56 protein-coding genes and 1 tRNA gene (1 of these 57 only partly in view) are annotated in these 57671 nt (G+C 46.0%); 20 read left to right on the top strand and 37 right to left on the bottom strand.

Annotated features, from left to right (window positions below; genetic code table 11):
- The first annotated feature begins 132 nt into the window (after positions 1–132).
- Positions 133–690 (top strand): thioredoxin family protein, encoded by a 558-nt coding sequence (locus PP178_RS13120; protein WP_272594813.1) that lies wholly within the window; start codon positions 133–135, stop codon positions 688–690.
- A 13-nt stretch (positions 691–703) separates the two neighbouring features.
- Here the strand turns inward: PP178_RS13120 and PP178_RS13115 are convergent, their stop codons facing one another.
- Positions 704–1258 carry a YfiT family bacillithiol transferase gene (locus tag PP178_RS13115; RefSeq protein ID WP_272594812.1) on the bottom strand — a complete coding sequence of 185 codons (555 nt, stop codon included), beginning with the start codon at positions 1256–1258 and terminating at the stop codon, positions 704–706.
- Between the two features lie 169 nt (positions 1259–1427).
- Here PP178_RS13115 and PP178_RS13110 point away from each other — a divergent pair, with 169 nt between their 5' ends.
- Positions 1428–2066, top strand: coding sequence for a peroxiredoxin (locus PP178_RS13110; RefSeq protein WP_272594811.1), 639 nt, complete (start codon positions 1428–1430; stop codon positions 2064–2066).
- A 38-nt stretch (positions 2067–2104) separates the two neighbouring features.
- Here the strand turns inward: PP178_RS13110 and PP178_RS13105 are convergent, their stop codons facing one another.
- Complete coding sequence (locus PP178_RS13105) at positions 2105–2929, bottom strand: hypothetical protein (protein ID WP_272594810.1); 825 nt, start codon at positions 2927–2929, stop codon at positions 2105–2107.
- Positions 2930–3324: 395 nt separating this feature from the next.
- On the opposite strand from PP178_RS13105, the gene PP178_RS13100 reads away from it, so the two are divergent.
- Positions 3325–3519: a cold-shock protein gene (locus tag PP178_RS13100; protein ID WP_133644782.1), complete on the top strand. Its 195-nt coding sequence runs from the start codon at positions 3325–3327 to the stop codon at positions 3517–3519.
- 319 nt (positions 3520–3838) lie between these two features.
- Here the strand turns inward: PP178_RS13100 and PP178_RS13095 are convergent, their stop codons facing one another.
- Genes PP178_RS13095 through PP178_RS13085 form a run of 3 tightly spaced genes read right to left on the bottom strand, consistent with a single transcriptional unit; the run spans position 3839 to position 7099 of the window.
- Positions 3839–4771, bottom strand: coding sequence for a peptidylprolyl isomerase (locus PP178_RS13095; RefSeq protein WP_272594809.1), 933 nt, complete (start codon positions 4769–4771; stop codon positions 3839–3841).
- A 52-nt stretch (positions 4772–4823) separates the two neighbouring features.
- Positions 4824–6218, bottom strand: a complete 1395-nt coding sequence (locus PP178_RS13090) for a M20/M25/M40 family metallo-hydrolase (RefSeq protein ID WP_272594808.1) — start codon at positions 6216–6218, stop codon at positions 4824–4826.
- Between the two features lie 2 nt (positions 6219–6220).
- Complete coding sequence (locus PP178_RS13085; protein WP_272594807.1) at positions 6221–7099, bottom strand: PPK2 family polyphosphate kinase; 879 nt, start codon at positions 7097–7099, stop codon at positions 6221–6223.
- A 191-nt stretch (positions 7100–7290) separates the two neighbouring features.
- Here PP178_RS13085 and PP178_RS13080 point away from each other — a divergent pair, with 191 nt between their 5' ends.
- A complete protein-coding gene (locus tag PP178_RS13080; RefSeq protein ID WP_272594806.1) occupies positions 7291–7974 on the top strand; it encodes a hypothetical protein in 684 nt (227 codons plus the stop codon).
- A gap of 20 nt (positions 7975–7994) precedes the next feature.
- On the opposite strand, the gene PP178_RS13075 is transcribed toward PP178_RS13080, so the two are convergent.
- The 9 genes from PP178_RS13075 to mnmD all read right to left on the bottom strand — a co-directional run bounded on the left by PP178_RS13075 (position 7995) and on the right by mnmD (position 17126).
- A complete protein-coding gene (locus PP178_RS13075) occupies positions 7995–9158 on the bottom strand; it encodes a sigma-54-dependent transcriptional regulator (protein ID WP_272594805.1) in 1164 nt (387 codons plus the stop codon).
- A 12-nt stretch (positions 9159–9170) separates the two neighbouring features.
- Positions 9171–10046: a DUF6268 family outer membrane beta-barrel protein gene (locus PP178_RS13070; RefSeq protein ID WP_272594804.1), complete on the bottom strand. Its 876-nt coding sequence runs from the start codon at positions 10044–10046 to the stop codon at positions 9171–9173.
- 1 nt (position 10047) lies between these two features.
- Positions 10048–10989 carry a mechanosensitive ion channel family protein gene (locus tag PP178_RS13065; RefSeq protein WP_272594803.1) on the bottom strand — a complete coding sequence of 314 codons (942 nt, stop codon included), beginning with the start codon at positions 10987–10989 and terminating at the stop codon, positions 10048–10050.
- Positions 10989–12329 (bottom strand): ABC transporter permease, encoded by a 1341-nt coding sequence (locus tag PP178_RS13060; protein ID WP_272594802.1) that lies wholly within the window; start codon positions 12327–12329, stop codon positions 10989–10991. The genes PP178_RS13065 and PP178_RS13060 overlap by 1 nt, the downstream gene beginning before the upstream one ends.
- Positions 12322–13257 carry an ABC transporter ATP-binding protein gene (locus PP178_RS13055; protein WP_272594801.1) on the bottom strand — a complete coding sequence of 312 codons (936 nt, stop codon included), beginning with the start codon at positions 13255–13257 and terminating at the stop codon, positions 12322–12324. The genes PP178_RS13060 and PP178_RS13055 overlap by 8 nt, the downstream gene beginning before the upstream one ends.
- Positions 13258–13532: 275 nt before the next feature.
- Positions 13533–14648: a molecular chaperone DnaJ gene (dnaJ, locus tag PP178_RS13050; protein WP_272594800.1), complete on the bottom strand. Its 1116-nt coding sequence runs from the start codon at positions 14646–14648 to the stop codon at positions 13533–13535.
- Positions 14649–14705: 57 nt separating this feature from the next.
- On the bottom strand, positions 14706–15278 hold the full coding sequence (locus PP178_RS13045) for a nucleotide exchange factor GrpE (protein WP_272594799.1): 573 nt from the start codon (positions 15276–15278) through the stop codon (positions 14706–14708).
- Positions 15279–15404: 126 nt separating this feature from the next.
- Entirely contained in the window at positions 15405–16370 is a 966-nt protein-coding gene (locus tag PP178_RS13040) for a TIGR01777 family oxidoreductase (protein WP_272594798.1), read from the bottom strand.
- Between the two features lie 93 nt (positions 16371–16463).
- Positions 16464–17126: a tRNA (5-methylaminomethyl-2-thiouridine)(34)-methyltransferase MnmD gene (gene mnmD / locus PP178_RS13035; RefSeq protein WP_272594797.1), complete on the bottom strand. Its 663-nt coding sequence runs from the start codon at positions 17124–17126 to the stop codon at positions 16464–16466.
- Positions 17127–17333: 207 nt separating this feature from the next.
- On the opposite strand from mnmD, the gene PP178_RS13030 reads away from it, so the two are divergent.
- The gene (locus PP178_RS13030; protein WP_272594796.1) at positions 17334–18401 is read left to right on the top strand and encodes a branched-chain amino acid aminotransferase; all 1068 of its coding nucleotides are present in this window, start codon (positions 17334–17336) and stop codon (positions 18399–18401) included.
- A gap of 51 nt (positions 18402–18452) precedes the next feature.
- On the opposite strand, the gene PP178_RS13025 is transcribed toward PP178_RS13030, so the two are convergent.
- The gene (locus PP178_RS13025; protein ID WP_272594795.1) at positions 18453–18839 is read right to left on the bottom strand and encodes a nucleoside triphosphate pyrophosphohydrolase family protein; all 387 of its coding nucleotides are present in this window, start codon (positions 18837–18839) and stop codon (positions 18453–18455) included.
- 541 nt (positions 18840–19380) lie between these two features.
- On the opposite strand from PP178_RS13025, the gene crcB reads away from it, so the two are divergent.
- The 4 genes from crcB to PP178_RS13000 all read left to right on the top strand — a co-directional run bounded on the left by crcB (position 19381) and on the right by PP178_RS13000 (position 22920).
- Positions 19381–19746: a fluoride efflux transporter CrcB gene (crcB, locus tag PP178_RS13015; protein ID WP_272594793.1), complete on the top strand. Its 366-nt coding sequence runs from the start codon at positions 19381–19383 to the stop codon at positions 19744–19746.
- 393 nt (positions 19747–20139) lie between these two features.
- A complete protein-coding gene (locus PP178_RS13010) occupies positions 20140–20478 on the top strand; it encodes a P-II family nitrogen regulator (protein ID WP_272594792.1) in 339 nt (112 codons plus the stop codon).
- A gap of 32 nt (positions 20479–20510) precedes the next feature.
- Positions 20511–21752, top strand: a complete 1242-nt coding sequence (locus tag PP178_RS13005; RefSeq protein ID WP_272594791.1) for an ammonium transporter — start codon at positions 20511–20513, stop codon at positions 21750–21752.
- A gap of 112 nt (positions 21753–21864) precedes the next feature.
- Positions 21865–22920, top strand: coding sequence for a porin (locus PP178_RS13000; protein WP_272594790.1), 1056 nt, complete (start codon positions 21865–21867; stop codon positions 22918–22920).
- Positions 22921–22979: 59 nt separating this feature from the next.
- On the opposite strand, the gene PP178_RS12995 is transcribed toward PP178_RS13000, so the two are convergent.
- A complete protein-coding gene (locus PP178_RS12995) occupies positions 22980–23630 on the bottom strand; it encodes a DUF1684 domain-containing protein (RefSeq protein ID WP_272594789.1) in 651 nt (216 codons plus the stop codon).
- Between the two features lie 96 nt (positions 23631–23726).
- On the opposite strand from PP178_RS12995, the gene PP178_RS12990 reads away from it, so the two are divergent.
- Positions 23727–24476 (top strand): DJ-1/PfpI family protein, encoded by a 750-nt coding sequence (locus PP178_RS12990; protein ID WP_272594788.1) that lies wholly within the window; start codon positions 23727–23729, stop codon positions 24474–24476.
- On the opposite strand, the gene PP178_RS12985 is transcribed toward PP178_RS12990, so the two are convergent.
- Both PP178_RS12985 and PP178_RS12980 read right to left on the bottom strand, forming a co-directional pair.
- Positions 24463–25884, bottom strand: coding sequence for an alpha/beta hydrolase (locus tag PP178_RS12985; protein ID WP_272594787.1), 1422 nt, complete (start codon positions 25882–25884; stop codon positions 24463–24465). The two genes, PP178_RS12990 and PP178_RS12985, sit on opposite strands and share 14 nt — an antisense overlap.
- A gap of 177 nt (positions 25885–26061) precedes the next feature.
- Positions 26062–26517 carry an Lrp/AsnC family transcriptional regulator gene (locus tag PP178_RS12980; protein WP_272594786.1) on the bottom strand — a complete coding sequence of 152 codons (456 nt, stop codon included), beginning with the start codon at positions 26515–26517 and terminating at the stop codon, positions 26062–26064.
- A gap of 117 nt (positions 26518–26634) precedes the next feature.
- On the opposite strand from PP178_RS12980, the gene PP178_RS12975 reads away from it, so the two are divergent.
- The gene (locus PP178_RS12975) at positions 26635–27066 is read left to right on the top strand and encodes a hypothetical protein (protein ID WP_272594785.1); all 432 of its coding nucleotides are present in this window, start codon (positions 26635–26637) and stop codon (positions 27064–27066) included.
- A gap of 93 nt (positions 27067–27159) precedes the next feature.
- Here PP178_RS12975 and PP178_RS12970 read toward each other — a convergent pair whose 3' ends face one another.
- Positions 27160–30588 carry a methylmalonyl-CoA mutase family protein gene (locus tag PP178_RS12970; RefSeq protein WP_272594784.1) on the bottom strand — a complete coding sequence of 1143 codons (3429 nt, stop codon included), beginning with the start codon at positions 30586–30588 and terminating at the stop codon, positions 27160–27162.
- Positions 30589–30731: 143 nt separating this feature from the next.
- Here PP178_RS12970 and purU point away from each other — a divergent pair, with 143 nt between their 5' ends.
- The 3 genes from purU (at position 30732) to PP178_RS12955 (ending at position 33332) form a co-directional block, all read left to right on the top strand.
- A complete protein-coding gene (purU, locus tag PP178_RS12965; RefSeq protein ID WP_272594783.1) occupies positions 30732–31586 on the top strand; it encodes a formyltetrahydrofolate deformylase in 855 nt (284 codons plus the stop codon).
- A gap of 65 nt (positions 31587–31651) precedes the next feature.
- Positions 31652–32359: a DUF4197 domain-containing protein gene (locus PP178_RS12960; protein WP_272594782.1), complete on the top strand. Its 708-nt coding sequence runs from the start codon at positions 31652–31654 to the stop codon at positions 32357–32359.
- 4 nt (positions 32360–32363) lie between these two features.
- The gene (locus PP178_RS12955) at positions 32364–33332 is read left to right on the top strand and encodes a carbohydrate kinase family protein (protein WP_272594781.1); all 969 of its coding nucleotides are present in this window, start codon (positions 32364–32366) and stop codon (positions 33330–33332) included.
- A gap of 263 nt (positions 33333–33595) precedes the next feature.
- Here the strand turns inward: PP178_RS12955 and PP178_RS12950 are convergent, their stop codons facing one another.
- Positions 33596–34120, bottom strand: a complete 525-nt coding sequence (locus PP178_RS12950; RefSeq protein WP_272594780.1) for a hypothetical protein — start codon at positions 34118–34120, stop codon at positions 33596–33598.
- 219 nt (positions 34121–34339) lie between these two features.
- Between PP178_RS12950 and PP178_RS12945 the strand changes: the two genes are divergently transcribed.
- Positions 34340–34537, top strand: a complete 198-nt coding sequence (locus PP178_RS12945) for a hypothetical protein (protein ID WP_272594779.1) — start codon at positions 34340–34342, stop codon at positions 34535–34537.
- Between the two features lie 24 nt (positions 34538–34561).
- On the opposite strand, the gene pyrF is transcribed toward PP178_RS12945, so the two are convergent.
- The 14 genes from pyrF to PP178_RS12875 all read right to left on the bottom strand — a co-directional run bounded on the left by pyrF (position 34562) and on the right by PP178_RS12875 (position 51528).
- Positions 34562–35374 (bottom strand): orotidine-5'-phosphate decarboxylase, encoded by an 813-nt coding sequence (gene pyrF, locus PP178_RS12940; RefSeq protein WP_272594778.1) that lies wholly within the window; start codon positions 35372–35374, stop codon positions 34562–34564.
- 7 nt (positions 35375–35381) lie between these two features.
- On the bottom strand, positions 35382–36458 hold the full coding sequence (prfA, locus tag PP178_RS12935) for a peptide chain release factor 1 (RefSeq protein WP_272594777.1): 1077 nt from the start codon (positions 36456–36458) through the stop codon (positions 35382–35384).
- A 70-nt stretch (positions 36459–36528) separates the two neighbouring features.
- Positions 36529–37524: an FAD:protein FMN transferase gene (locus tag PP178_RS12930; RefSeq protein ID WP_272594776.1), complete on the bottom strand. Its 996-nt coding sequence runs from the start codon at positions 37522–37524 to the stop codon at positions 36529–36531.
- Positions 37525–37590: 66 nt separating this feature from the next.
- Positions 37591–38013, bottom strand: a complete 423-nt coding sequence (locus tag PP178_RS12925) for a QcrA and Rieske domain-containing protein (RefSeq protein WP_272594775.1) — start codon at positions 38011–38013, stop codon at positions 37591–37593.
- A gap of 81 nt (positions 38014–38094) precedes the next feature.
- Positions 38095–39276: an AIR synthase related protein gene (locus PP178_RS12920; protein ID WP_272594774.1), complete on the bottom strand. Its 1182-nt coding sequence runs from the start codon at positions 39274–39276 to the stop codon at positions 38095–38097.
- Positions 39277–39380: 104 nt separating this feature from the next.
- Positions 39381–40895 (bottom strand): carboxypeptidase-like regulatory domain-containing protein, encoded by a 1515-nt coding sequence (locus PP178_RS12915; RefSeq protein WP_272594773.1) that lies wholly within the window; start codon positions 40893–40895, stop codon positions 39381–39383.
- Entirely contained in the window at positions 40885–42309 is a 1425-nt protein-coding gene (locus PP178_RS12910; RefSeq protein ID WP_272594772.1) for a CsgG/HfaB family protein, read from the bottom strand. The genes PP178_RS12915 and PP178_RS12910 overlap by 11 nt, the downstream gene beginning before the upstream one ends.
- Before the next feature lie 10 nt (positions 42310–42319).
- Entirely contained in the window at positions 42320–42733 is a 414-nt protein-coding gene (locus PP178_RS12905) for a curli production assembly/transport component CsgF (RefSeq protein WP_272594771.1), read from the bottom strand.
- A 4-nt stretch (positions 42734–42737) separates the two neighbouring features.
- Entirely contained in the window at positions 42738–43517 is a 780-nt protein-coding gene (locus tag PP178_RS12900; RefSeq protein ID WP_272594770.1) for a CsgE family curli-type amyloid fiber assembly protein, read from the bottom strand.
- Between the two features lie 14 nt (positions 43518–43531).
- Complete coding sequence (locus PP178_RS12895) at positions 43532–44062, bottom strand: hypothetical protein (protein ID WP_272594769.1); 531 nt, start codon at positions 44060–44062, stop codon at positions 43532–43534.
- Between the two features lie 101 nt (positions 44063–44163).
- Positions 44164–45648: a curlin gene (locus PP178_RS12890; protein ID WP_272594768.1), complete on the bottom strand. Its 1485-nt coding sequence runs from the start codon at positions 45646–45648 to the stop codon at positions 44164–44166.
- A 100-nt stretch (positions 45649–45748) separates the two neighbouring features.
- On the bottom strand, positions 45749–47203 hold the full coding sequence (locus PP178_RS12885; protein WP_272594767.1) for a hypothetical protein: 1455 nt from the start codon (positions 47201–47203) through the stop codon (positions 45749–45751).
- A 100-nt stretch (positions 47204–47303) separates the two neighbouring features.
- Entirely contained in the window at positions 47304–48779 is a 1476-nt protein-coding gene (locus PP178_RS12880; protein ID WP_272594766.1) for a hypothetical protein, read from the bottom strand.
- 562 nt (positions 48780–49341) lie between these two features.
- Complete coding sequence (locus PP178_RS12875; protein WP_272594765.1) at positions 49342–51528, bottom strand: glutamine synthetase III family protein; 2187 nt, start codon at positions 51526–51528, stop codon at positions 49342–49344.
- Positions 51529–51735: 207 nt separating this feature from the next.
- On the opposite strand from PP178_RS12875, the gene PP178_RS12870 reads away from it, so the two are divergent.
- Positions 51736–52761, top strand: a complete 1026-nt coding sequence (locus tag PP178_RS12870; RefSeq protein WP_272594764.1) for a glutamine synthetase beta-grasp domain-containing protein — start codon at positions 51736–51738, stop codon at positions 52759–52761.
- 51 nt (positions 52762–52812) lie between these two features.
- Here the strand turns inward: PP178_RS12870 and PP178_RS12865 are convergent, their stop codons facing one another.
- Positions 52813–53751 (bottom strand): calcium/sodium antiporter, encoded by a 939-nt coding sequence (locus tag PP178_RS12865; protein ID WP_272594763.1) that lies wholly within the window; start codon positions 53749–53751, stop codon positions 52813–52815.
- 451 nt (positions 53752–54202) lie between these two features.
- Between PP178_RS12865 and PP178_RS12860 the strand changes: the two genes are divergently transcribed.
- Complete coding sequence (locus tag PP178_RS12860) at positions 54203–54355, top strand: SsrA-binding protein (protein WP_272594762.1); 153 nt, start codon at positions 54203–54205, stop codon at positions 54353–54355.
- Here the strand turns inward: PP178_RS12860 and PP178_RS12855 are convergent.
- The gene (locus PP178_RS12855; RefSeq protein ID WP_272594760.1) at positions 54352–54864 is read right to left on the bottom strand and encodes an adenine phosphoribosyltransferase; all 513 of its coding nucleotides are present in this window, start codon (positions 54862–54864) and stop codon (positions 54352–54354) included. The two genes, PP178_RS12860 and PP178_RS12855, sit on opposite strands and share 4 nt — an antisense overlap.
- A gap of 93 nt (positions 54865–54957) precedes the next feature.
- Between PP178_RS12855 and PP178_RS12850 the strand changes: the two genes are divergently transcribed.
- The 3 genes from PP178_RS12850 to PP178_RS12840 all read left to right on the top strand — a co-directional run bounded on the left by PP178_RS12850 (position 54958) and on the right by PP178_RS12840 (position 56519).
- Positions 54958–55034 (top strand) — tRNA-Arg (locus tag PP178_RS12850).
- 182 nt (positions 55035–55216) lie between these two features.
- Positions 55217–55543, top strand: coding sequence for a helix-turn-helix domain-containing protein (locus PP178_RS12845; RefSeq protein WP_272594759.1), 327 nt, complete (start codon positions 55217–55219; stop codon positions 55541–55543).
- Positions 55544–55727: 184 nt separating this feature from the next.
- Positions 55728–56519 (top strand): hypothetical protein, encoded by a 792-nt coding sequence (locus tag PP178_RS12840; protein WP_272594758.1) that lies wholly within the window; start codon positions 55728–55730, stop codon positions 56517–56519.
- A gap of 820 nt (positions 56520–57339) precedes the next feature.
- Here the strand turns inward: PP178_RS12840 and PP178_RS12835 are convergent.
- On the bottom strand, positions 57340–57671 hold the end of the coding sequence (locus tag PP178_RS12835) for an amidohydrolase (RefSeq protein ID WP_272594757.1). Its footprint extends 1258 nt past the window's final position; the window shows 332 of its 1590 coding nt (coding positions 1259–1590); its start codon lies off the right edge, out of view; it ends in the stop codon at positions 57340–57342.

The following is a 57671-nucleotide window of genomic DNA, read 5'->3' as shown; positions in this document are numbered from 1 at the left end:
TACAAGTTAATAAGGAGGTTTGAACTCCCGTGGTTTATGATTATATTACCTGTATAAAAATAAATAAACGCAGGTCCACCCCCGGACCCCTTTACGTAAAATTTGAACACCGTTCATAAATTGTAGCAGATCATGGCAAGAACCCCCAGTAATATGTTAGCACTTGGTACAGTGGCACCAGAATTCAGTCTTATGGATACCGTCAGTGATAAGACTCGCAACCTTCATTCGGTTACCGGTGAGCAGGGCACGGTGATCATGTTTATCTGTAACCACTGCCCCTTTGTCAAACACGTTAATCCTGAAATTGCCCGGCTTGCAAAGGAATACCAACCCAAAGGCATCGGTTTTGCCGCAATTTCCAGTAATGATGTTGCCAATTATCCACAAGATGCACCAGACCTGATGAAGGTCACCGCCAGGAATGAAGGTTATATATTTCCTTATTTATACGATGAAAGTCAGCAAACGGCCAAAGATTACGATGCCGCCTGCACCCCGGATTTCTATTTGTTTGATGCGGACCTCAAACTGGTTTACCGCGGCCAATTGGATGATTCCAGGCCGGGTAACGACGTTCCTTTGAGCGGTAAGGATCTCAGGAAGGCCATGGACGCTCTCCTATCCGGCCAGCCCATTGAGCAGGAGCAGAAACCCAGTATCGGGTGTAACATAAAGTGGAAGCCCTGAGGGAATGCAGCTATCAGAGTGCAGGAATCCAGCCTTCCCTTTGTGCCAATCTTTCAATATGTGCAAAATGATGTTTCCCATGCCATGCGTAATGGCCCGCATTTTCCTCCAGGGTGATCCTCCTTTCCCCTACGGGATGGATGAAATCCCTGTTAAAATCTTCCTTACTCATCTCTCTCAGTAATTTCACCAGTTTTAGGTGTACGATCTTAAGATGCTGCAGGGAAAGGTCTATGGGAGCCGATTTTGTGTCAGGGAGTTCTGCCCATTTCTTTTCATCATAGGCTTTGATGACCGGGCTGTTTTCCGTCAGGGCCCACTTGAACCTGGTATAACTGTGGTGGTGACTGTCTGCCAGGTGATGAACAACCTGCCGGACCGTCCATCCTCCCTCCCGGTATGGCGTATCGAGTTGTGATTTTGTAAAACCGCTGACCAGGTCTTCAAGATCTACCGGCAGTGCTTCCAGTTCAGCGATCCAGTCTGCCAGGATCAATTCCGTAACCACTTCCGGCTTGACGAAATGACCTATAGGATATCGCAGTGTTTCCAGTGTATCTGCATTCATAACTTATATATTAGAGTTAATTGGCTGTGGCTTCTGTTTTCTCTTACCAAGTTTAATCAGAATACTGAGAGGCGGAGGGAATTTTAATAGATTTTTAACCTAGAGGATGGCATTATTCCTATATGGTCTATTAATTTTATAGGATATTAACCAAATAAATGTATAACAGATGGCAACGATACGTTTGGGGGACAAAGCCCCTGACTTCACAGCACAGAGTTCAGAAGGACAGATAAGCTTTTACGACTACCTGGGTGACAGCTGGGGTATCTTATTTTCGCACCCTGCAGATTTTACCCCGGTATGCACTACAGAATTGGGAACTGCAGCTAAATTCAAGAAGGAGTTTGATAAGAGAAATGTAAAAATGATCGCCTTAAGTGTGGATGGAGTGGCTTCTCACAAGGAATGGATTAACGATATTAATGACACTCAGCAGACCACGGTTAACTTCCCGATTATAGCAGACGAAGACAGAAAAGTATCCGACCTGTACGATATGATACATCCTAATGCTGATGATACCCAGACCGTGAGATCGGTCTATATCATCGCCCCGGATAAAACTGTAAAGCTGATGCTCACCTACCCTGCCTCTACGGGAAGAAATTTTCACGAACTTTTAAGGGTGATCGATTCATTACAGCTTACCGCTTATCACAAGGTTGCCACACCTGCCAATTGGAAACATGGTGAAAAAGTAGTGGTCAGCCCTTCTATCCCTACGGCAGAAGCCAGGGAGATGTTCAGTGGAGGAGTGGAGGAAATCAGGTCATACCTGAGATTAACCCCTGACCCTACCGCTTAAAAAAGTCAGAGCGCCGAATCGGCGCTCTTTTTTTGTATTTATTTCCGTAATTCGGGTACCATGGTGTAGATGTAATCGCCATGTATGCCGGTAAAATATTTGCTGGCCATGGCCTGCATTTCTTCCCTGGCTTCTTCGGTATCCCATTTAGCCATGAACAATTCATTGTTCTTATCATACATCTTATCCAGCTCATCCATGGAATCCACGTAAAAGGCTTCGACCATCTCCCTGCGATCTGCTCCCCATGCGTGCATCAGCGGGTAATACCCTTTAATATGGTCATTTTTTCGGAATACGTTATCCACGTAGTCCATGTGTGCCTTGTTGAATTCATCATAGGAACCGTCACCTGGGAATTTTAACTGGCTTCTCCTTACCAAAACAATCTTCTCTCCGTCAGCAGTCAAAGGTTTCACATTTTCCATTGGCGCGTAAATTTCATCGGAATGAAAATCGGCATAATAAGAATTCCGCTCTTTAAAATAAGCTTTCCTGGCCTCTTCGTCAGGCCATCCTTCCTTAATCAGTTCCCCATCACGTGCAGCAGCTTTGTCAATGGCCTCCCAACTGGGATATGTAGTGACAGCTACTAATTCACGGTTGTCCGGCGTAAAGCGATGCAGGTAATACCCGGAGCCCATTACGTGTTCATTTTTAGAGGTCACTTTATCCAGGTATTCCTTTTCCATGGCCTTCCACTTGTCCATGTCAAAATCTTCCTTGTCCATATTCCAGTGGAGGGTGGTCACGGTAATATAGGCAGGCCTTTCCTGGTTTTCATCCTGTGCATGTAATTGGGTAACAGGTAGCAGCATTGCTGTACAGCAGCTCACTACAAAGAGATAGACTTTTTTCATCATATAATAGTTTTGGTTACTAGCATAAAAGAATATGATGCAGGTCCGTTATAGAAACCGTGTAGGGGGAGGCCGGCAATAAAGGGCACTGCCGGGGGAAGTAATAGTAAGATAGTTAATTTTTCACATCAGCTCGCACACAATTCACTTATAATGAGCAGACTGATTTAAAATATGATGTAAAATCCCTGTTAGCTGATCTCTTTACTTATTTTGCCAGCAGTGAAATATAGAGAAGTGCACAAAGCTGAATTTTCAATAGGATTCTAAGGCCCAATTCCAGTGGGCTGAGCCGCTATAGTGCGAATTTTTTTACAATTAGAATCCCTAAAATGCCTTTTTTCAATTATTTACCGTAACTTCGCCGGATTATATATCAATATTTTTAATTATCTATTATGAGTAAAGGAACAGTAAAATTCTTCAATGACACCAAAGGATATGGTTTCATCAAGGAGGATGGTTCAGAAGAAGAGCACTTTGTACACATTTCCGGCTTAATTGACGAAGTACGTGAAGGTGATGTTGTAGAATTTGAACTACAACAAGGCAAAAAAGGAATGAACGCCGTAAATGTGACAGTAATCGACTAGGCACTAACGTTATTTTTTTTTTAATAGAATCCCGGCGAACAGGTCGGGATTTTTTTATGCAATCTAATTTCCCGAAAATATAAAAATACGGTACTTCCGGTAGGGTTTTATGCTCCCCGGTTGTTCTTTAATAAGAAATAGTTCCCCCGCCAAACACCAATAACTATGTCTGTATTCTTAGAATTACTCTGCCTCCTCGTATTACTGAACATCCTGATGCTGGGTTACAGCCTTTTCCGTTCTAAATAAGAAAACCCCCAATCCGGAAGGACCAGGGGCTTTATAGTTTCGCTACCCTTATAGGTTGCAATATTTTGGATTATCCCACTTTCATCAATTCCACATCAAAAACAAGAGTTGCATCCGGGGGAATTACTCCACCTGCACCTGCACTTCCGTACGCCAGGTCTGAAGGAATGACGAACCTGGCTTTATCACCTACCTTGAGCAAGGATATACCTTCATCCCAACCACGGATCACCTGTCCGATGCCTAATTTAAAATCTATAGGTTGTTTTCGTTTATAAGACGAATCAAATACCCGCCCGTCTTTAAAGGCTCCTTCATAATGTACAGAAACTGTTTTCCCTTTCTCAGCTTTCGGTCCATCGCCTTTCTGAATGATCTTATAGCGCAAACCACTGTCTGTCCGGTCAAATCCTGCAGCAATCTTATCTAATTCTGCCTCTGCTTTGGCTTTTTCGGCCTGTCGCCTTTCATCTCCTGAGCTTTCAAATTTTCGAAAAGCTTCTAAGGCGTCCCAGGAAGAAGCCTTTTCACCCTGGCGGATAATCTCGACCTCTTTAATCTCGTCGCCCTGGGCTACTGCATCAACTACTTCCTGTCCTTCAACCACCTTCCCAAACACGGTGTGCTTATTATCCAGCCAGGGAGTAGCGCCATGGGTGATAAAAAACTGGCTGCCGTTCGTTCCCGGTCCAGCATTGGCCATAGACAACACTCCGGCTGTGTCATGTACAAGGTCCGGATGAAATTCGTCGTCAAACTTGTAACCCGGATCACCGGTCCCGGTTCCCAGTGGACAACCGCCCTGTATCATAAAATCCGGTATCACCCTGTGGAACTTTAAACCGTCGTAATATGGTTCGCCCTCACCTTTAGCTTTATTAGGCATATTACCTTCTGCCAGGGCAACAAAATTTCCTACTGTGCCCGGTGTTTTTTCATAAGTCAGTTCCACCAGGATATCACCCTTGGCAGTTTTGAACTTTGCATATATTCCGTCCTGCATGATATTTTTTTTAAGGGGCAAAGATAATCATTTAGCCCGTTTTAACGGTGGCTTACTTGCCGTTATCGGTTCCTGTATCCTGGTTTCCGTAATTATCAAAGAGATAAACCAGGCTGGCCATAGCGGCCGCACCTAGTTCCAGTTCCCTTTTGTTGACATGTTCAAAAGTATCATTCTCTGCGTGGTGATGATCAAAATAGCGCTGGGAGTCGGGAATTAACCCGGCCAGTATAACCCCATCTCCTCTTAGCGGGCCTATGTCTGCTCCTCCACCTCCACTGACAAACTGGTGCAGCAGGTAAGGCTCAAATAAGGGTTTCCAGCTTTCCACAGTTTTCATAAAACTATCAGGAGCATCGAAGTTAAAACCGCGGGGACTAAATCCGCCTGCATCGCTTTCCAGGGCAAAGACATGTTTTTCATTCTTCTTTGCAGCCTGGGCGGCATATTCTGTACCTCCCCTTAAACCGTTCTCTTCATTCATAAACAACACCACTCTCAATGTTTTTTTGGGCTTATAACCGGTTGCTTTAAACAAGCGAAGAACCTCCATACTCTGAACGCAGCCTGCGCCGTCATCATGGGCGCCGTCACCGAGATCCCAGGAATCCAGGTGTCCGCCGACGAGCATGATTTTTTCCGGTTCTTCGCTCCCACGGATCTCCCCGATCACGTTGTACGACTGAACATCTTCCAGCTGTTTACAATTCTGTTTCAGGTAAAACTTGATATCGGGCTGTAATTGCAGGGTGGTGCTTAGGAATTCGGCCCCATTGGTGCTGATGGCAGCCGCCGGGATCCTTGCTGACACCGGAAGTTCGCCATAGCTCATAGAACCGGTATGGGGGTAATCGTCCAACCTAAGATTCATTGAACGCACTAATACGGCCACCGCACCAAATTTAGCCGCTTCCTCTGCCCCGCTGTAGCGTTGGTCTACGCACCCGCCGTAAGCTTTGAATGTATTGATCTGCGTAGCCTCCATAGGCCTGTTAAAGAATACGATTTTCCCTTCTATTTTTTCCCGGCCCAGTTGTTGCAGTTCTTCTATCCCTTTTACTTCAACAACTTCTGCCTTAACACCGCCCAAAGGGGTTGCTACTGAACCTCCTAATGCGCATACCGGCACAGAATTGGTCAGTCCCGGCTTTGTTTCGATAAAGGCATATTCCGGAGTGCCACGCACCCATTTTGGAACCATTACCGGCTGCAGCCATACGCGATCAAGTCCAAGTTTCTCCAATTCTTCCCGGGTATATTTCACCGCCTGCTCGGCCTGAACAGACCCGGATAAACGTCCGCCGATCTGGTTGGATAAATGGTTGAGCCAGTCATAGGCCTTTCCTTCTGTCAGGGCCGTATTGTAAAGGGATTTGATCTGTTGTTCGTCTTTGGTCTGTGCTTGGGTAAATGTTGCCAGGAGCAGCAACACAAGTAATTTTTTCATTCTTATTCGTTTTCCAGTTGCCGTTTGTAATCAGCAATATTAGCCCTTATTTTCTCATCGAGTTCGGGTTCCTCTATATCTTTATATTTTTTTAACGATTCCCAGAGGATTTTAGCGACTATTACCCGGGCCGCATTCTTGTTATCTGCAGGAATCACAAACCAGGGGGCATGATCCTTAGAGGTCCGCCTGATCGCGTCCTGGTAATACTCCATATACAGGTCCCATAATTTTCGTTCCTCCAGGTCTCCCGGTGAAAATTTCCAGTTCTTCGCCCTGAGTCGAAGTCGTCTGAGCAAACGCTGCCGCTGTTCTTCCTTGGAGAGATGCAGGAAAAACTTATACACAATGGTGCCGTTCTGTGCCAGGTGCCTTTCAAAGTCATTTATCTGGTCAAACCGCCGGTCCCAGAAGGCATCATCAATATCCGCCACACTATTGATCCCCGGTAAATTTTCTCCAAGGATGTACTCCGGGTGCACCCGGGTCACCAGAACGTTCTCATAGTGGGTTCGGTTAAACACCCCGAATTTTCCACGGGCCGGAAGGGCGATATAATGCCTCCAGAGGTAATCGTGATCACGTTCCAGTTCCGTGGGTACCTTAAAACTGTGAACCACCACTCCCCTGGCATTAAAGTCCTTGAACACCTCGCGGATCAGGCTGTCCTTACCTGAGGTATCCATGCCCTGCAGGCAGATTAATACGGCATATTTCCCATGGGCATACATGGTATTCTGAAAATCCCCCAGATCTTTACGAATGGTCTGCAGTTCCTGTTTTAACTCTTTTTTGTTGCGTCCAAAATCTTCCAAAGTAGAAGATTTTGCCAGCTCCAGGCTGGAATCAGCGCGATATTTTTCGGGCTCTATTGATTTCATACAGGGAAAATAACATTTTTTCAGGTCGGAGCTGATCATAAGTTCCAAAATTCCAATTGATGGACCAATAACAAGGACGATAAGGCTAGTTTAACCCAACAATCGATCTTTTTGACGATTAATTGAGGCGGCACAGCCCATCACCGCTATCTTTAATCTTCCCAAATCCTACATATTCAAATACTTACGCCATGAAAAGAGGCTGTCACCTACTATTGCTCTGTCTTTGGATCATCCTGTCTTCCTTCGGTAAAAAAGAAGACTGCGCCTACGCCGGATCCAATATCTCCTATATACAATCACAAACCGAAAAAGCCATCGCTGCCACGGAGCTTAAAATGTCGCGTTACTATGCCTATAAAGCCATCAACGCGGTAGAAAACTCCAGGAAACAGATGGATTCCTGTGGCTGCAAAAAGGCAGGGGATATTCTTCTGGAAAGCCTGGAGCTTCTAAAAAGAGCTGCAAAAGCCGGAAGTATGCGGGGTGGTAAAATCCTATTGTATAAATCCCTGGAACTTACATTGGAAACAAAAGAGGCGATCAAGCAACACGAATTGTTTCATATCAGTCCTTATGCCGAAGAGTTTCTACAGATGGATGCCGGTGAAATCATCAATGATCCCGCTATCAAAGATACCGTTGCCATGCAGCAGCGCATTGATCGTTCCCTGCAGGGATATAAGGAATCACTTGATTTGGTTGTGGAGACGGTTAGCTGCGAAGAAGCCTTTGATTTCGCTGAAAAGATCTATAAATTTTCAGAACAGCAACTGCTGCGAAAAGACCTTTCAGAAGCGCAGCAATATTACCATTACCGCACCCAACTGATTACGTCTCGTGCTATGACCCGTTTACTGGATTGTGCTAAATAATCCCCCATGATGTTATAGGTTTATTTACTGGCGAAGAGCTTAACGTCTTCTTCAGAAATAGCATCTCCGCCAAGGATGATGAGACGCTCCACCACGTTGCGGAGTTCCCGTATATTCCCGGTCCAGTTATAACCCTTGAGAAGGTCTATTGCCTTTGCGCTGAATTTTTTAGGACTGCTTCCGTGCTCCTCTGCGATCTTAGCCGAGAAATGTTCGATCAATAAAGGGATATCCTCTCTCCGGTCATTTAAAGCGGGGACCTTGACCAGGATTACAGCAAGCCTGTGGTACAGGTCTTCCCTGAATTTGCCCTCGGCGATCTCCTTCTGAAGATCCTTATTGGTAGCGGCTACCACCCGGACATCAACTTTAATATCCTTATCCGATCCCACCCGGGAAATCTTATTTTCCTGCAGGGCGCGTAGTACTTTTGCCTGGGCAGAAAGGCTCATGTCTCCTACTTCATCCAGGAAAATGGTTCCTTTATTCGCCGTTTCGAATTTTCCGGCACGGTCTTTTACGGCCGAAGTAAAAGCTCCTTTTACATGACCGAAAAGCTCACTCTCTATCAGCTCTGAGGGAATGGCCGCACAATTGACCTCGATAAAGGCTGCATCACTGCGTTCGCTCTTTTGGTGGATCCAGTGGGCGACGAGTTCTTTCCCTGTACCATTCTCCCCGGTAATAAGCACCCTGGCGTCCGTTGGTGCCACTTTGTCTATTATCTCTTTGATGGTATCTATCTCCTTGCTCTTACCAACCATCTCGTAATTCTTACTTACCTTCTTCTTCAGTATCTTGTTCTCCACGACCAGTTCTTTACGATCCAGGGCATTGCGTACTGTAGTCAGGAGCCTGTTCAGATCCGGTGGTTTGGAGATATAGTCAAAAGCCCCCAGGCGCATGGTGTTCACGGCAGTATCCAGGTCCCCATGCCCGGAGATCATTATAAAAGGAATCTCGGGCTTAATTTTCCGGGCTTCCTGTAGCACCTCTACCCCATCCATCCGCGGCATTTTAATGTCGCAAAGAACCAGGTCGTAATCATTCTTCTTGATGAGATCTAAGCCCCCTGTACCGTGCTCGGCTTCTTCTACCTGGTAGGCCTGGTTCTCTTCTGATAATATTTTAACCAGAACCCTCCTGATAGCGGATTCGTCTTCTATAACAAGTATTTTTGACATTGTATTATTTTTTTAAAATAGTGAGACCTTAAATCCAGTTCTAAAATAAATATTTCCCTGGTCATTCAGCACGTATACGTTCTTTCTCCTGTCGTCCCTGAGCACGCCATCTTGCGTTACCGTAAATCCCGCTAAGGCAAACAGGGATAGATTCTTATCAATATTATACTGGTAACCCAATGCCGCCACCAAGGCAGAAAGCGAAATGGATGCAGCCCTTGAGGAATCGTCAAAAATAAGGTCATCCTGTATGTTCACAAAATAGCCATCCAAAAACAGTGCCGTTTCCAGGGTGTGGCGTTTATCCACGTGGTATTTAAACTGACTTTTCGGTATTCCCAGGGTATAAGACCATTCCGGGTGAAAGCGTTTGTAGTAACTCAGCAGGGGTAATGGAAATGGAAGCCCGGTGGTCGCATTGTAGCTCAGGCCCAGAACAAGTCTATAGGGTTTCTCAGCATTTTTCTTTTCTTTCCAGAATACGGCCGAAGCGTTCATCTTAAGGTCCCTTCCCTGTATTCCCCCCACGAGGTTTGAGGCCAGTCGGGGACTGAGGATAGCGACAAAACGCCAATCTTCGTTCCATTTGAAGATATACCCCAGGTTAAGATCGATTACATGTAGTTTTTCTATCTGCCGTTCATCAAATGGCAACTCCCTTTCACTCCCTACGGCGATCTGGTTATACTCGGCCCCCGTCACCAGGTATTGATCCTCCGTAACTTTAAAAGGCACATTGACCAGGAACCGATACCTCGCGACTCGAATATCCGAATCGTCTTTAGGCAAAATAGTGTACTCTGCCCGGAACAGGTCTGTACTCTGAGACCAGCCGGGAAAGCAGGTTACTGCGAATAAGCAAAAAAGTCCGAAGAAGGTCCAGTTCATATCAAGAGCCCTCCCCTTCTTCAATCTTTCCTACGCTACTATGGCTAAAGGGCTGTTGCTGAATAATATGCACATCGCGTTGCGGGAATGGAATACTGACCTTGTTTTCCCGGAACTTAGCGTCTATCTCGTACCGGATCTGGCTTTTAACCCGTGGCGCCGTAAAACTATCAGAGGTAAAGTAGTTGACAGAGAAGAGCAACGCCGAATCTCCGAAGTCGTTAAATAACACGAAAGGTTTCGGGTTTTTAAGAACGCCTTTCAGTTCGGCAACGGAGTCTAGCAACAGTTCGGTGACCAACTGCACATCGCTGCCATAGGCAACTCCGACGGACACGGATTCCCGGGTGGTCTTATGGTTCTGGGTATAATTATAGATAATGTCGCTCAGGAACTTGTGGTTGGGGATAATAAGCACCTTGTCGTCCCGCGTTAAGGCCCTGGTAGATCGCAGTTTAATTTCGAAAACTTTTCCAACTTTACCTTCTACCTCAACAATATCGCCGACATGAAGTGATTTGTCTGAAATGATGAAAATTCCTGCAATGATATCCTGGAAGAGTTCCTGCAACGCCAGGCCCAGTCCCACAAAAAGCGCGGCAGATGCGGTGAGGAGTAAGGTGATGTTGATCCCGGCAGAACTCATAGTGGCCACGATCACCCCTATGTAAACGATGTATTTTATAAACTTAAAGACACTGATGAATTTTAATTTATCGTCCCCTTCCATCTTCCTGGTAAGGATCTTTCTCAACCATTTTAACAGGAAGGAAGTAATGATAAACGCCAGTGTGAGCAACAATAGCAACCCAATCGTAATATGAATAGAGCCTTCCCCCTCTCCCAGGTGCAAACCGAGGTTGAGAAATTCTTTAATCGTTTGCCAGACATCCTCCTTGAGGATCTCTTCCATTTTAGATTTTCCTGAATCCTGTTGCAACATCAGTATTTAAGCCATTTAATTAGTTCCCTATAGGATGGTTTTTTACCATACATCAGTATCCCTACCCTGTAAATCTTGGCCGCAAGCCATACGATACCCATAAAAGTACCAAAAAGCAGTACAAGGGAGGTAATCAGTTGCCAAATCGGCACACCACCGGCCCCTATGCCCCCGGGCAGACGCATCATCATCACGATGGGAGAGGTCAGCGGGAATAGTGAAAACCCTACAGCAATAGGACCGTGGGGGTTGTTGAATACGGAAAAGAAGCCGACGTAGATGGCCAGCATCAGCGGGAGTATGATCGGGAATATAAACTGTTGGGTATCGGTCTCATTATCTACAGCGGCACCGATAGCCGCGTAGATTGAGCTATAGATAAGGTAACCGAGCAGGAAGTAAAGTATGAAGAAGCATATAAGCATCAGCCAGGGAATCTGGAAAAGCTCTTCGGCATATCGCTGAAGCGTGGCATTGTCAGCTGCGGGGTTGGGTGCCAGGCTGCTCATCCCACCGCCGGGCATGGGGGATGTATTTCCAAAGCCAGAAGGATCTAAATCCAGGAAAATCACCAGGGCAGACATCAGCAGGCCTGCCGAAATGATCCAGATTGCGAACTGGGTAATACCCGCCAGGGAATTCCCGAGAATTTTACCCAGCATAAGCTGGAAGGGTTTTACGGAGGAAATGATAACCTCGATAACCCGACTGGTCTTTTCCTCGATGACGCTTCGCATCACAAAGCCGCCGTATATGATGATAAACATCATGATCATATAACCAAATCCGCCCCCTATGATCGCTTTGATCTCGTTAATCCCTTTCACATTCACCTTCCCCGTAAAGGTTGCGGTCCGGATCTCATACTGGTTGCGCATATCTGCATATTGGGCGCTGGAAACCCCTAACTCTTCCAGTTTTACCTCCCGGATACGTTCCTGGAAGACATCTTCGATGATATCGATGACCGAAGTACTGGGCGTATCCTTAGTATAGAAGGAGGAATTCTCTGCCGCGCTCAGCAGGGAAGTGCTTTCCGGAATATGAAGCAGGCCGTAAAAGCCCATATTACTGGTACTGTCCGTGGCTTTTTCAAGACTCAGGTCTTTAAAAGCGACATAAGAAGTGCTGGGTGTGATCTTAAAGTCGTTCTCAAAATAACTGCTTTCATTCAGGATGGCGATCACGCGTTTATCACTGTCGTTTACCTTGGTGAGGTAAGCGATAAGGACCACCATACCCACCATGAGAATAGGCGACAGGAAGGTCATGATCACAAACGATTTATTCCTGACCTTGGCCAGGTATTCCCTGCGAATAATAAGACCCAATTTACTCATCGAGATTCTTGCTTTGTATGGTTTGGATGAAAATATCATTAGCCGAAGGAATAGTCTCCAGGAAATTATTGATACTGGCCCTGGCAGAGATGTGGGCCAGGAATTCGCGGGTGTCATCTGAAGGCAATTGCACCCTGAAATTCAGCTGCCTGTCCTGTGGGTCATAAGAGGTTTTCGTGATCTGGAAGGTATGCGCAAGCTCTTTCAGCAAGTCATCACCGTGCTCCGTTTCCAGCCCTACTTTAAAGACGTTGTTCTTGTAGGCTCTTTTGATCTCTGATAACTTACCATCCAGTATCTTTTCCGAATTATGCAACAGGGCAATGTATTCACATAGCTCTTCCACAGATTCCATCCTGTGGGTGGAAAATATGATAGAGGTTCCCTGTTCCCTAAGTTTGAGAATCTCGTCCTTAATGATGTTAGCATTAATAGGGTCGAAACCACTAAATGGCTCGTCAAAAATCAATAGTTTGGGCTGATGCAGCACGGTAACGATAAACTGTATCTTCTGTGCCATTCCCTTAGAGAGTTCCTGTATCTTCTTATTCCACCAATCGCCGATATCCAGGCGGTCAAACCAGTACTTAAGCTTCTGTTTTGCCTCTGCCTTCCCCATCCCTTTAAGCTGGGCCAGGTAGAGGGCCTGTTCCCCTACTTTCATGCTTTTATATAAGCCGCGCTCTTCCGGCAGGTATCCTATCATGGCGATATGCTTTGGTTGCAAAGCCTCCCCATCAAAAAATACCCTACCTGAATCCGGGTAAGTGATCTGGTTGATAATGCGAATAAGCGTAGTCTTACCTGCGCCGTTGGGACCCAACAAGCCGTAGATACTGTTTTTAGGAATTTCTAAGGAAACCTTGTTCAGAGCCGTATGGTTTCCGAACTGTTTGGAAACCTGCTCTGCAGCCAGGATAATACTCATGAAAGCAATTTTCCCAAAGATAGAGATTTGCTCCAAAAAAGATTGTGGATTAACAGTTTGTTTTAGAACACCCTCATTTATCAAACGAAAAGCTCAAAACCCACAAAATCAATGTGTTAACAACAGAATAAATCAATTACAACAGGTCTTAAAAAACAAAACCCACCCTTAATTAGATTAAGGATGGGAAAAAAATTGCTATGAAAAAGAAAATTAATATTGGTCTCCCAATATTATTTCAAATATACATTTTTTATTTTAATAGGATCAAAATCTTAAGAGAACATGTCTTTCACCTTCTCAAAGAAGGATTTGTCCGATGCTTCCGGATTTGGCTCAAAATTCTCGTGCTGTTGCATCTTTTCAAAGAATTCGCGCTGTTCTTTATTCAGGTCTTTAGGTGTCCATACATTAACATGAACCAACAGGTCTCCGGAACCGTATCCATTAATACTGGTAATTCCTTTACCGCGTAACCTGAGAATTTTTCCGGATTGTATACCCGCCTCCAGCTTAATTCGCACTTTACCACCTACCGTATCGATTTCCTTAGAAGTCCCAAGTACGGCATCCGGGTAACTGATATAAAGGTCGTAATGCAGGTTGTCTCCTTCTCGCTTTAGAGTAGGGTGATCTTCAGTCTCAATAGCCACCAGGAGATCTCCGGGGAAGCCGTTCCCAGGAGCTTCGTTCCCCTTGCCACTAACTTTTAACTGCATGCCTTCCTCTACACCGGCCGGAATTTTGATAGAGACGGTCTCTTCTTTCATCTCCAGGCCTTGTGCATCGGCACCTGAGGGCCTGTTGTCTATCACTTGCCCACTACCACTACAACTAGAACAAGTAGTCGCAGTTTGCATTCTTCCCAGGATGGTATTGGTGATCTTTGTCACCTGTCCTGCACCATTACAACTTGGACAGGTCTTATAAGTTACCCCTGCAGCCTGGGTTTTGCGTTTTACCTTCACTTTTTTCTCAACTCCATGGGCTACCTCTTCCAGCGTAAGTTTAACCCGGATACGAAGGTTGCTTCCCTTGACACGGCGCTGACCTCCACCACCAAAACCACCGAATCCTCCAAAGCCACCACCAAAGGCGCTTCCAAAGATATCGCCGAACTGGCTGAAGATGTCATCCATATTCATTCCGCCACCGCCGAAACCACCACCTTCAAATGCAGCATGGCCATACTGGTCATATCGAGCCCTTTTGTCAGGGTCGCTCAGTACTTCGTAAGCCTCGGCAGCTTTCTTGAACAATTCTTCTGCCTTGGTATCCCCCGGGTTCTTATCGGGGTGGTACTGGATAGCTTTCTTCCGGTACGCCTTTTTAATTTCCGCTGCACTGGCACCTTTTTCAATGCCTAATATTTCGTAATAATCCTGCTTCATCAGATGATTTCAAATATTCGTAATTCCTTTATACTGTTGGCTGTTACCAACCCGGATCTACTGACCGACAACCACTTTCGGGTGACGAATGATACGTTCTCCCAAGCGGTATCCTTTTTCAACAACATCCAGCACCTTGCCCTTCATTTTCTTATCCGGGGAAGGCACCTGGGTGATGGCATCGTGAACTTCAGGGTCAAACCCGTCCCCGGGCTGCACCTCTATTTCCTCCAGTCCCTTTGATTTCAAGGTTTCCCGAAGTTTGTTATCTATCAGCTCAACGCCTTTAAACAATTCTTTATCTTCTGACTTCGAGATCTCTTTTAGGGCGCGGTCCAGGTCGTCCATAACCGGTAACAGGGAGGAGATCACCTCTTGCCCTGCTGTCTTGAACAACTCCATCCGTTCACGTGAAGTACGTTTCTTATAATTTTCAAATTCCGCGAAAAGTCTGAGAAACTTGTCCTTTTCTTTCGCCAAATCTCCTTTTAGTTGCTCTTCAGCGGATACACTTTCTTCCTGCTTCTCCTTCTCCTGCTGGGCCTCGTCTTGTTGTCCCTGCGCTTCCTTATTCAATTGCTCTTCAGAAAGGGTCTCTTCCATTTGCTGCGTCTTATCTTTCTTACTCATCTAGTAATTCAGTTTTTTAACCGTTTAGGGATGGCAAAAGTACTGCCAATTCTTTGAAAATGTCAAAATGTCATAAAAAAACAGCCGTTAAAAACGGCTGCTGTCTTAATGCTCTTAAAATATTATTTAGCGGGTAGCTCTCTGCTCTTCTAATTTCGCCTGTGAAGAAACCTTCTCATCACCGGAATTTAAAAGGTCTGTAAGGGCATTCTGGATATTGCAGAATTCGAACATATAACCCTTTTCCTCAATTTTTTTACTGCTTGCACGCTGGCTGGAGAACAGGATATAAGCCATTTCCCCGAGAATGGTTGTCATTACCACTTTAGGAACATTGGGCAACCATAGAGGTTTCCCCAGCTCCCTGGCCATTTCCCGAGTCATTCGCCCATTGGTTACAGGGTTCGGGGCAACTGCGTTGTAAACACCACTCAAATTATTTTTCAAGACATATAGAAAAATGGAGGCGAGATCGTGGATATGGATCCAGCTCTGCCACTGCTCCCCACTTCCGAGGGCAGCGCCTACATAATTATCCACCGGTTTCACCATTTGTGGGAGCGCACCGCCATCATTGGCCAGTACCAGTCCAATCCGCACTTTTGCAAGCTTGAAATCATATTTTTTCAAGTTGTCTGCCTCCCGCTCCCAAGCTACGACCACTTCCCCGAGAAAACTCTTATCGTGTTCGGTTTCGGACTCGGAATAATAATTGGTCAGGGAATCGGGATAATAACCCACGGCTGAAGCGGACACCACGGATTTGATCTTACTGCGGTCTACCTTGGCCAGGCCGATATCCAGTGTTTTAAGGCTGTTGACTCGACTTTCCATGATGGCCTTTTTATGCTCATCTGTCCATCGCTGGGCGATACTTGTTCCTGCAAGGTTAATAATACCATCTACCCCCTTAAAACATTTAGTATCTATTTCCCTCTTTGACGGATCCCAATAGAAACCTTGGTATCCTTCCTTAGCTTCTATCTTATCTTTTGAAGTGGTCAGGTAATGTACCTCTATATTTTCCTGGCGGCAAAGTCGCACAATATGCGAGCCGACCAATCCTGTAGCGCCTGTGATCAATATCTTCATCAGGTCAAAGATACCAGTTTGCCGGGCCTTACCCTAAAGGTTTAAAACGCCTTTAACAGAAGAAAAGCATGTTTCAACGGGTTTATGAGAATATTAAGACTTGGTTGCCCTCAGCATTTCTCTTTTGCCGGGTGGGCCGGGTAATCGCTCCACCATCAGCCCAACTTCCTGCATCGCCCTGCGTACACTTCCTTTAGCGGCATAGGTAACCAGTACTCCTCCGGATCTCATCGCCCGGCTTACCCTTTCAAAGCAAGCTACATCCCATAATTCCGGTTGTACCCTGGCCCCGAATGCGTCGTAATACACCAGGTCATATAAACCGACATCCGAGAGCTGTTCAAACGGCATCTTTTTCTTGTGCAGGAGGAAGTTTTCTTCAATCGATACAAGCTTTTCCCATTCGGCCTTATGCAATGCTTCATAGTATGGCTTTAGACCGGGATCTTTAAGTTGTTCCACGTAATTAAGTTGGGACCACTCTGCCTCCCCAACCGGGTAAGCCTCTAAGGTGGTGTATTGTACCTGTCTTTGTGTCGGTAATGTCTCTTTCAGCGTAATGAGGGCATTTAGGCCAGTACCAAACCCCATTTCCAGGATTTGGAGGTCCATTGAAGTATGATGTGTAAATCCCATTTTTATAAATACATGGTATGCCTCCTGAATAGCCCCGTGGGTAGAATGGTATTGTTCATTCCAGTCGGTGATCTGTATGGTTTTGGAACCATCTCCGGTAGTAATAATGTTTCTTTTCATCTTTTACAGGGAATTAGGAGGATATTCTGAGAACCCGCAAATAACAAAACAAGCTGTTTACCAAAGTATTAGCACTCAGCGTGTTAATATTTTCACGAATTATCACTATTTTATAAGATACGGCAAAACTGGCGATTTTAAATGTAAAAACGCCGTTGAACTTCTCATAAATGTTTAATTTTATTGCTCCAATTTAACAAATACAAGATGGAAAGCACAGTGAAAGATATCATCATAGAAAAGGCCGAAAGCTCGAAGATAGCGCAGGTCGATTTCAATAATCTGCCTTTCGGCAGTGTTTTTACGGATCACATGATGGTCTGTGATTACAAGGACGGTGCCTGGCAGACTCCCAAGATCATTCCATACCAGCCTCTGACCCTGGAACCCTCCGCACGGGTATTCCATTACGGGCAGGCAGTTTTTGAAGGGATGAAGGCGTATAAGGATGAGCAAGGTAAGGTTTGGTTATTCCGTCCGGATGAAAACTTTCACAGGATCAATAAGTCGAGCGCGCGTATGGCGATGCCCGAATTCCCTGAAGATTATTTCTTTGAAGGACTCAATACGCTGCTTAAAATGGAAAATGACTGGATAAAGCCCGGTCTTGGGAATTCACTTTACATCAGACCTTTTGCCATTGCTACCCAGGCAGGGATCATTGCATCTCCCTCCCAGGAATATAAGTTTATCATCATATGTTCTCCAGCACAGGCATACTACGGTGGTGAAGTTCGGGTGAAGATCGCGGAAAAGTTCAGCCGTGCGGCAGACGGAGGTTTTGGATTTGCAAAAGCCGCCGGAAATTATGCCGGTCAATTCTATCCTACCAACCTGGCTAAGGAAGAAGGTTTTCAACAGATCGTATGGACAGATGCCAAAAGCCATGAATTTATCGAGGAGGCCGGGACCATGAATATTTTTGTTCGTATGGGAGACAAATTACTCACCTGCCCTACCGGCGATCGTATCCTTGACGGGGTGACACGTAAGAGTGTGATCGCATTGGCTGAAGAACAGGGAATAGAAGTGGAGATCAGGCCGATCAAAGTTGCCGAATTACTGGAGGGCCACAAGAACGGGAACCTTAAAGAAATGTTCGGAAGTGGAACTGCTGCGGTGATCAACCCCATCCTTGGATTCGGGTATAAAGGTGAGCGTTATGAGCTGCCGGTTATGGAAGACTCTTATGCTACACGGATCAAACAACAACTGATCAATATTCAATACAATATAGCTGAAGACAAATTTGGTTGGAGGCACGAGGTTAAATAAACCTCCTGAAACCTTATTATAAAATAAAAAGTGCCCAATCGGGCACTTTTTTTATGATTCCAGGATTGCCTTGATGTCCGGTTTAAAATAAGACGGACCCTTTAATACTTTCCCATCTTCCCGGTATAGCGGTTTACCATCGGCTCCAAGTTTACTCATATTGCTGCGTTGGATCTCTTCAAAAACCTCTTCTATCTTGTATTGCATTCCATGCTCTAAGATGGTGCCACAAAGGATATATAACATATCACCCAAGGCATCAGCTACCTCGACCAGGTCGTCTTTCTCGGCTGCTTCAAGATATTCCCTGTTCTCTTCATCCATCAGGTTAAAACGCAACAGGTTCTTACTTTGGCCCAGGTTTGCCTTGGGCTGTTTGGATATTCCGAGTCCAAAGGATTCATGAAATAAGGATACGGCGTGGAGTTTGCTTTTCATAGGTTGGTATTTTAGACTAATTTTGCCTAAAAATAAACATATGTTCAGTACAGGGCAATGGATTTTTGCTGCAGTTTTTGTAGTGGTCTTCACCATTTTTATCATTCTCTCCTATAAAAAAGACCGCAATCTTCACCGGAAGAACTACAAGGGTGTCATTTGGGTCGGGCTAGTATTTATAACATTTATAATTTTACTGTTCATTATCAAGCAATTACTCAGGTAATAAGTTAACAAGCTGTTAAAGCCGTAAAAATTCAGCTGGGAGACATCCGCGTGAGAATTTTTCATCGTATAACATAAGAAATAACGTAATTTTGCGTTATACTGTTAAATTTACCCGATAAATGGTTACCTTTTTTGCGATATTTTCTTTTTTAGTAGTACTCAACGTCGCCTTATTGGTACACAGTAGCCTTTTTGCCAGGACCAGTTCAATCAAACCTGCTAAAAGCACAGATCGTCCGGAAATTAAGATCTACCCCCTGGATCTTTTAGGTTCCAGCTATAAGAAAGCGATTTAACTGTAGATCAACCTGGCATGAAACCAATTTTGCTTATTTTTATAGGAGGCGGAATTGGCAGTGTCTTACGTTACCTCATCGGTAAATCTCTCAATCCTTATTTTACTCACTTCTACCTCGGGACATTTTTAGTTAATATTCTCGGCTGTCTCATTATAGGAGCTGTCCTGGGTTATACACTTAAATCGGAATACCTTAATCCACAACTCACCTTTTTATTGGTCGCCGGTTTCTGTGGCGGCTTTACCACCTTCTCTTCTTTCGCCTTTGAACAGTATGAACTGCTTCGCAATGGAGCATTCCTCCAATTCGCCCTATATATCCTCGCCAGCCTGGCAACGGGACTCGCTGCCGTGGCCGCGGGCTTCTGGATTGTAAGATAAATCTGAGGGTTTATAGGAAATCCATTCCTAATAAAGTAGCCCATTCTTCTTTAAAAGGACTAAAGCCTTGTACAACAAGGAATTACGCCTTGACTAAATCATCCAAACAATCTCTGGTTCTACAGGATTCTAGGCTGATAATAAGTTCGTTCGCCATATTCACAATTTTATACATTCTAATTATAACACCCACTAATTAATAGGGGTAATAAATTTTAATATAATAAAAATGACATGTAGACCCCCTCTTATTTAGGGGGTCTCATTTATTATGCGATATATTTACGCCGTTAACAAATTTTAACACTCCATATTTAATTCTAGAAAGGCCTGTATGGAGTACGACAAAATTGCCGGCCGGGCCGGAAAATGAAAACCATTAAAAATGAGCAAATGAAAAAAGTGGAAGCCATCATCAGGAAGTCAAAATTTGACGAGGTAAAAAAGGCATTACATGCGATCGAGGTCAACTTCTTCAGCTATTGGGATGTGACCGGGGTCGGCAACGAAAAACAAGGACACGTATACCGGGGTATCTCTTATAGCACCTCGGATATCCAACGCCGCTACCTGGTAGTGGTTGTTTCGGATGATTTCCTGGACATCACCCTTAAAACCTTATTGGAAACTGCCTATACCGGTAACGTGGGTGACGGAAAAATATTTGTTTCCGAAGTGCTGCAGGCATACAGGATCAGGACCAAAGAGAACGGCCAGGCCGGGATCAACTAAATGAATTACAAACAGTAACAAACAATTTTATTATGGAAGCAGGATTATTTACAGCTAACAATGTTTGGATGATGGTGTGTACAGCTTTGGTATTCTTTATGCATACCGGCTTCGCCTTTCTCGAGATCGGCCTGACCCGTCAGAAGAACACCATAAATATTTTATTCAAAAACATATTTATCATCACAGTAGGACTCCTACTCTATTATCTTATCGGGTTTAACCTGATGTATCCCGGAGAATTTAACGGTTTCCTCGGAGGAATTATTCCGGGGATCGCCCCTCCCGAGGGAGGTATGACACCAGATTACGCCGACGGCGGATACACCTGGTGGACCGACTTCCTCTTCCAGGGAATGTTTGCCGCCACGGCAGCAACCATAGTGTCCGGGGCAGTTGCGGAGCGGATCAAAATAGGACCGTTTATGGTATTTACCGTTCTCTACGTAGGTTTCATTTACCCAATAGTGGGTTCATGGCAATGGGGAGGCGGTTTCCTTTCAACGCTTGGCGGCGATGAGGCCGGGTTCTACGATTTTGCCGGGTCTACCTTAGTGCATTCGGTAGGCGGATGGGCAGCACTTATTGCCATCAGTCTTCTCGGCGCAAGGATTGGTAAATTCGGAGATGACGGGAAACCACGGGCCATCCCCGGTCACAGTATCCCCATGGCCACTGCAGGTGTATTAGTCCTTTGGTTAGGCTGGTTCGGATTCAACGGTGGATCTGTACTTTCTGCAGACCCGGAACTTACCTCCCTCGTACTGGTTACCACCAGTTTGGCCGCTGCAGCAGGTGGTGTTGGCGCCATTGTCACTTCCTTTATCACAACAAAGAACCTGGATCTTACAATGTTCCTGAATGGTATTCTTGGAGGATTGGTAGGAATCACGGCAGGTGCCGACCTGATGTCACCTAACGATGCCGTATTAATTGGCCTTATCGCAGGGGTGATCATTGTACTGGGTGTATCCTTTATAGACCGAATTAAACTGGATGACCCTGTCGGAGCTGTCACAGTGCATTTAATCTGTGGTATCTGGGGTACACTAGCCGTGGGGATCTTCGGAGCCAAAGCAGGTCTCGATCAATTTATCTACCAGCTGACCGGTGTAGGAGCAGTGGGTGTTTTCTGTTGCATCACATCCTTCATTATCATATATGCCTTGAAGAAAAGCGTCGGGATCAGGGTCTCTAAAGCAGAAGAAGTGGAAGGACTGGACCTTCACGAGCACGGTATGGATGCTTATGATTTCAGTAACGGCCAACAATAACGGGTAATAATGAAAACGGAGCGTTTTGCAGAACGCTCCGTTACAGAATCGAATCCAATAAAATTTCAATAACTACAAATAGTCCTCGGAAAGGAACATAAATCATTGAATTATGAAAACGATCTTAAATACAAAGTACGTAAAAAAAATACTGTTTTCTTTATTACTCAGCGGCATGACCATAGGATTTGCCCAGGAGACAGATACAGAGGAAAGCAGCCCTAAATTTAAACTCAGCGGCTCCATAGATGCCTATTACCGGGCCAACCTGAACAGTGCCAATTCCGGCGTCAATTATTCGGCCCCCGGCAGTTCTTTTGCCAACTTACCGGGTTTTGCCCTGGGTATGGCCAACGTCATTGCCAGTTACGAGGGTGAGAAAGTAGGCTTTGTGGGTGACCTGGTATTTGGACCCAGGGGAACCGATGCCATCTTTGCATCCCCTATGTACTCCCTGACCGGGAATATTGTGAACCAGCTTTATGTATACTGGAATGTCAGTGATCATGTAACCCTGACCTTTGGTAATTTTAATACTTTCCTGGGGTACGAAGTTATTTCCCCGGTCGCCAACTTTAATTACAGCACCTCTTACCTGTTCTCCTACGGTCCGTTCAGTCACACCGGGCTTAGGGCAGATTTTGACCTGGGTAGTGATTGGTCCTTAATGCTGGCGGTGATGAACCCGACAGACCTGACCGAATTCAACCCTAACGGCAAGTACGCTTACGGAGCACAACTGGGTTACAGCGGGCAATTCCTGAATTTCCTGGCCGATGACGGTGCATTCGAGATCGACTACACCGGTGGTTTTGACCTGAGCGAAAGTTTTTACCTGGGAATCAACGCCGCATATTTTGACGGTTCAGACGATACCGGATTTGCCGGGGTCGCACTGTATCCGCAGTACCAGACTTCGGAGAATTTTACCATAGGACTTCGCGGTGAATATTTTGCAGAAACGGAGAACTTTGGTGCTATCGGAACCGGTGTGGAAGACAGCAGTGTACTGGCCTTGACCTTAACCGGCAGCGCTACAATAGGAGATCTTATCATTAAACCGGAACTAAGACTGGACAGTGCTTCTGACGATGCATTCCTGGATTCTGACGGCCAACCCATGGACAACCTTGCATCCTTCGTGATCGCTGCCGTTTATGGTTTTTAAAATTTTGCTTTAGTTTGGTTTTGGTTTGTAAAGGTCCGTGCTATCCTTAGCCCGGGCCTTTACTTTTTGGGATCGAAATCCTTCAGCCCCGCCCTGACAGCAGTCGCTAAATGGTTCACCTTGGGAACAATTGGGCAGGAATATTTTTTATTATACACGCAGTAGGGATTATACGCCCGGTTAAAGTCGATCAGCAAACTATCTCCATCGGGTATATCCAGGTCTAAGTACCTGCCCCCGCTATAGGTTTCCTCTCCGTTGGTCAGGTCTGTAAAGGGTAGGAAAAGATAAGAGGTATCGGCCTCATCGGCTGAACCTGCCTCCTGGTACACTTCTAATTGGTAAGTCTCCCCTTGCAGCTCAAAATAAGCTACACCGTAAACCACTTCTAAAGCAAGCCGGTCTGTTGTTGTAGGCATGGAGAAGGGCAAAGCTTCAGGGGTCCGCTCCAGGCGGGCAACCACCCTGAAATTGGTGTCCGGTTCATAAAAATCCAGGCCTTCAAAATCTGCCCGGTAACGGTCCGGCAAGGGGGAGGATTCGGGGTCGCGGAACTGCCGGTTCATCTCCTGCTGAAATAACAGTATTTCTTCCTCAGGGGTCTCGGCTGTTTCAGGGGTCACCGCAGGAGTATCATGATATTTTTTCGCATCCCTGCAGGATACAGAAATAAGCAATATAATTATGAAGTGAAGTACCGTCCTGAACATGCGTTTGTTTTCGGCTAAATTACAATATCTGTTGGTGAGCGGCAAAGTGAAAGCGAGCAGTAAAATGTATACCTTTAAATACTTAAAAAAGGAATCATGACACCACGGATACTGTTTTTATACCCTGCTTTAATATTAAGCCTCCTTTTTGCTACATCATGCAGAGAAGTTGCTGCAGAACCTGCCGGGGAAGACACAAATACTACTCGAACCGAATTAGATCCGGATAATTACAATGTGGCCTTCCTGGTCATGGACGGCACCTACAATACAGAATTGACAGCTCCTTTCGACATCTTTCAACATACCAAGTACCGCGAAGGGATCAGGGCTATGAACACCTTCCTGGTGGCGAATACCAAAGATCCCATCACAACTTTTGAAGGCCTACGACTGATCCCTGATTTTGATTATACCGCAGATGATCTGCCCAGGATAGACATCCTGGTCATACCCAGCGCAGAGCACCACCTGGATACTGATCTGAAAGACACTGCAATGTTGGATTTTGTCAAAAGAATCGATAAGGAAGCGATGTATATGACCTCTCATTGTGACGGGGCCTTTGTCCTTGCCGCAGCAGGACTGTTGGACGACAAAGTTTCTACGACCTTCCCCTCCGATATTGATACATATCGTGAAAAATTTCCCCAATTAGATGTAAGGGAGGATGTACTGTTTGTGCACGATGGCAAATACATTACCTCTGCAGGAGGGGCCCGGAGTTTTGATGCGGCACTCTATCTTTGCGAGAAGCTTTACGGTGCAGCCGTTGCACGTTCCCTGGCCGGCGGTTTAGTGATCGACTGGAACCTTCAAAAAGTACCCCACCTTATTCTTCAATGATCTCGTAGCGTGCGTCTTTAAAATATTCAGCGATAATGGCATTGAATTCGGGCGTGATTTTCAATAAAGCCGTATGCTCAAGATTATACAGCACTTCCTGGTCCCGGTACCCGGTTTTCAGCAATTCTTCCAGGTAGAACAAGGCAGTTCCGTAATCGTCCAGTTTTGCACTCTGGGAGATCACTGCCAGGTAATAGTCAGGATTTTCGGGCTCCGTGATCGTCTTCATCATCTGCAACAGTAATAGCGCCTCCTCATCCACATTTTCCTCCCGGCTGACGATCAGGATATAATCTTCTATATATGCATTGATATAAGCACGCAGCCTGGCCGCCAGGTCCCTGGAATTCTCCGAGTCCTTCTGCTCTAATTTATCCAGGGATTCCATCTGGAATTTCCACCATCCCAGGTTGTTGTAATTATAAGTAGCAATATCTTCTTCCAGGTAAAACTCGTAATCCTCTTTTCTTAAGGTTTCCTGGAAAAACGTATTCTTTTCTTCCCTGCGTTGTGCACGGAAGCGCGAATCTTTCTTGAGTTTCTTGATCTCGTTCTTCAGTGAATCCAGTTCCATTTGCCTGCCATAGGCCTGCAAAAGATCTTCCATCTGGCTGTAGGCATTCAGCAGCTCATTCTTTTGCAGCAATTGCCTTATCTCGATGAGTTGAAAATCGTAGCTGTTCTCCAGGAAGGTGGTATCGGTCGGTATTACGCCTTTCTCCATGGCTTCCAGGGTGAATAATTGAAAGGCTTTTTCCAGGTAAGACTTAGGAGGCCATTGGTTACCCCCGTCAAAAACAAAAAGGTGGTTAGGATATTTTTTGCGATCCAGCTGATCCATGGTTTCCCGTAGTAAGGGGTAGTTAAAGTCCCGTTTCCCTACAATTCCAATAAAGTAGAAAGGTTTTTTATCATTGAGTACCTCCAGGGTAGGAAGGGCTGCCCCACTTACCACGGCACCGGATAGTTTTGGCAGGAACACCGGAACAAGGGAGGCTAATTGCCCTCCTTTACCGAAGCCACCGGTGTACATCCGCTTAACATCTATAGGCAGCATAGCTGTAAACTGATCAATCATCCGGTTGGTCACCAGCATATTCTGGGCAATAGCCAGGCTGTCCCGGACATTGTTAGGTGCCGCCAGGATATATCCTTCCTTCTCTGCCGCTTCCTGGAACATCCCTATGGCTTGGCGCCCCCTGCCCTCCGGCTCAAAGACGAAGATTACCGGCCATTTTTTTTCCATGGTAAAATCTTTAGGCAGGAATACGGCCATGGATTCTGATCCCTCCGGTCCTATGGGAACAGAATCTGTGATCACCCCTTTTTTAATACTGGTAGATTGCCCGCTTATCGCCTGTAATGACAATAACATGGACAGGAAAGTGAATAATATGGTTTGCTTCATGAAAGTCTTTGCATCAAATATCCGGCCAAAATTTCCCCAGGGCCCCTACCTGTAATGGAGTCAAGGATAATTATGAACACAGAAAATCAATTTCTATAGAAAAATACATAATAATTTAATAGCGCTATTACACGGCCCGGAATTAAAGGGGGTGCATTGAGAACACATAAGAACTCCTCAGGAACGTGCTTTTTTCAGGATGGGAGCCTGGGAAACGACATCAGACAGAATAATATGCGTCCTGGTCTCCCCGTATTGGATCAGTTTATCTATGAACTTTTCCAGGTGAAACTGGTCTTTCAGCACCACCTCCATGATGATGTTCTCATTACCCGTGATACGGTAACAGTTCACTACCTCCTCCAGGGATTTCACCATATCCAGGAAAGGTTTAAGTTTTCCCATAAAGGCCCTGAGGGTGATAATCGCTTTTAGCTGGTAACCCGCATGGGTGTGTGAGATCTTTGCTTTATATCCTTCCAATATCCCGAGGTCTTCCATCTTCTTGATACGCTCTGCCACGGCGGGTGGTGTCAGCCCCACTTTGCGGCCGATACTTGCAAAAGATTCGCGCGAGTTCTCCTGCAGACATTGCAGTATACCCCAGTTCAGGTCATCAATTCGTATATTCAAAACTTTATGGTCTAAAAAATCTTTATTTATAAGTCTAAATTACAAATTCTCTTTTGATTGAAAAGATAATTTTGCGGTTTTGATGGTATTTTTAATATGCTAATTGCTTTGAAAAAAATGTCATCTAATAATTTACGATCCGTACCGGTTTACCGGAAAGCACTGGAACTCTGCATAATGAGCAGGGAACTGGCTTCCTATGTCTCTAACAAAGACCTGCTGCACCTATACCAATCCAATAGCTTAAGAGATATTATGGCCGATGCCATCCTGGCTGATGCCATCCTGATCCCACAACAGATCGCAAGGGCAGAATCTTCTAATTCCCTGGCCGTTCGCAGGAAAAGCGCCCGGTTTATTAATATCATGACCAGGAATATACTGTCTTATTGTAACGGTCTTGAAAAGGATGGGGTAAAAGAAAAGGAATACCTCAACCTCTTACGAAAAGAAATCCGCAGTTTCCGTCGTTCTTTTAAGAAATGGAGAAAGGCCATTGGTCCTGCTGGTTCCAGTGGTAGCTGGGGCTTTAATGACTACCTGTATTAACAGCACATTCAAAATCTCAAAATAAAAACCCGGCCAGTCTGTAAACAGCAGCGGCCGGGTTTCACTTTCATATCAGATTACTTTCAGGAAGCATTACATATTCCTCCTGTACTGCCCACCCACGTTGAACAAGGCCTTGGTAATCTGGCCAAGGGAACAGAATTTAGTCGCTTCCATCAGTTGTTCAAAAATATTCTCATTCTGAACAGCGGTCTCCTGTAACAATTGCAATTGTTCCTCTGCCGAGTCTTCGTACATCTTATGCAATTGCTCCTTGGTACTGATCTGCACTTGCTTCTCTTCTTCAGTAGCCCTGATCACTTCTGCAGGGAGCACGGTTGGTGAACCTTTAGAACTCAGGAAGGTATTCACCCCGATGATGGGGTATTCCCCGGAATGTTTCAGGGTTTCATAATGCAGGCTTTCCTCCTGTATCTTGGTACGTTGGTACATGGTTTCCATGGCCCCGAGAACTCCTCCCCTTTCGGTGATACGGTCAAACTCTGCCAATACCGCTTCTTCCACCAGGTCGGTAAGGGTTTCTATGATAAAAGATCCCTGTAGTGGGTTCTCATTTTTAGCAAGCCCCAATTCCTTGTTGATGATCAGCTGTATGGCCATTGCCCTTCGTACAGATTCTTCTGTAGGGGTGGTGATGGCCTCGTCATAAGCATTTGTATGCAGTGAATTACAGTTATCGTAGATCGCATATAAGGCTTGCAGGGTAGTCCTGATATCGTTAAAATCGATCTCCTGTGCGTGCAGGCTTCTCCCGGAGGTCTGGATGTGGTACTTCAGCATCTGGGCACGGGGATCTGCCCCGTAATTATCTCGCATCGCTTTCGCCCAGATCCGCCGGGCCACTCTGCCGATCACAGCGTATTCAGGGTCTATCCCGTTAGAAAAGAAGAACGATAGATTAGGCCCGAATTTATTGATGTCCATTCCCCTGCTCAGGTAATATTCCACGTAGGTCAGCCCGTTAGAGAGGGTAAATGCCAGCTGGGTGATAGGGTTAGCACCTGCTTCGGCAATATGGTAGCCGGAAATAGATACCGAATAAAAATTACGAACCCTGTTCTGAATAAAATACTCCTGTACGTCACCCATCAGTCGGATGGCGAATTCGGTTGAAAAGATGCAGGTATTCTGTGCCTGGTCTTCCTTAAGGATGTCGGCCTGTACGGTTCCTCGTACCTGCTGAAGGGTTTTCTCTTTCAGCTCGGTATACACTTCGGCCGGCAGCACCTGGTCCCCGGTAACACCGAGAAGCATTAGCCCAAGGCCATTATGACCTTCCGGGATCTTCCCGTGGTATTTGGGCCTCAGGGATTCCCTTCCCTTGTAGATCTCGGTGATCTTAGCCTCGACCTTATCCTCGAGGCCGTTATCCTTTATGTATTTCTCGCAGTTCTGGTCTATAGCCGCGTTGAGGAAAAAGCCAAGCAGCATAGGTGCAGGCCCATTGATTGTCATGCTAACCGAGGTCATCGGGTCGCTCAGGTCAAAGCCCGAATATAATTTCTTGGCATCGTCCAGGCAGCAGATAGACACCCCGGCATTCCCGATCTTCCCGTAGATATCGGGACGGTGAGCGGGATCGTTCCCGTAAAGGGTAACCGAATCAAAAGCTGTGGAAAGCCTTTTGGCCGGCATATCCATACTCACGTAATGGAATCGCCTGTTGGTACGTTCAGGACCACCTTCCCCGGCAAACATCCGGGTTGGATCTTCCCCAGTACGTTTAAACGGGTATAATCCCGCGGTATAAGGAAATTGCCCCGGTACGTTTTCCTGTAATGTCCATTTAAGGATATCGCCCCAGGCTTTATAGCCCGGCAGGGCAACCTTTGGTATCTGCAGCTGTGATAAAGAGGTAGTGTGGGTTTCCATTTTAATCTCTTTACCCCGAACTTTAAAGCTGTACTCCGGTGCTTTGTATCTTTCTAACACCTCTTCCCATCCCCTGATACTCTCCCAATGATGCGGGTCTAGTTTTTTAAAAGTCTTTTTGAATTCTTTTTCCAGGAGGTCTGCCAGCTCAGTTTTGTCTTTCGGAAGCTCGCCATCACGTTGAATACCATGCTCTCCCAGGGAATAAGCATCAGCCGTAGCTCCCTGCAGGGTGGTGTAAATGGCGTATAACTTTTGGGCGATATCGGACTGGGACTCGGCATTGGCATCATAAGCCCTGATTCCTTCAGACACCTCTGAAAGATAGCGGGTCCGGGCCGGCGGAATCACGAACATCTTTTCAGACATCTCGTGTTCTGCCTTGAACCGGGAATCCAGATCAGCTTTGGTCTTTTCCTTAACGGCAGCGATGATCGCCTGGTACAGACGGTTCATCCCCGGGTCATTGAACTGGGAAGCGATGGTTCCGTAAATAGGCAGATCTTCCTGGTCCACATCCCAGAGATTGTGGTTCCGCATATACTGTTTCTTGACATCGCGCAGCGCATCCTGTGCCCCTCTTTTATCAAATTTGTTGATCGCGACCAGGTCAGCAAAATCGAGCATATCAATCTTTTCCAACTGTGTGGCCGCACCAAATTCGGGTGTCATCACGTAGAGGGAAAGGTCAGAATGCTCCACGATCTCGGTATCGGACTGCCCAATCCCGGAAGTCTCCAGGATGATCAGGTCAAAGTCGGCTGCCTTCAGCACATCGATGGCTTCCTGTATGTGTTTGGATAAGGCGAGGTTAGACTGCCTTGTGGCCAGGGAACGCATATACACCCTGTCATCACTGATGGCATTCATACGAATCCTATCTCCTAATAATGCACCGCCGGTCTTCCTCTTGGAAGGATCCACGGAAATGATCCCCAGGGTTTTCTCCGGGAAATCGGCCAGGAAACGGCGCACCAATTCATCGACAAGACTGGATTTCCCAGCACCGCCCGTACCGGTGATTCCCAGTACAGGGATGGTTTTACTGCCGATCTCTACTTTGGTGAATTCCTTTTCAAAATCCTCGGGCCTGTTTTCTGCAAGACTGATCAGGCGAGCCAGGGTTCCCGCTTCCTTTTCTTTAAGCACTTTGGAAAGCGACCTTTCCCCATTGAGTTCTAAAGGAGGTGTGGCATAATCGCTTTGCTTTACCAGGTCATTGATCATGCCCTGCAGCCCCATGGTACGGCCGTCATCCGGGGAGTAGATCCGGGTGATCCCGTAATCCATCAATTCTTCGATCTCTTTAGGAAGTATAACACCACCACCTCCACCAAAGATCTTGATATGGCCTGCGCCTTTTTCCTGCAACAGGTCGTGCATATATTTAAAGTACTCGTTATGCCCTCCCTGGTAGGAGGTCATGGCGATGGCGTGCGCATCTTCCTGTATGGCGCAATCGACCACTTCGGCTACAGACCTGTCATGGCCCAGGTGGATCACTTCCACGCCTGTAGACTGGATGATCCTGCGCATAATATTGATCGCGGCATCGTGACCGTCAAACAAGGACGCTGCTGTTACAATTCTGACTTTATTCTTGGGGGTATAAACCTTGGGTTGTTCCATCTCTAATGAATAGGCATTTTAAGACCTGCAATTTACGGAAAACGCAAAAATTATAATGATATCTTTAGAATATTATAAAAATGGATTTTTATCAGGGCTTCGCTCTCTAAAGTTCTAATTTTATTGAGATTAAACACCAGACTTTGAAAGCCACCTTACTCATCAACTGCCCGGACCAGTCGGGCATCATCAGTTCTGTCACCAGCCTTGTCCACGCAGAGGGTGGAAATATCACTTACCTGGACCAGCATGTAGACATGCAGGCCGGGATCTTCTTTATGCGGCTCGAAACCGATTTTAATGGCAGTGCGAATTTTAAGCCGGAGCAGTTTAAAGGCAGGATCGCCTCAGAACTGGCGGATCCCTACCGGATGTCCTGGAATTTACATTGGACCGGCAGCGCACCCAGGATGGCTATTTTCGTCTCTAAATACAATCACTGTCTTTACGATTTGCTGAGCCGGTACCATGCAGGCGAACTTGCGGTTGAACTCCCTTTTATCCTGAGCAACCACCCGGACCTGCAGAGCATTGCCGAGCAGTTCTCTGTTCCTTTCTTCCACGTTCCCGTCATAAAGGGTCAGAAAGAAAAGGCCGAAGCAGAGCAGTTGAGATTACTGAAGGAGCACCGCATCGATTTTATCGTTCTCGCCCGCTATATGCAGATCGTATCTCCCAGGCTGATCGACGAATTTCCACATCGCATCATCAATATCCACCATTCCTTCCTGCCTGCATTTGCCGGCGCAAAACCCTACCACGCCGCATTTGAGCGAGGGGTTAAGATCATCGGGGCTACCAGCCACTACGTGACCGAAGAACTGGATGCAGGTCCTATTATCGCCCAGGACGTTATCCCTGTAACCCATGCCCACACCGTCAGCGATTTTATTGCCAAGGGAAGAGACCTGGAGAAATTAGTGCTTTCCAGGGCGGTACAACTGCATGTATCACGTAAAACCATGGTTTACAATAACAAAACCGTTATCTTCTCATAAGTCTGGGCCATCACAGGTGTACTACGATTTTTTTTGCTATTTTAAACCTTGCTAAACCCTCTGCTATGTTCCGTAAATTGGTAATGATCTGCTTATTGGTAACCTGCTCATCCTGCGCGGAATTGCAGGGAGTTGTCAACCAGTTACCCGGGGGCGGATTGACTGACGAACAGATCGCGGCCGGGTTACAGCAAGCCCTGCAACAGGGAATAGACCAGCAGGTGAGTACACTGGCACTGGAAGACGGGTTTTACAAGAATGAGCTTGTGAAGATATTGTTACCGGAAGAGTTGCAAAAGGTAGACCGCGCATTGCGTGATATAGGCCTGGGCCACCTGGCCGATGAGGGCTTACTATTACTAAACCGAGCTGCAGAAGATGCAGTAAGCGAGGCAACACCGGTATTCATCAACGCGGTCAAAGGAATTACTTTCCAGGACGCCAGGAATATACTGCTGGGCGACGAAATGGCCGCAACCCAGTATCTGAAATCAGCGACAAACGAAGCCTTGTATGACAAGTTTGAACCGGTGATCCAAACTTCCCTGAAGAAAGTGAGGGCCAGTGAAGTATGGGAACGACTGATCACCCGGTATAATTCCCTTCCGCTGACACAAGATGTCAACCCGGACCTGACGGATTATGTCACCCGGGAAGCTTTAAGCGGGGTATATACCATGATCGCCATTGAAGAAAAAGAAATAAGGAATCAAATTTCTGCCAGGACCACCGAATTGTTACGAAGGGTCTTTGCACTGCAAGACAACAGTTAAACCTATGATCAGAATCGCGGTATTGGGGCCAATTCCCAGGGATACGATTTATACACATAACCAGGAAGTCATAAATAAATACGGTTGTGTTTCACACCCGGTCATCGCCCTTTCCAAACTTTTAGGGGATGAGGGGGAAGTGATCCCCGTATCACATGTGCATAAGAAGGACCACGAGGCTATCTCCGAACTTTTTAATCCTTATAATAACATCAGGCAGGATTATATCTCTTCTGTCGATGACAAGGGAACGGTAATCGAATTGCGCTTCCTGGACCAGAATAACCGCGTAGAGAAGCAGACAGCCTGTATGAAACCTATAAGGCCTGCAGATATAAAAAGATTGGAGCAGGTAGATGTTTTTGTATTTGTGCCCATTACCGATTTTGAAATATCGCTCAGTACCCTGCAGGCGATACAGAAGGACTATAAGGGACTCATAGTCTTTGATGCCCACGGACCCACAACTACTATGGGTATGACCGGGGACCGTTACCGGAAATTCTGGGTAGATATGGACGAATGGCTGCCCTATATCGATATCCTTAAAATGAACTTGGAAGAATCCCAGGCCTGCTGGTTTAAGAACGAGTACGACGCTGCGGAGATGAGCAGTTACGATGAAGAAAAGACAGACCACCTGGACGATATGGCAGAGCATGTACTCGATAAGGGGGTCAAGTATTTCTACGTCACTTTAGACGCCAGGGGGTGTATGGTCTATTTCAGAGAAGAGGGTAAAACCAGGAAAGAAATCGTAAAGTCGATCTACATGGAGAACGTGGTGGATACCACCGGTTGTGGAGATTCTTTCGCCGGCGGCTTAGCCTATGGATTTTCTAAATACCAGGATCCTTTTAAAGCAGCCCAATATGCCAACGCACTGGGAGCACTCCGCACCCAGGGAAAAACCTTTGATGTTTTTAAGGATAAGGAGGGTACAGACCAACTGATCCGCGAGTATTACTCCTGATAGGTGAGCATTGCTTTCATCTATTATACGGCACTTATGAAGCGTATATGTTTTATTGCCAACCGTTTACAATAAATCAAATAATATTGCGTTCTAAAAATATCAGCATAAACAACCTACTTATCATAGTGTTGAACTAGCTGGTACCGGCTTTGGGAAAAACCGGGAACCATAATTATTTGAGTTAGTATTTTTGAGTTAGTTAGTTTGAAAAAACCGGTAGGAGTACCGGTTTTTTTAATGTATTAAATCGAGAGTCCCGTTTAATTTCCTTCTATCTTTTCCTTCGGCGTATAGAGTCCGTCAAAGATGACAGAAGCCACCTCCTCACCTTGCAAGACTTCCCACAATTGCCTGACCGTACCCTCGGGGTTAGCAGTCCAGCTGATGCGATTGACATACATTTTACCATCCTGTCCGCGGAAGGGTTCTGAAGACAATACCATCCCGTTCTGTACCGGGTTTCCCCGTAGGTCCAGGTGATTCCCGGCATTGTCCACCCATAATTGCTTCCACTGCCCGTTCTTTTTATCGTAGAAATTCAGGCTGGTTCCGGTAAAAGTACCATTTGCACTCTTCCATTCCTCCCGCAGACCACAACCATCTTCAACCTTTGTAATTATGTTGGTACCGGCGATAGAACCATCCCTGTTGTATACCTCCCACTCCCCGATCCAGAAATCAAACGCCTGGTATACTACGGAGCAGCACGGGCAATCTGCTTCCTGTGCCCGGACAGAAACCGTCATCATCACCATCATACACCAGAAGAAAAACCGAGCCAGCATTTTAACGTATCAGGATCCCAAAAGAGGATTAGTTTTCCTAAAGATAGCGCTTTCTGAAAATTATCGAATTGTAAATTTTTTGTCAAATCATTGAAAGCAACATGGTGGATACGTTAAAAAATAGATAAATCACCTATAAATTAGTTGAATCCTATAATTGTGTAACATCCAAACAGCGCTAACGGACGTATCTTTGTATAGAAGAAAAAATACGAATCTATGGAAAATAAATATTGCAGGGTTGGAACGATTACACCGAATGTAAACGCCCGTCAGACAGTCTCCTTATTGGAGTACCAATACCAGAATTTAATGGACAAGGCAAACCAGTTGAAAGAGCTCAATGATCAGTTGGGAGATTTCTTTGAAAACAAGGCCTTACAGATCAAGAAGATCCTGGAAAACCTGGTACCCTAATTATATAATTATATGAAAGTCTTCTTATAGGAGCTCCTCAGCCATCTGGCTCTGGAGCTCTTTTGCTTTTTCGGCCGCTGCTTCCGCAAAGTCGGCTCCCTGGGAAGCGTAAATAATACCCCTGGTCGAATTCACCAGTAATCCCACCTCATCGGTCATCCCATACTTACAGACATCCTGCAGACTTCCGCCCTGGGCTCCTACCCCAGGTACTAACAAGAAACTATCGGGGACTATTTTCCTGATATCCTGTAAGTACTCAGCCTTGGTAGCCCCGACTACATACATCAGCCTGTCCGAATGCTCGTAGGCACTTGCTGTTTCCAATACGCGCTCGTATAATGCTTTCCCTTCATAGGCCTTGGTCTGGAAGTCGAACGCACCCTGGTTAGAGGTTAAGGCCAGGAGAATGGCGTGCTTGCCCGGAAACTGCAGGAAAGGTTCTACAGAATCGCGCCCCATGTAAGGAGCCACTGTAATGGAGTCAAAATCCAATTGTTCAAAAAAGGCTTTGGCATAGCGGGTAGCCGTATTCCCTATATCCCCTCTTTTGGCATCGGCGATGGTGAAAATATCAGGGTGATTCTTATTGAGGTATTCAATGGTCTTCTCCAGGGCTATCCAGCCCGCCAGGCCATAAGCTTCGTAGAACGCGATATTCGGTTTATAAGCCACGCAGTATTCGTGGGTGGCGTCAATGATAGCCTTATTAAAACTAAAGATAGGATCCTCTTCCTGTTTCAGGTGCCTGGGTATTTTATCCAAATCTGTATCCAGGCCGATACAGAGAAACGATTTCTTTTTACGGATCTGTTCGGTCAGTTCTCGGTTGGTCATAGGTGTATTAAAAGATCTCTGAGGCTTCTTTAAGTTTTTCGGTATTCTCTACAAAGCGCAGTTCATCGATCAATTTCTGAATGTCGCCATTGATGATATTCTGCAGGTCATAAAGGGTAAGCCCGATCCTGTGGTCAGTCACCCGTCCTTGCGGATAGTTATAGGTACGGATCTTGGCAGAACGGTCCCCGCTGCTCACCTGCGAATTTCGCTTGGCGGCATCCTCTTCCTGTTTCTTGGCCAGCTCCATATCGTAAAGACGGGAACGCAGTACTTTGAAAGCCTTGTCCTTGTTCTTGTGCTGGGATTTCTCGTCCTGGCATTGGGCCACCAGGCCTGTAGGCAAGTGGGTAAGGCGAACGGCAGAATAGGTGGTGTTTACCGATTGCCCCCCGGGTCCGGAAGAACAGAAATAATCGATCCGCACTTCCTTTGGGTCTATCTGCACGTCAAACTCTTCGGCCTCCGGTAATACCATCACTGTTGCTGCACTGGTGTGTACACGTCCCTGGGTTTCGGTCTGGGGCACCCGCTGAACACGGTGTACACCTGCCTCGAATTTCAGGGTGCCATACACCTCTTCCCCGGTGATCTCAAAGTGGATCTCTTTATAGCCTCCACTGGTCCCTTCGCTCAGGTCGATGATGTTGGTCTTCCAGCCACGGGATTCACAGTATTTAGCATACATACGGTAGAGGTCGCCGGCAAAGATACTGGCTTCGTCACCACCGGTTCCGGCACGGATCTCCATTACCACATCTTTTGAATCTTCCGGGTCTTTCGGGATCAATAACAATTTGATTTCTTCCTCCAGGTCCGGGAGCGCCTCTTTGGCCTCTTCCATCTGCATTTTGGCCATCTCTACCATCTCGGCATCAGAGCCATCTTTTATGATCTCTTCGGCCTCCTTAATATTATTGGTAAGTTCTATGTAAGTGTCGCGTTTCTCCACTAAAACCTTAAGGTCCTTATATTCCTTGGTCAGAGAGACGTAGCGTTTCTGGTCCGATATCACATCGGGCTGTATGATAAGGTCTGAAACCTCGTCAAAACGCTGTTTTACTATATTGAGTTTATCTAACATCTGCTGTTCTGCATTATGCAGCGAATTTACGATTTTAACACGGATTATGGATGTTTCGCGGAAATGAAATTTAGGGCTCGCGGGTCAGTAGCCCCGTACTGTAAAAGGCACGGCCGGCCTCATCGAGGAGGATGGCCTCTGTGCCGGGGAGGTCATTGACCAGCCCCAGGCTTTTAAGCGGACCCAATACAAAGAAGGCTGTGGAAAGGGCGTCCGCGAATGCTGCATCCTTATGGAAAACGGTCACCTTGGCCAGTCCACGAACCGGCTGCCCATTCCTGGGATCGATAATGTCTTTCAGCTTCTCCCCGTTCACCCAGATATAACGTTCCTGGGTCCCGGTAATGGCGACCGAGGATTCAACCAAGGGGATCCAGTTCTGCAGGCTGCCATTGGCCAGGGGGTCATCTATACCGATCAGCCATTTTTCACCGGTAGCCCTGGTCCCCCAGGTGGTGATATCCCCGGCTGCGTTGATCATGCCTGCCGGGACAGCTTTTTCTTTTAACAGGGCCTTGGCCTTATCCGCAGCGTACCCCTTCCCTATGGCTCCAAAGCCGATCTTCATTTCCGGGAGCGGGAGATAGACCGAGTAGGTATCCGGGTCCAGGACAATTTTCCTGAACCCAGTTTTGTTCACAGCTTCCCCGATCTCGTAGGCTGCCGGTAGATAGTGTTGTGCTTCGTTAAAGTCCCACAACTTGTTCATCGAGGCATGGGTGATATCGAAGGCTCCCTGTGTAAGCTCGGCCAGGGATTGGCAGTACAGGATGAGCTCAAAAAGTTCTTTACTAACCACTACCGGTTGTACCCCGGCATTGGTATTGATCAAGGAGGTTTGCGAATCTTCTTTCCAGGAAGAGATCAAGGCTTCTATCCTGCTGATCTCGTCGATAGCTTCCTGTATATTGATCTGGGCGATGGATTCATCTTCGGCCAGGACTGTAATTTCAAAATCGCTGCCCATTAAAGGCACTTTCCGAGTGACCGATAACAATTCTTCCTGCTGGCCATGGGCCGGCAATCCGGAAAGGATAAAAATGAAGAGTAAGAAAATCCGGGGCACGGGGACGATTTTTGTGACCGGCCAAGTACCGGTGTGAATCAGCAAATATAAAATAAAGTGGATTACTTACTCAAAAACCCGTAAGATATTGCCTTCCAGGGAAGTCTTAAAGATTTTCAGGGGATTGCTGGTAATAGTATTGAGCGGCCTCCCTTGCTGATCAAACTCGGATCCATGGGTAAAACATCGGAATATGCCCCCTTCACTTTCAATAAAACGCACCTGGTCTGTCTGCTGGTGGCTGCAGATCTGGCTCGCGGCAATAAAATTGCCCTGCAGGTTTTTGACCACCACCACTTCGTTCTTCAGGATAAAGTCACCGTTGTTCTGCAGGCCCTGACCTTCTTCAGAATCCAGGTCGATGGTGAAGTCGATCCCCGTAGGCACGGCAGGACCATCCTCGTCCTTGGAGCAGCCCTGTACACAGGGAAATATCAGGGCAAAGGCAGCGCCTGCACCCAGTGATCTTAAAAATTCTTTACGTTCCATAGCAACTATTTTTAAAAGTAAAAGCCCCGTCTTAATGGAGAACGGGGCTATCTATAAAATCGTATACTGTTGAACGAAAAGCTATTCGTAGGTAAAATTACCGTATTCGCTGCGGATGCTGAGTTTCTTTACCGGTGAGCTTTCAACTCGGCCGACAATCTGTGCAGCCACTCCGAATTTTTCCGAGATGGCCATCAGTTCATCAGCCACATCGGGGTTTACATATAATTCCATCCGGTGGCCGCAATTGAACACCTGGTACATCTCTTTCCAGTCGGTCCCGGATTGTTGCTGGATCAGCTTAAATAGCGGAGGTACAGGGAACATATTATCTTTTACAATATGCAGTGCGTCTATAAAGTGCAGGATCTTGGTCTGTGCGCCGCCACTGCAGTGGATCATCCCGTGGATATCACGCTGGTCAAAGCGGTCCAGGATATTTTTGATGATGGGTGCATAGGTCCGGGTTGGAGAGAGCACCAGTTTCCCGGCGTCCAGGGGAGCCCCTTCAACCTTGTCTGTCAGCCCTACTTTTCCGGAATAGACCAGGTCTTCCGGCACGGCTGGGTCATAACTCTCCGGGTATTTTTCGGCCAGGGATTTTGAAAAGACATCGTGGCGGGCAGAAGTAAGCCCGTTACTGCCCATCCCGCCGTTGTATTCAGATTCGTAGGTGGCCTGCCCGTATGAAGCCAGGCCGATGATGACATCCCCGGCTTTGATATTGGCGTTATCGATCACCCGGCTGCGCGGCATGCGGGCGGTAACGGTAGAGTCTACAATAATGGTTCGCACCAGGTCTCCAACATCGGCGGTCTCGCCCCCGGTCAGGTGGATAGTCACCCCATGTGCCTTAAGTTCTTCCACCAGTTCCTCGGTGCCCTGAATGATGGCCGAGATCACTTCCCCGGGTACCAGGTGTTTGTTCCGGCCGATGGTAGAGGACATCATGATATTATCGGTGGCTCCTACACAGAGCAGGTCGTCCAGGTTCATCACCAGCGCATCCTGGGCGATCCCTTTCCAGACGGAGAGGTCCCCGGTCTCCTTCCAGTACATATAGGCCAGGGAAGATTTGGTTCCGGCGCCATCTGCGTGCATGACAAGGCAGTGGCCCGGGTCGCCGGTAAGCTCATCAGCCACGATCTTGCAGAACGCTTTGGGAAAAAGTCCCTTATCAATGTTTTTGATCGCATTGTGCACATCTTCCTTGGAGGCGGAAACGCCCCTCTGGCTATATCGCTGGCTGTCTGAAGATCCCATGGTGTAGTTTTTGGCAAAAATAGCCTAAATGCAAGAAGCTGTGCAACAAAGCGCGGAAATATTCCGGCAATGGAGCACAGCTTGCATGGGTTGGTTAATTATTGTTACTGCCAGTCCGGCATATAAGATTCAGTAAATAGTTCGTCATCGTCCTGGGAAGTGTCAAAATCCCGCTTAAAGACCGTAGGAACAGCCCCGGTATTATTTGCAGCCCTGGTGAAGATGACGGCACCCTCAGAAGGTGAGAAGCGCGCATCAAAGTCGTTTTCCCCGTTCACTACATCCGTTTCTACCTGGGTTACGATAGCCGTAGCCGTAAAATAGATGAACAATCGGCTGGAGAACATACGGTAGATCGAATTCTGTGCTCCCGAGGTATCCAGGCTGTAAAGAATCTTGTCGCCATTAGCTGAAATATCCACACTACCGGCACCGCCCATCACGCTGTCCAGCACTACGGTTTCTTCTGAAGCCGTAGACAGTCGGTAGGTGAAGATCCGCACATTGTAGCCACTGAGATCGTTGGTTTTGATCAACAGCAAATCCTGGTCCAGCTCTGCCACGTCTACCTCTGAAATCAATGAACCGTCCGGGGTCTGGTAGATCATCGTAGTAGCCCCGCCATTGGGATTGATGCTGTATAATTTATCAAAGTTAGGATAGAGAATAGAGCCCCCGGAGTTGGCCCAGCTAAAATCCAGGTATTTCAGATTAAAGCCGGCGACAGGGATGGTACTGGTCACCTGCTGCACATCACTGCCATCCTCCTGCATCGTAAAAATATGGGTTTCCGCTCCTAAGGTGCGCAGGAAGGCAATCCGATTTATTTCGTTATTCCGCCTGGGTCGGAAACTGTTTTTTGTCTCTTCGGTCAGCTGGTACAGGTTACTATTCGGTTCACCTTCTGGGGAGGGGTCCTCGTTCCCTGAGAAAATAACGTTATTTCCATTTATTTCCTTCACCACCAGGTAAGGGTTATCGGGCGAAGTCAGGGTCGTAAACTGTCTTACCGAAGAAGTGACGGGGTCGGCCGTACCATCGCTCACCGAGACTTCCCAGAAATAATTTGTTGCCAGTTTCAGGTTATCCACAACCAGCATGGTATCTGAGACCACCTCGAAATTTTCGATCTCGTTGGTCTTGCCATTTCGCAGTTCCAGGGTATAAGTGAGTTCATCGTTATCCGTTTCGGAAGATTCCCAGATAAATTCTACCTCCAGCCCCAGTTCCTCCGCTCCATCTTCCGGGAAGACCAGTTTAGGAACTGCAGGAGCCTTATTCGTATCCGTTGATTTTGTCATTTCGAAGGCCACGATTGTCGTATCTCCTTCGGTGACCGCTGCTGCCTCGAACGCGGTAGTATACGTCTCCCGTTCGGCCTGTACCGAGTAATCATCGACCAGGATATCCCGCAGTACAAATTCCCCTTTATTATTCGTGACAGCCGTGGTAGACCCCGGGTTGGTAGTGATCTTTACACTATCCAGGGCTGCACCTGTCTCTTTGTCTATTACTGTTCCTTTGATAAATCCTTTACGTTCTTCATCCAGGGTGTCCTCGGTGCAGCTATAGATGGCTGCCAAGGCAATTAATACGATATAGAGTTTCTTAGTTTTCATTTTGCTGTACTGCTTTAGATTTGGATTTATTCTTATTACCCAGGTCAAAATAATAATTGAGTCCCAGGCCAAAATTGAAATAGGCATCGTCCCGTTTTCCCTGCACCTGGTGGTCCAGTTCGTCGGTAAACATGTAATTGTGCTCTGCAAAGAGGTTCATCCCCCAGTTCTCAGAGAGATCCCATTGGATCCCGGCACCGTACTGCACTTTGTAGAAATTAGATGGAAATGAAGTTTCCAGGTCCTTATTGGTACCTGCTTCCAGCACCAGCCCACCACCCCCATAGAGGTATGGCGAGAAATTATCATCGGGTAACACATTGAAACGACCATTGACATCCAGCTGCAGGAACTGGTTATAAAACTGTTCCCCGTTATTGAGTTCCAGGAATGAAAAGGAAGGGCCAAAACTCAGGTACTTGTTTAACCCGGCCTGGTATTCAAAGCGCATCATATAGCCCGGGTTCTTCTTAGCATAATCCCCGTTCATGAGTGTTACCCCGCCCACAGCACTGATCATATTGGCCGGTTTCTTACGCATGATGCGGTTGTATAACTCGATGGACTGCACTTCTTCTTTTTCTTTAAAATACCGGTTCACCAGCTGCTGATCAATATCCCTGCCCTGGTTAGAAGCCCAATAGCCTTTTTGGATTCCTTCTACGACCAGGTCGTAGACTGCCTTTTCAATAGCATCCTGTACGGCCAGTTGAACCGGTTCGTTCTGGGTGATCCCGGTCTCAGCCTCCAGCAGTCGCTGGAACTTTACAAAGCGGAAATAGTTGGCATCCAGAGCCTGCGAAAGAATGGTTTTGGATACATAGACCGTTTTCAGGATCTCCCCGTTACTGGTAGAAACTGCGCGCAGATAAATGGTAATCCTGTCCTGCCGGTAGCGGGACGAAGCGCCTACCCCAAAATACCGAGCTCCCACACCGCCGGTGATGATGTTTGTATCATAGGAAACGATCCCGCCTTCTAATAATAATCCTGCGTACAGTAAAGGAGGTAAGGGGGGTTCATTCGGATTCAGGTTCTTGATATATTCCTGCTTGGTGTTCCGGATGATATTACGCTCGGTGGAGAGGTTGCTCAGGTTTTCCCGTTCTATAGGGATAAAATAACCCGAATCTTCCAGGGCTTTGATCAGGATGGTGGTTGCTCCCTGTGTCACTGCGGTACTAAAGGTGCTCCCGTTCTCAATGGCTTTGTACTGCCCGGTCTGGTCGCTGAAATTATAGACGGCCACCTCTACCGGTTCCTGTGCAGGCGGGAGTTGTTTTAACAGGCTGGTACTACGGCTGGCCTCCCCCACCCGCGCAGCGGTTCGATCCAGGGGTTGGTTAAAAAAAGCACCACAACTGTACAAAAGGAATACCGCGGCGAGAGCGCCGAGTCGTTTGGTTGGTATCATAGGTTGTTTTTTAATTTGGGACAATTACCTGAGTCTGTTCTCCGGTGGCCGTATCCAGGATGTTAATCACCAATCCTTCATCAGACTGGAAAACCTCTATATTCAGGGTTCCAAAGGTATAGGTACCCGGTTCTGTAAAACCACCAATGGCATCGGATTGTTGCTGTAATAGGGAGCGTGAGATCTGGCTGAGCACCTGGTTGTTGATGTTTTCCCCGAACCGCTCCAGGTCGCTCTGCTGTTCCCTGGGATTTGTCGGAGCTTTCAGCTGGTTCTGGGCGGTAGCCGAACTGAGCATCCAGTTGTAGTTAAAATTGTTGCCCCCGAAAGCCGGGTTCAGCGGCTCGTAGGATAGTTGTTGGGCTGCCATGATGGACGTACTACCTAGGCAAGCCAAAATCAAAAAAGACCTGAGTTTTTTCATAATATCAATATCTGGTAAATTCTTCCTTTTGTTGTGCTAATCGCTGTAATTGACGCAGGGATCGTTGCATGGCGATGCCGGCCATTTTCTTCAAAAAATCCTTCCTGGGTTGTGAGAAGAAGCGCCATACCAACTGATCGCCTACTTTTACGCTGATCATGGTGGTCCTCCCCCTGCCGGGAACCTCGTCTATAGCGATATTCGTCTGGGATTTAATGCCCCTGTTAAAGTAATCACTGTAAAAATAGCGGTAGAAGTCGCGCCCGGCTTTGGTGATAGTATTCTCGATAACCAATCCGCCCAGCACAAAACCATCGTTGGGCTTGGCCTGGTCCTGGGATACCGGTTCCACTTCCTCCGGGATCATATCTTTTTCAGGGGTCCGCCCGCCCTTAGCCAGGTCCAGGCGGTCTTGCCCGATGGGATTGTTATCCTGGTCATAGATCACCAGGACGATAATGATCCTACCATCTGCATTGTAGTTGATCGCGGTAGTGGATAAGATCAATTTTTCGTTGGCTTTAAGGTAAAATCGATTCTCCTGGTTAGATTTAGAGGTATTGCCCTTTTCATCTTTTCGGAACACCATGAAATCATAGCGCAGGTTGTAATCTGAAGGGGTCATATTTTCGGCAGTGGCCTTAAAAGTGTAGAATTCACTGTTCTGTTCTACCAGGATCTTTGCCTTGACCTCCTTATTGTAAAATTGAGAATGGGCTACAGAACAAAGCAGCATCATAAAAATGATGCTTGCTAATTGTTTTATGTAATGATTCTTTCCCATTTGTCTTTGGCGACTTATTGAAAGCTACGGATGATCACTACCGGTGAAGCCGGTGTTTGACGAAATTGCAGGGATTCGGTCAGGCTGTTAGAGCCAAAGCGTTCAAAATATAAACCATCGCCCTGCTGGATCAGGTCCAGTGAAATATCCGCAGTGGGATCGATCACAAAATCCCGGATCGTATTAGCATCCCCATTCTGCTGCAGATCTGCAAATGCTGTTTTTGTATTATAAAACAAACCGGTCCGGTTAAAGTCCCCGTTCTGTTGTACTTTAATTTCGCTGGCTTCCGTATTGGTGAGAATGGCGGCCTGGTTAAATTCCCCGACCTGCCTCAGGAAAACACTGTTTCCCTGTAATTGTTCATTCCTGGGATTGGTTTCCGTGTTGATACCCAGCAGGCCCAGCACCTCAGGAGAGGTTTGCTGCAGCTCCAGGTCATCAGTTTCTTCATCATCGTCATCTTTATAGGTCTGTGCGCTTAGACACTGATGTGACAGAAAAAAAAGGAAAAGTACTGCTGTAAAAAACTGTAAACTTTTCATACTGTAAGTTATATTAAATTCTGTTTTCAGAAAAGGGGAAGAAGGGCAATGTATCGCCCTTCTCGCACCTTTAATCTAATATTCCGGTCTCCCGTAACATTTTAACAATCAGGACATACATCTTCAAGATCAAAATCCGGAACTGTATAATCCATATCCAGATTCATCTGTTCATCAAAATAACAATCTACGCCACTTGCCCCAAAATCTCCATCAGGCCCAAGCTGTAATATATCTGCCTGGTTTCCGGAAGAAGGTCCTAATAACCCCTGTTCAACACTATAACTCTGACCGTCATACTGCACCACCAGGGCTGCATTGTTATCTCCCCTTTGGGCGGTATAAGCAGTGTTAAAGTCACCGAACTGGTGAGTATTAACCATATTTCCTGTTCCTACCTGTGTAGAACCGGCAATATTTAAAAATCCAGTTTGTGTCTGTAAGGCCTTATTGCCTGATCCATCCTGCCAGATCCCGGCAAAATTAACCGCCCCATCCTGGACCTGTTTGGCATAATTATCCGCACCGGTTCCCGGGTGATCCTGGAAAATACCGGCAGTATTATATGCACCATCCTGCTCCTGCTCTGCATAATTACTGGCGTCAACAGCGCCACCCCACTGCACTATTTGAGCATTTTGACCAATACCATTTTGAGTTTGCTTAGCCTTAGCGCCGACAGATCGATCAAAAGATTGACCGGCGTAGAAAGGATCAATGTTGGGATCAAGAAGAGGGGCTCCGACAGCTGCAATAAAATCTACAAAGGGAACATGAGGCGATAAAACTGCCCCTTGTTCGATAGCTGCGTAATGACCATCTCCGCCTACCCCTGCCGTAGAATTCTGCATTTGCTTGGCCTGGTTATCATTACCGATCTGCTGGGTACTGGCAAGATTCCTGGCGCCCGCACTTTCCTGGGTTATAAACGATTCATTACGATTACCAATTTGCCGGTTCCAGGCTTCGTGACCGTCAGAATTCTCCGGTCCAGCATCCTGCAGGATCATTGATTTGTTAGCACTTCCCCTTTGACGCGTCCAGGCATCGCTGTTATCCCAGGTCTGCTGAATAGTGGCCTGGTGACGAGCTCCATCTTGCTCTATAGCAGCATAATTATCCTCGGCCTGGTTGGCAACACCTTGTCTGATAAGGGCCTTGTTATCGATACTAGTAAGATTATTCTGCCCCTGCCGGGTTACCGCGTTGTTGCGATCTCCTTCCTGACGGGTAGTAGACTGGTTCGTGGTACCACTCTGTAGCACCTCCGCAAGATTTTCAACCCCACTGGCAGCACTGACTGCCCCGGTTTGGCGTACACGGGCCTGGTTTCCCCCTAGACCGGCACCATTATCCTGGTTTGTATAAACCGACTGGTTAGTCCCGGCCTGGCGTACTCTGACACGGTTATCATCTCCATTTTGAATAGAAAGGCCGGTGTTGGCATCGGCATCTCCAGAAAGATTAGCAACTGCTGTTGCCACGGGCGCTGTACCCTGTGCGGGCCCCGGCGGATCTACGGTCACCTGCCCAAAGGCCAGGGTTCCAAATACGAGTGCAAAAGCACTAATTATATATTTTTTCATCTTATTATTTTTTTAAATGAGGGATGAGCACTTGCTGTGCTCCTTAAAGAATAGAAAGCCATAGCCCCAGGGATGGGGCTTATGGCATCACTCTATAATTCTAACAGTCATCACAAATATCCTCAATGACTACTGGTGGAACGTCATAAGTCATATCTAAGTTCATCGGTTCGTCAAATTCACATGGAATTGCTCCGGCACCGAAGTCCCCGTCAGGGCCCATTTGCAGGATATCGGCTTGATTGCCCCCTGCAGATGTATTGAAAATTCCAATGCCTACATTTTGTTCAACACTATAGCTTTGACCATCATGTTGTACAACTAATGCTGCGTTGGCAGCACCTTCTTGTCTGGTATTAGCGTAATTAAGATTCCCTCGCTGATGAATATTCAGTAAATGAGCATTACCATATTGAGAAGATAAAGCAATATTACCATCACCTTGTTGATCTTGTAATGCTTTATTTCCACCACTCCAACCAAGAACCTGGATTAGACCGGCATAATTATCATCTCCTGATTGACTTTGTTTTCCATAATTATTGCCACCCGATTGACCAAGCCCTGCTACATTTCCTGATCCAGAAAGTTGTTCTTGCTCTCCGTAGTTATCAACGCCATTCTGAATCATTTCTACGTTATTATCTTCTCCATATTGTGTTTGTTTGGCCTTATTGGAAGCAGTAGGGAAGGAAATAACATCATATGGAATTGGAATATTGCCAATAATATCCTCAATAACTGGTAAATCAGGATTTCCAGAAAATGTTGATGATTCTTGGATTACCGTAGCCGTATTACCAGGATTCCCAGTAATAGCTGAAGTCACCTGTAATTGCTTGATCTGGTTATTATTACCTACCTGACGTGCGAAAGCAGTATTCCTGCCCCCGGCTCCGCTTTGATCGATAGCCGTTTCATTCTCACTACCATCCTGATAACTGTAGGCTGAATGCCCATCGGTCTGATTAGGCCCGGCATCCTGTAGAATCATGTTCTTATTCCCAGTTCCATTTTGCTGGGTCCAGGCTTCACTATTATCATAGGTTTGTTGGGTGTGCGCAATGTTATTATCCCCGTCTTGTTCTATAGCCGCAAAGTTATCCTGGGCTTGCTGACCGGTTCCCTGGCGGATCCGCGCTTTATTCCCGGAACTCGCATCATTATTCTGTCCCTGGGCCGTAAAAGCGTCATTATAATCTCCCTCTTGTTTTGTAAAGGATTCATTAGCCGTACCGGATTGCTGTACCTCAGCTTCATTGCCAACGCCACTGGCTGCTTGGACTTCACCCGTCTGCATCAACCAGGCCAGGTTACCACCTGTTCCTGTTCCGTTATCCTGGGTGGTCCTGGCTGATTGGCTCGTTCCAGCCTGCCGCACCCGTACGCGATTATCATCCCCGTTCTGAATCGACAGCCCAGTATTGGCATCTCCATCCAGTGACAGGTTCGGCACAGGAGTAGCATCCGGAGCCGTTCCGGCCGAATTCGTAACCTGCCCAAAGGCAAGGCTTCCGATCATAAGTGCACATGCACTGAGTATATATTTTTTCATCTTATTATTTTTTTAAATGAGGGATGAGCACTTGCTGTGCTCCTTAAAGAATAGAAAGCCATAGCCCCAGGGATGGGGCTTATGGCATCACTCTATAATTCTAACAGTCATCACAAATATCCTCAATGACTACTGGTGGAACGTCATAAGTCATATCTAAGTTCATCGGTTCGTCAAATTCACATGGAATTGCTCCGGCTCCAAAATCACCGTTAGGACCCATTTGCAGGATATCGGCTTGATTGCCTCCGGCAGATCTGTCTAATGCAAACAATCCCGCATTTTGCTCTATACTATAACTTTGTCCGTCATGCTGCACCAATAAAGCAGCATTTCCTGCGCCATGTTGAACAGAAGTCCCAAAATTAAGATTACCCCTTTGATGGATATTCAAAAGATGCTCTGATCCCATCTGCGAGGATAAAGCTTCGTTTTCATCTCCTCTTTGATCTTGCAGAGCTTTATTAGCTGAGCCAGTTTGCGTTAGCCCAGCCCTATTGTCTGCACCCGTTTGGTATTGTTTGGCATAATTGGAAGGCTCACCGGTATAGTGATGTCCCTGAAATATAACAGCATCATTTCCGGAAGACCCAACATCCTGTAATTGTTCTGCATAATTACTGGCGTCGACATCACCACCCCACTGGGCTATTTCTGCCCCATTATTTTCTCCATACTGGGTCTGTTTTGCCTTATTACCCGCAGTAGGAGGATTAAACCACACTGTGTTAGCTTGAGGATCATAAGCAAGCATGTCTGAAGCAAATTGACTTAGGGAAGGAATTTCAAAGAAAGTACCTTGACTTACTGACCCACGATTTCCACTGGAACCAGAAGGCGCTGAAGTGACTTGTAATTGTTTAGACTGATTATCAAAACCTATTTGATAAGCTGTAGCCGTATTTCTTCCTCCAAGACCACTCTGATCAATTGAAGACTCATTTCTATCACCCTCCTGGTGATTAAAAGCAGAATGCCCATCGGTCTGATTAGGCCCGGCATCCTGAAGAATCATAGACTTGTTCTCATTTCCAACTTGACGAGTCCAGGCTTCACTATTGTCATAAGTCTGTCTAGTGAAAGCTATGTTATCATCACCATCCTGTTCTATGGCGGCGAAGTTATCCTGGGCCTGCTGACCGGTTCCCTGGCGGATCCGCGCTTTATTCCCGGAACTCGCATCATTATTCTGTCCCTGGGCCGTAAAAGCGTCATTATAATCTCCCTCTTGTTTTGTAAAGGATTCATTAGCCGTACCGGATTGCTGTACCTCAGCTTCGTTGCCTACGCCACTGGCCGCCTGTACTTCCCCGGTTTGCATCAACCAGGCCAGGTTACCACCTGTTCCTGCTCCGTTATCCTGGGTAGTCCTGGCTGATTGGCTCGTTCCAGCCTGCCGCACCCGTACGCGGTTATCATCCCCGTTCTGAATCGACAGCCCAGTATTGGCATCCCCATCCAGTGACAGGTTCGGCACAGGAGTGGCATCCGGAGCCGTTCCGGCCGAATTCGTAACCTGCCCAAAGGCAAGTCCCCCGATCATAAGCGCTGCTGCGCTTAACATCACTTTTTTCATAATATATAGAGTTTAAAGGTTAAAATACACTTCTAAAAGCAGGGGAGCTTTTGATTGTTACAAGCGGGGGAGCTTTGGTTGGGTTGGTCCCGGATCCCGGGCATCAGCTGTCGACATAATATACCTAGCAGACCGATCGGTCATATAGGTTACTATAGCTGTACGAAGTAGGGTCCGGAGTGCTTGGGTGAACTCCGGGCATAGATAGGTTGTTCCTTTAAATTAAGATTGCGTGGGGTGCAATTGGAATGTTAGTTCTGGCCTGTCCTTTAAGGATCTCCATTTCGCTAACGGACATGAAATTGAAAAAATTTTTAGAGAATAGAATCTATTTTTCTTAATAATTGTTAAAAGGTCGGGTTTGCTCGATGAACTGCATACTCGATACTAAAAATTGATATATCTCTAATTTAAGAGGTGGTATCTTGAGAATTCGCTAAACAATCAGTTAATCCTATACATAACACAAAATTCATATTAAACTAACCTTAAGCTAAACCTCAGGAAAAAGCCCCTAATAAAGGGGCTTTTATACTATTTTCTATGTAGGCTTAGTTCTACACTAGCGGGTGAATAATAACTCACGGTACTTGGCCAGAGACCAGGATTTATCCTCTACGATTCGTTCCAGTCGGTCGGCATGGTAACGGATGTCGTCAAAATACCCCCTTACCGTTTCACAGTAGGCATCGGCCTTTTTGTGGATGTCATCCATAGTATTGGCACGCCTCCTGGCATCAGTCATCGCATCGGTATGCTTTTTCAGTTCTGAAATATGCTCCCCTATCTTCTCGATGATCTCCAGCTGCCCTTCAGACACCTTCTTGTGGGCTGCCCCGTAGATCTCCTTTAAACCGGTCACGTTGCGGATCAGTTTGTTCTGGTATTCTACCGCAGAAGGAATTATATTATTATAAACCAGCTCAGTAAACACCCTGCCCTCTATCTGTATCTGGAAGATATAGGTCTCCAGCTCCACCTCGTGGCGGGCGCGGACCTCGGTCTCGCTCATCACCCCGATCTCGTCAAAAAGGTCTATGCTCTCTTTACTGGTCAATACTTTGAGCGCCGAAGGCGTAGTCTTGTTGTTACTGAGCTTCCTGCGCTCGGCTTCCTTTTCCCATTCGTCACTATACCCATCCCCGTCAAAACGAATGCGCTTGGACGATTTGATATACTCACGGAGCACATTAAAGATCGCCTCATCCTTTTTCAGTTTCTTCTTTTTGATCAGCGAATCCACCTCCTTCTTAAATAATCGCAACTGTTTAGCCACGATCATGTTCAGAATGGTCATGGGCCTGGCACAGCTGCTCTTGGAGCCTACCCCCCGCATTTCGAATTTGTTTCCCGTAAAAGCAAAGGGAGAAGTACGGTTCCTGTCTGTATTATCCAGTAGTACATCGGGGATCTTACCCACCACGTTCAGTTTCAGCTCCGTTTTTTCTTCAGGAGATAACTTCCCTTGGGAGACACCCTCCAATTCATCCAGTACCGCACTTAATTGCGTACCGATAAATATAGAAAGGATGGCCGGCGGTGCTTCGTTGGCTCCCAAGCGGTGATCGTTACTGGCAGATGCAATGGAAGAACGTAATAGTTCTTCGTATGTATCTACTGCTTTGATCGTATTTACGAAAAAGGTCAGGAATTGCAGGTTCTTCATTGGCGTAGAACCCGGGCTTAATAAGTTAGTACCGGTATCTGTTGCCAGGGACCAGTTGTTGTGCTTCCCGGAACCATTGATTCCCGCAAAAGGTTTTTCGTGAAAGAGGACCTTAAAATTATGGCGGTCTGCTACCTTGTCCATCACGTCCATCAATAAAAGGTTGTGATCCACGGCCAGGTTGGCTTCTTCAAAGACCGGGGCCAGCTCGAACTGGTTTGGCGCCACCTCGTTGTGACGAGTCTTTACCGGGATACCCAGTTTCATACATTCCAGCTCCAGCGACTTCATGAATTCCAGCGCACGCTTGGGAATCACCCCAAAATAATGATCATCCAATTGCTGCCCTTTAGCGGCCAGGTGCCCTACAAGGGTACGGCCGGTTAGCAACAGGTCGGGGCGGGAATTCGCAAGGGCCTTATCCACCAGGAAATACTCCTGTTCCCATCCCAGGGTTGCAGTGACCTTGCTTACGTTCTTATCAAAATATTTAGCGACTGCCGTTGCAGCCTCATCTACGGCACTCAACGCGCGCAATAAAGGTGCCTTGTTATCCAGGGCTTCACCCGTATAGGCTACAAAAATGGTAGGGATACATAAGGTATCTCCATACAAAAACGCCGGTGAGGTAGGATCCCAGGCTGTGTATCCCCTGGCCTCGAAAGTATTCCTGATCCCCCCGGAAGGAAAACTGGAAGCATCCGGCTCCTGTTGTACCAGCTGGCCTCCACCGAATTTTTCAAGTGCTCTCCCGTCGTAATCCATATCAAAAAAAGCGTCGTGCTTCTCTGCAGTTGCCCCGGTCAGGGGTTGAAACCAGTGGGTATAATGGGTCGCCCCCATACTGATAGCCCAGGACTTCATCCCTTCGGCCACCTGGTCTGCCATTTTACGATCGATCTTATTCCCGGAGTGCATAGCCCCTTTAACGCTTTCAAAAGCTTCCTTGGTCAGGAACTGACGCATGCGACTTTCATTGAAAACATGGGATCCGAAAATCTCGGATCGGCGTCCATCGTGCCGATCCGCAATTTTTTCCCGGTTATAACTTTCCTGTATGGCTTCGTATCTGATTTTAGACATCTATATGTGTTTAATGGTTTTGATTCCAGCTAAATTAAGCATTTCCAATTTTAATGGGGTGAAATTTAATTTTTCGCAATACACCCCAAAAAAAAGGGGGGTGTTGATAATTATGTCGATATTTTTGATATTTACCCCTATAATTTGCGAAGGTATGTAATGAAAATACATATTTTTGACCCATCATGTAATTTAATTGATGGTATTATGAGTAAAGCAAAACTAGAGTACATTTGGCTGGATGGTTACACGCCCACCCAGGAGTTACGAAGCAAGACAAAAGTAGTTGACGGGTTTGACGGCAAACTGGAAAGTTGCCCGATGTGGTCCTTTGACGGTAGTTCTACCTTACAAGCAGAAGGAGGTTCCTCTGACTGCCTGTTGAAGCCGGTAGCGATCTACCCGGATCCTGAAAAGAACAACGGGTGGCTGGTTATGACCGAGGTACTGAATGCAGACGGAACCCCGCATGCTTCTAACCACCGTGCGAAAATTGATGATGACGACAATGATTTCTGGTTCGGCTTTGAACAGGAATATTTTTTAATGGATACCGAAACCGACCTTCCACTTGGATTTCCAAGAGGCGGGTTTCCCGGTCCACAGGGACAGTACTACTGCTCTGTTGGCGGACGCTATACCTGGGGGCGCGACTTCGTAGAAGAGCACCTGGACATTTGCCTGGAAGCGGGATTGAACATTGAAGGGATCAACCAGGAAGTAGCCCCTGGACAATGGGAATTCCAGAATTTTGCCAAAGGAGGAAAGAAAGCCGGGGATGAACTGTGGGTGGCCCGTTACCTGCTGAACAGGCTTACAGAAAAATACGGTTATTATATAGAACTGCACCCGAAACCTGTTAAAGGTGACTGGAACGGAAGTGGCATGCACGCCAACTTCTCTAACACAACCCTGCGTACCGCCGGGAGTAAAGATGTTTACGAAGCTATCTGCGAGGCATTCCGACCTACTGCAAAAGACCATATCAAGGTTTATGGTGCACACAACGATCAGCGCCTGACCGGTGCGCACGAGACGCAGTCAATCAACGAGTTCTCTTACGGGGTCTCTGACCGTGGAGCATCAATCCGTATCCCGATTGCCACCGTAGAGAGTGGCTGGAAAGGATGGTTGGAAGACAGGAGGCCCGCTTCTAATGCCAACCCATACGAAGTTGCAGGACGAATAATCAAAACTGTAAAATCTGCGAAAGTAGAGGCTGTTGTCAGTTAATTAGAAGAAACTATCATAGCTTAAAGAAACCCCGGAAATCTCGGGGTTTTTTTATTGGAATGATACATAAAGGAATACAGCATAGCCTAGAATCAGCACAATACCATCGCGCCATCCCAGCCGAAGGCCCCTGGGCAGGAATACCAGGGGTAGTACCAGGAAAGAGAATCCTAGCATCCAGAAGATATCAGACCTCAACAATTCGTCATCCAGGACGTAGACAGGGGTGATCACCGAGGTAACCCCCATGACTGCCAACAGGTTAAATATATTGGACCCCAATAAGTTACCCAGAGATATGGACTTCTCTTTTTTGATGACTGCGACTACGGAAGCCGCCAATTCCGGGATACTTGTTCCTACAGAAACGATAGATATCCCGATTAAACGTTCACTGACCCCAAAAGCGGAAGCGACCCCCACGGCACCGTTGATCAACAATTCGGACCCGGCCCAAAGGGCTGTTCCCCCGATCCCGAGGAACCATACGATTTTATAAAGAGGTAGCGGAATATCATCTTCCAGCAGGTTATCGGCAACGGCCACTTTCTGGAATTTCAGCAGGTAGACCAGGAATATAAATAAGCTGACAAGCATGATGGTCCCTTCACCACGGGTCAGTTCCCGGTCAAAAAAGATAAAACCGAAGAACATCAGGGAAGCCAGCATGACCATGGGCCAGTCGACCGTATAAAAGCTTTTGCGCACCTCTATATTTCCCAGTGAAATAGTAATAGCGAGTACCAGGCCCAGGTTCGCGATATTGGACCCCACCACGTTCCCGAGAGCCAGGTCGGGGAAGCCGTTGAGGGCCGCGTTAACACTGACGATAAGTTCAGGGGCTGAAGTAGCAAAAGACACCACCGTCATCCCGATAACGATCCGTGGTATGTCTAATTTTAGAGAAAGGGCCACTGCAGCCTTCAATAACCAGTTCCCCCCGAGGATAAGGATCAGTAGACCTGCCAGGATAAAGAGGGAATTCATCATACACAAGAATACCTAAAAAATTAGATTGCCATAATGATAATCATCAAAATCAGGATTTTGATGATGAATTCGCCCTTGATGTTGTGAAATTACATAAAATTACCCCTATGATTATTACATTTTGAAACTATAAACACACTTAAGCATAACATATGAGAACTTAAACCAAGACTATAATGTAAATATTAAAATAGTTATGATTTTTATACTTACAATTATGTATGCAGTTTCATAGATTAAGCCTAAAATCTTTGGAGCCAGGATTTACTTTTCTATATATTTTCTAAACCGAAACCAATAAATAACCTAAAAACAGAAGTAGTATGATCACCCTGGCAAAGTTAGTATTGACTCTTTTAATCTTTTTAATCGTTATTTTAGTCTAGCGATAGGGAAAGCACCTTTATCCGAACTGTGATAAAGGTTTTTCTGCATGTACGAATTAGTGAATATGAAAAAGAGTTTCTTTAAAATGCTGGCAAAGCTCAACAAGTGGTTGTTGCCGTCATACAGTAAGCGTAACCTGGATCTCTCGAAGGCCAGTAAATTCCAAATGGCTGTAATCGGATGGCGGTATTACGTGGTACGCCAGGCACTGGATTAGAACTCCATCAAGGAGGCGACTTTAAACCCATTGAGCTTTTCTATCCCTTTCAATGATTTTATTTCCAACAGGAAAACACATTGCACCACTTCTCCCCCCAATTGCTCCACCATATCACATACTGCCTTTGCCGTACCGCCGGTAGCCAGTACATCGTCGTGGATCAGCACGCGGTCTCCTTTACTAATACTGTCTGTGTGCATTTCCAGGGTATCGTCTCCGTATTCCAGGGAATAGCTGGCGGTAATGGTATCATGGGGAAGTTTCCCGTTCTTCCGGACCGGGATGAAGCCGGCCTGCAGCCTCGCCGCCAGCATGGGCGCAAAGAAGAATCCCCGGCTTTCCATTCCAACCACATAATCAATTTTCTGGCTTTCCAGAAGTTGCAGCATGGCTTCGTTGGCTTTTAGCAATGCCTCGGGGTTCTTAAGTAAAGGGGTAATATCCTTAAAGAGAATACCTTGGGTGGGAAAATCCTTGACATCGCGTACAAATTTCTTAAAATCCATTTTTTTGGGCTGCTGTTATTTTGCCCTAAAAGTAAAAAGAAATATATTTGCAGCCCGAAATGATTGAAAGGTCGCTTCGGGAAACACCAAAACGGCCTCGTGGCGCAACTGAATAGCGCATCTGATTACGGCTCAGAAGGTTCCAGGTTTGAATCCTGGCGAGGTCACCACCCGAAACCCCTGTAAACACAGGGGTTTTTTAGTATCTGCACTATTCCTTTTCCCTGTATAATTTACATTTTTTTGCACGCAAATTGTACGATTTACCGTAAATTTTCTACAATTTTGTACGCAAATTGTACGATACTCCTTAATTTTTCCCCACCGTACAATTAGTTACCAACCTAGAATTATGGAAATAACTGGAAAAGAAATTATTGACTATCGCAAAGTGAATAAACTCAAGCAAGATGATTTGGCATCTATACTTGGAGTGGCGGTAAGGACTATCCAAAATTATGAAGCAGGAGGGAAAATCCCACAATCACGAAAGTCACAGTTAAAAAGTCTGTTACACGAAAATAAAAGAACTACTAAAAAGCTTCAAGAAATAGATCTTGATGAATTAATTCAATGGTTAACCTTACACAGGGAGCAATTAGAGTTAAATCCAAAATGGAACGCCTTTATTAAGAGAGAAATTAAAGAAAAATTAAACTCAGCATTAAATAAAATATAATTCTTTTAAACTTAAATTGACATTACTAAACTTTTGTGAAGCTTATAAAGGATGCATTTGGTACTTCTGAGTACGCATCAGATGCATTATATCCACCTGGTTTAAATTGATCTCCATGATATATTTTTTCTAAGGTTATATTTTTAAATAAGTAGTAAGAGGTGCTTGCAATACATCAAATTACATGAAAAATCTTTTTGGGTCGAATACTTTCTGGGGAATAACAGGATTAATAGTGGCCATCCTTTTATTCTTTATTGGTTATTACCTAGGAGATAAAAAGCGAGAACCAGTTTATGCCATTAAAAAGGAACCGTCATTAATATTTGACAAAAATAATTCCGCTCCGAATATTAAACTCTATGCTAACGATTCGACCTTAATTGTAGATAATGTATATGTCACTAGTATAGTTATTTGGAACAACGGAGAATTAGAGATTAAAAAGTCAGACTTACGAAAAGACTTCAAGATCTATATTACAGATGACGCTAAAATTCTAGATTATAAAATTACGCATGAGACACATCCAAATTTGAGTAATTTCCGAATTAAAAAGATTAAAGAGTTTTTAATATTGGACTGGGATTATTTCGATCCTAATTTTGGAGTTGAATTGCAAATTACTTACACCGGCAACGAAAAAAGTCATGCTATAGCTGATGCCTATGTTTTAAATGCAGAACTAAAACAAGTCTTTCCTAAAACCCCATCAAGTAAGAAAGAAATGTTAACAGTAATTCTCGCTACCTTGTTTTTGAATATTACCTTTCTACTTGTTTTAAGTTTTCAAAGAGGTTTAGAAATTAAAGATAAAATAATAGCTAGACTGGATGAAAATTATAAAAAGCCTATGAAGAGTAATATTTTATGGTCTCCTAGAGTAATTATTCTAATTTATGTATCCGCAGCTACAATAATTTTATGTGTTTACCTCTATAAGGAAGTTATTGATAAAACTGAATTGCCTTTTTAATTAGAAATATCATTTGCGGTTGCCTTGAAATATAATTTTCCTACAAAATCCATTTATAATAAAGTAAATTATTGCGCTATAAAACACCCGAAATAATGCGTTATTTTTTGTACTTAAATTGTACGATAAATGATAATTATCCTCTTCAGGCATTGTAATCATTGACGGTGTAGCCCTAATTACGGCTCAGAAGGTTCCAGGTTTGAATCCTGGCGAGGTCACTTAAGCATCAAAAGCTCGCACGCAAGTGCGGGCTTTTTTCATTTTCCGAGGCCGGGAGTTCGCTCCCAGGCTGAAGGGGAATGAAGAAGGCCATGCAGACCGCAGGGCTGCAGCTTTTGATGTAGACTACGGGAAAGCCAGAATGCGCCGAAGGTGAATCCTGGCGAGGTCACTACAAGCAGAAAGTCCATCACCTAAGTGATGGATTTTTTGTTTTACGGAACATTGAAAGCTTTGCTTTCAGAATGTGTAGTAAAACGAAAAGACATGGGCGGCAGCCCATGGACTTTCTATTTGCAAAGGGGAGTAAATCAGGATCATGAAATAATCCTGCCTTCGCTAAAGCTACGTCTGGCAAGCCTGGCGAGGTCACGACACTCACAAAACCCTGCACGCAAGTGCGGGGTTCTTTATTAGGCACCGGCGTCGAAAGCCACGCTTTCGTAAGACGGGGACGAAGAAAGAAGCACAAAGCCGAATGGCTTTAAAGGGTTTTGTATTTGCAACATTGGGCACAAAGGATCACGAGTGAAGCGAGTACTCCTCGTGAGGTCATTTTAAATAGAAAGTGTCTTCTGATTTTCTCTAGATAGATTTGCTATTCTTTCTTTAACGTAGGATATTCCACCCCTATCTGCTCTAAATAAGTATCATATTTAGTTTCATCGTAATAGAATTTTTTTAACTGAGCTCTGTATTGATCTTGTTTATCCTGATTTAAATAAATTGGCGGCATATCAGATTCAGAAATCATAGGCTCAAATTTCGATTCCTTAGTTTGTTCATTATTGAAATAATCCCATGCCTGCCTCAGTAATTCGGGCTGGGTGAGAAAATCAATTATGGTCATGGCTTCTGCTTTGGCTCCTGCTACCACACCTTTATGTGCAATGGGGGTAGCCATAGCAATGGCATTGCTCCAATGATGTC

Source organism: Zeaxanthinibacter sp. PT1 (assembly GCF_028464225.1).
In the GTDB taxonomy this organism is placed as follows: Bacteria; Bacteroidota; Bacteroidia; order Flavobacteriales; family Flavobacteriaceae; genus Zeaxanthinibacter.
The sequence above is the reverse complement of the archived record's forward strand: the minus strand, read 5'-3'. Positions and strand labels throughout refer to the sequence as shown.

Coding starts and splice junctions, on each gene's coding strand:
- crcB (WP_272594793.1), top strand. CDS start 19,381: ATGAAACCAATTTTGCTTATTTTTATAGGAGGCGGAATTGGCAGTGTC.
- PP178_RS12950 (WP_272594780.1), bottom strand. CDS start 34,120: ATGCTGGCTCGGTTTTTCTTCTGGTGTATGATGGTGATGATGACGGTT.
- PP178_RS13075 (WP_272594805.1), bottom strand. CDS start 9,158: ATGTCAAAAATACTTGTTATAGAAGACGAATCCGCTATCAGGAGGGTT.
- PP178_RS13030 (WP_272594796.1), top strand. CDS start 17,334: ATGGAAAGCACAGTGAAAGATATCATCATAGAAAAGGCCGAAAGCTCG.
- PP178_RS12985 (WP_272594787.1), bottom strand. CDS start 25,884: ATGAAGCAAACCATATTATTCACTTTCCTGTCCATGTTATTGTCATTA.
- PP178_RS13040 (WP_272594798.1), bottom strand. CDS start 16,370: ATGAAGATATTGATCACAGGCGCTACAGGATTGGTCGGCTCGCATATT.
- prfA (WP_272594777.1), bottom strand. CDS start 36,458: ATGTTAGATAAACTCAATATAGTAAAACAGCGTTTTGACGAGGTTTCA.
- PP178_RS13070 (WP_272594804.1), bottom strand. CDS start 10,046: ATGAACTGGACCTTCTTCGGACTTTTTTGCTTATTCGCAGTAACCTGC.
- PP178_RS12885 (WP_272594767.1), bottom strand. CDS start 47,203: ATGAAAAAATATATACTCAGTGCATGTGCACTTATGATCGGAAGCCTT.
- PP178_RS13000 (WP_272594790.1), top strand. CDS start 21,865: ATGAAAACGATCTTAAATACAAAGTACGTAAAAAAAATACTGTTTTCT.
- PP178_RS12880 (WP_272594766.1), bottom strand. CDS start 48,779: ATGAAAAAAGTGATGTTAAGCGCAGCAGCGCTTATGATCGGGGGACTT.
- PP178_RS13010 (WP_272594792.1), top strand. CDS start 20,140: ATGAAAAAAGTGGAAGCCATCATCAGGAAGTCAAAATTTGACGAGGTA.
- PP178_RS12970 (WP_272594784.1), bottom strand. CDS start 30,588: ATGGAACAACCCAAGGTTTATACCCCCAAGAATAAAGTCAGAATTGTA.
- PP178_RS12855 (WP_272594760.1), bottom strand. CDS start 54,864: ATGGATTTTAAGAAATTTGTACGCGATGTCAAGGATTTTCCCACCCAA.
- PP178_RS13060 (WP_272594802.1), bottom strand. CDS start 12,329: ATGAGTAAATTGGGTCTTATTATTCGCAGGGAATACCTGGCCAAGGTC.
- PP178_RS13025 (WP_272594795.1), bottom strand. CDS start 18,839: ATGAAAAGCAAACTCCACGCCGTATCCTTATTTCATGAATCCTTTGGA.
- PP178_RS12900 (WP_272594770.1), bottom strand. CDS start 43,517: ATGGGAAAGAATCATTACATAAAACAATTAGCAAGCATCATTTTTATG.
- PP178_RS13120 (WP_272594813.1), top strand. CDS start 133: ATGGCAAGAACCCCCAGTAATATGTTAGCACTTGGTACAGTGGCACCA.
- PP178_RS12915 (WP_272594773.1), bottom strand. CDS start 40,895: ATGAAAACTAAGAAACTCTATATCGTATTAATTGCCTTGGCAGCCATC.
- PP178_RS12890 (WP_272594768.1), bottom strand. CDS start 45,648: ATGAAAAAATATATAATTAGTGCTTTTGCACTCGTATTTGGAACCCTG.
- PP178_RS13105 (WP_272594810.1), bottom strand. CDS start 2,929: ATGATGAAAAAAGTCTATCTCTTTGTAGTGAGCTGCTGTACAGCAATG.
- PP178_RS12870 (WP_272594764.1), top strand. CDS start 51,736: ATGAGTAAAGCAAAACTAGAGTACATTTGGCTGGATGGTTACACGCCC.
- PP178_RS12845 (WP_272594759.1), top strand. CDS start 55,217: ATGGAAATAACTGGAAAAGAAATTATTGACTATCGCAAAGTGAATAAA.
- PP178_RS13065 (WP_272594803.1), bottom strand. CDS start 10,989: ATGTTGCAACAGGATTCAGGAAAATCTAAAATGGAAGAGATCCTCAAG.
- pyrF (WP_272594778.1), bottom strand. CDS start 35,374: ATGACCAACCGAGAACTGACCGAACAGATCCGTAAAAAGAAATCGTTT.
- PP178_RS12925 (WP_272594775.1), bottom strand. CDS start 38,013: ATGGAACGTAAAGAATTTTTAAGATCACTGGGTGCAGGCGCTGCCTTT.
- PP178_RS13045 (WP_272594799.1), bottom strand. CDS start 15,278: ATGAGTAAGAAAGATAAGACGCAGCAAATGGAAGAGACCCTTTCTGAA.
- PP178_RS12895 (WP_272594769.1), bottom strand. CDS start 44,062: ATGAAAAGTTTACAGTTTTTTACAGCAGTACTTTTCCTTTTTTTTCTG.
- PP178_RS12920 (WP_272594774.1), bottom strand. CDS start 39,276: ATGGGATCTTCAGACAGCCAGCGATATAGCCAGAGGGGCGTTTCCGCC.
- PP178_RS12960 (WP_272594782.1), top strand. CDS start 31,652: ATGTTCCGTAAATTGGTAATGATCTGCTTATTGGTAACCTGCTCATCC.
- PP178_RS12945 (WP_272594779.1), top strand. CDS start 34,340: ATGGAAAATAAATATTGCAGGGTTGGAACGATTACACCGAATGTAAAC.
- dnaJ (WP_272594800.1), bottom strand. CDS start 14,648: ATGAAGCAGGATTATTACGAAATATTAGGCATTGAAAAAGGTGCCAGT.
- PP178_RS13005 (WP_272594791.1), top strand. CDS start 20,511: ATGGAAGCAGGATTATTTACAGCTAACAATGTTTGGATGATGGTGTGT.
- PP178_RS13095 (WP_272594809.1), bottom strand. CDS start 4,771: ATGCAGGACGGAATATATGCAAAGTTCAAAACTGCCAAGGGTGATATC.
- PP178_RS12905 (WP_272594771.1), bottom strand. CDS start 42,733: ATGAAAAAACTCAGGTCTTTTTTGATTTTGGCTTGCCTAGGTAGTACG.
- mnmD (WP_272594797.1), bottom strand. CDS start 17,126: ATGAAAAGAAACATTATTACTACCGGAGATGGTTCCAAAACCATACAG.
- PP178_RS13100 (WP_133644782.1), top strand. CDS start 3,325: ATGAGTAAAGGAACAGTAAAATTCTTCAATGACACCAAAGGATATGGT.
- PP178_RS12840 (WP_272594758.1), top strand. CDS start 55,728: ATGAAAAATCTTTTTGGGTCGAATACTTTCTGGGGAATAACAGGATTA.
- PP178_RS13055 (WP_272594801.1), bottom strand. CDS start 13,257: ATGAGTATTATCCTGGCTGCAGAGCAGGTTTCCAAACAGTTCGGAAAC.
- PP178_RS13080 (WP_272594806.1), top strand. CDS start 7,291: ATGAAAAGAGGCTGTCACCTACTATTGCTCTGTCTTTGGATCATCCTG.
- PP178_RS13090 (WP_272594808.1), bottom strand. CDS start 6,218: ATGAAAAAATTACTTGTGTTGCTGCTCCTGGCAACATTTACCCAAGCA.
- PP178_RS12995 (WP_272594789.1), bottom strand. CDS start 23,630: ATGTTCAGGACGGTACTTCACTTCATAATTATATTGCTTATTTCTGTA.
- PP178_RS12955 (WP_272594781.1), top strand. CDS start 32,364: ATGATCAGAATCGCGGTATTGGGGCCAATTCCCAGGGATACGATTTAT.
- PP178_RS13115 (WP_272594812.1), bottom strand. CDS start 1,258: ATGAATGCAGATACACTGGAAACACTGCGATATCCTATAGGTCATTTC.
- PP178_RS12975 (WP_272594785.1), top strand. CDS start 26,635: ATGTCATCTAATAATTTACGATCCGTACCGGTTTACCGGAAAGCACTG.
- PP178_RS12875 (WP_272594765.1), bottom strand. CDS start 51,528: ATGTCTAAAATCAGATACGAAGCCATACAGGAAAGTTATAACCGGGAA.
- PP178_RS13110 (WP_272594811.1), top strand. CDS start 1,428: ATGGCAACGATACGTTTGGGGGACAAAGCCCCTGACTTCACAGCACAG.
- PP178_RS13085 (WP_272594807.1), bottom strand. CDS start 7,099: ATGAAATCAATAGAGCCCGAAAAATATCGCGCTGATTCCAGCCTGGAG.
- PP178_RS12865 (WP_272594763.1), bottom strand. CDS start 53,751: ATGATGAATTCCCTCTTTATCCTGGCAGGTCTACTGATCCTTATCCTC.
- PP178_RS12990 (WP_272594788.1), top strand. CDS start 23,727: ATGACACCACGGATACTGTTTTTATACCCTGCTTTAATATTAAGCCTC.
- PP178_RS12910 (WP_272594772.1), bottom strand. CDS start 42,309: ATGATACCAACCAAACGACTCGGCGCTCTCGCCGCGGTATTCCTTTTG.
- PP178_RS12860 (WP_272594762.1), top strand. CDS start 54,203: ATGAAAAAGAGTTTCTTTAAAATGCTGGCAAAGCTCAACAAGTGGTTG.